Raw genomic sequence first — 55,473 nt, forward strand, 5'->3', positions numbered from 1 at the left:
CTCACAGGTTCCGGCGGCAAACCAGTGACGCACGCGCCGCGTGGCCTTGCGCGTCACATGGTGGTGATCAGCTCGCGCCGCCCTTCATCGCGCCAGCGGCGGGTTCGGATGCAGGTGCCGCCGGTGCTGGCGTGGTCACCGCAGGCGCCGAAGCCGGTGCAGGCTCAGCAGGCGCCTTCACTGCCGGAGCCGCAGGCGTAGCGGCCGGTGCCGGCGTAGCAGCCGGCGCTGAAGCAGGCGCGGCCACCGGCACAGGCGGCGCGGCCGGCGTGGGCACCACGGGCGTCGTCATCTTCATCGGCTCGCCCTGCGGCGTGGGAGCGGGCTCGGGCAGCGGGGCCACGTGTTCCTTCTCCGCCGCCTTGGCGACCTTGTGGTCGCGGCGCGCCGGGTCGATCTTCAGGAAGTGGTCCACCAGGTTGAAATAGCGCTCGTAGAACACGCCTGCGGGAATCGTCTCGCTGGCCACCTTCACCATCGAATCGTCACCCGAGCCAATGGGCAGCGACACCGAGCCCAGAATGCTCAACCCCACGCTGGCCGATGTGCTCGTCTTCTTGAGCGAGTAGCGGTCTTGCACCGCGTTCACATAGGCCGTGCTCGACGTGCCGTCGACATTGGCCTCTGCGCACACCACGTGGAACGAGATCACCACGTGCGAATCGTTGCTCGGCTGGAAATTCTTGCTGCCGTCGATCGTGTCTGGGCGCGGCGAGCTCGACACATACCCCTGGCTCAGCAGCGCCCGGCGCGCCGCCTCGCACGTCGCGTCAGATTTGGCGTGGAACGTGCGCGCATAGGGGCTGGCCGTCGCATCGAACTGCTCCTGCTGATACAGCGGCGTGGGCGCGGAGCTGCACGCAGCCAGGGCGGCAACGGCAACAGCGCACAAAACGGACAACTGACGGAGGCGGTAGGGCATGGCGTTGGTCAAATGGGCTCGGCCGGGTGGTGGGCCCGATGTGTCATCAGGCAGCGGCCCGGATGCCACTGCGGGTGCGGCGCAAGTTTTGTGCGCGGCAGGCGGTGGCGGCGTGGACGGGTGGCCGGGCGACATTATAAGTTTGTCGGGTGACAGGTCGCCGCGTTGATGGCGACGTCTGGCGCATGGAGTCTCTCAGGTACGCCAGAGCAGCGCGACTTCCTCCGACCCGCCTACCACTGCAAGGCCCTTCGGCCCGGCACGTCCTCCTCCAACCGGTTGACATCAATGCAACCTCCCGGCGCGACGGCGATATTCAGCGGTTCAGCGTTGGTTAATGCATTCCGTGGGCGGGGATTGTCGGCGTATATCGAGTTCTTTGTCGCCAAAATAAATGTTTAAGAACCCTACCGTCGAGGGCTTTCCAATCCCAAATCGTGGGTTATGCTGTTCCCCACGAAAATAAAGGCGTTGATAACCAAATCGGATTATAAAAAAGCGCTTAATCCAAAATATGTAGAGGGGCAGTATGGCGACACTCATCCCCAGTCTGAATAGCTGCCTGGGGCGCATGACCTCGGGCGAGAAGCGCTTTGCCCGGCGGCTCGAAGCGGCGCTTGAGGACGATTATCTGTGCTGGTACGACGTGACGGTCGGCATTAAGCGCAGGCGGCCAGATTTCCTGATTCTGAATCCGCACCGGGGTTTGCTGGCGCTGGAAGTCAAGGACTGGAAAATCGGCAGCATTATCCGGCTCGACCCGCAACTGGTGGAGGCCAATTTTGACGGCCGGCTCGTCAAGGATGTGAACCCGCTGCTCAAATCGCGCGAGTTCATGACGGCCACGGTGGATATGCTCAAGCGCGACCCGCTGTTGGTTCATCCGGCCGACAGTAAATATGCCGGCAAGCTGTGCATGCCCTACGGCCACGGGCTGGTGTTGCCCAATATCTCGCGCCAGGAGTTCGAGACCTCCGGCATGCAAGACGTGATGCCCGGTCGCCTCGTCATCTGCAAAGACGAGATGACGGATTCAGCCGACCCTGAAGCATTCCAGCAGCGCTTGTGGGACATGTTCACCCAGCCCTTCCGCTGCTTGCTCCAACTGCCGCAGATCGATCGCATCCGCTGGCACCTCTTCCCCGATGTGCGCATCGTCAGCCGACAAGGCAGCCTGTTCGAGGCCGATGACGAACCGACCACGCAAGACGCCCGCTCTGCCATCCCTGACCTTATCCGCGTGATGGACTTGCAGCAGGAGCAACTCGCCCGAAGCCTGGGCGATGGGCACCGTGTCATCCACGGCGTGGCGGGCTCCGGCAAAACGATGATCCTTGGCTATCGCGCCGAGTACCTTGCGCAAGCATCCGCCAAGCCCGTGCTTGTGCTGTGCTTCAACCGCGCGCTCGCGCAAAAGCTTGCCGGGTGGATGGAACACAAGGGGCTGTCGCAAAAGGTGCACGTGCGCACCTTCCACAGTTGGTGCTCCGACATGGCAACGACCTACCAACTCGACAAGCCGCCTGTCATGCGGCGCGACGAAGACTACGCCGTGCTGGTGCAGAACGTGATCGACGGCGTGAACCGGGGCCAGGTGCCTGCCGGGCAATACAGCGCGCTGCTGCTCGACGAAGGCCACGACTTTGACCCCGCATGGCTGCGACTCGTCGTGCAGATGGTCGACCCGGAGACCAACTCCGTGCTCGTCATGTACGACAGCGCGCAAGACATCTATCAGAAGTCTCGCAAGCTCAAGTTCAGTTTTTCCAGCGTAGGCATTCAGGCGCGGGGGCGCACCACCATCCTCAAGCTCAACTACCGCAACAGCGCTGAAGTGCTGGCCGTGGCGTATGCGTTTGCCAATGACCTGCTGACCGCCGAAGAGGCCGAAGAAGACGGCGCGCCGCTCATCCTCCCGCAAACGGCGGGGCGGCACGGCAAGGCGCCGGTGTTTATTCGTCTGCCCAATTTCAAGGCCGAGTTGGACTACGTGGCAGATCGTCTGCGTGCTGCCAACGAAGCGGGCACGCCTTGGCGCGATATGGCGGTGCTCACGTACCTCAAGGCGCAGCGCATCGACGTGGTCAGCCATCTGCAAGCGGCCAAGATTCCCGTGAGCAACGGTCTGAGCAAGCACGACAAAGACAGCGTGAATGTGCTCACGCTACATGGCAGCAAGGGGCTGGAATTTCCGTTTGTGGCGATCCCCGGTTTGGGGCAGTTGCCGCTTGCGAGCCATGACGCGAATGAGCAGGCGCGCGTGCTGTATGTGGGGATGACGCGGGCGATGAATGAATTGGTGATGACGGCGGATCGGGATTCTGAGTTTGCGGCGAGGGTGGGGGAAGCTTGTGGGAGGTTGGTGGCGTGAAGGACTTTTTTGCGCTCAGTTAGCGATATGGTTCGCAAGCATCGCCATTGGTCGAGTCTTTAATTCTTGGTTTAGGCTTATGGAGCCAAGTGGATTTATATCTGCTGGCCAGAGGGCCACTAGAGGGGGAATGAGCCGGTGATCAGTCAGATTGACATAGCGAGCTTTGGTAGCTTCCAAGGTTTGGAGTGGAAAAAGACCGTTCGGGACAACGGAAAAAACGTCAAGCTCTTCCAGCGTTTGAACATCCTCTATGGACGCAACTACTCTGGAAAGACGACTCTCTCCCGTGTTTTTCGTGCGCTGGAGACGCGCAGGCTCCCCCTGAACTATGTGGGCTCGTCCTTCACCGTAACTGGTGAAAAAGGTGCAGTCACCGATGCCGACCTGCTGACCCATAACTATGACGTGCGGGTCTACAACCGCGATTTCGTGACAGACAACCTGAGCTTCCTAGTCAATCAGGAGGCCGGCGGCGTTATCAAGACCTTCGCCATCGTCGGTGAGCAGAACAAGGAGATTGACGACGCCATCACTGCCATCGAGGCCAAGCTTGGCAGTGTGGAAGGCAAGGCCGGGCTGCGCTTTGATCTGGAGGCCAAGAGGAAAGAGCGCGATCGTACCAAAGCTGCTCACAGCACGGCTTTGAACCGTTTGGAAGACAAACTGCGCTCGCATGCTGCTGAGAAGATCAAGAAGAACCCCCTGTATCTCGCGCCCATCTACACCATCGAACACATCAGACGCGATATTGCTTCCACCAGTAAGCCCGGCTTCATCGCACTGACCACCGAGGAACAAGCAGGCAAACTCAACTTGCTCAAGCAGGAAGCCCTACCTGACATTACGGGCACTCTGGCCATCACCCTCAAACTGGAGTCGCTGAGGGCCACTGCCGAACCTCTTCTCTCCAGGGCGATTACACCTACCAAAGCGATTGAAGAACTACTTAAGGACAGCGCTTTGCAGCTTTGGGTCAAGCAAGGTATGGGGCTCCACCGAGGCAAGCGGGAAACCTGCGCTTTCTGCCGACAGGGTTTGCCGCACGACATTTGGCAGGTGCTGGACGAACATTTCAGCAAAGAGTCTGGCGACCTGGAAACAGCCTTGGATGCTGCTCTCGCGTCAGTCACGGACGAGATCAAGTCCATCGCTGGACTCAATTTCTTCACAGGTGCTCAGTTTTATGCGGATGAGCGTACCGCGTTTGAATCGAGCAGCAAGGCGCTATCTGAAGCACTTGGCGTCTACAAGAAAGACTTGGAAGCCCTGAAGAAATCGATTGAGACTCGAAAGGACAATCTCTTCCAACCCGTGTTTCTGAAGGCGCCTTCGCATGACGCCAAGGAGATCGAGAAGCATGTTCAGGCCATCAACGCGCTGATTGTTACGAGCAACGGCAAGACGAAGACCCTGGAAAATGACAAGACCTCTGCCAGAGATGCACTTCGCCTGGCTGACGTGTTCGCGTTTGCTGATGCGATCACCTATGACACGGAGGTTGCCCGCATAGCCAACCTCAGGATCGACGCCGACACAGCAGGCACGGCCTATACGGACGCAGAAAAAGAGATCCGTGACGCCGAGGCGGAAGTCCAAGCTTTGAGAGCCAAGCAAAAAGATGAGCGCAAGGGGGCCGAGCGAGTCAACTCTTTGCTCAGCAACTTCTTCGGCCATGACGGTATCAAGCTTGAGGCCCGTGACGGCGCAGACAAAGCCACGGTCAAGTTTGAGATCACACGAAACGGCAAGGCTGCGTACAACCTCAGCGAAGGCGAGTGCAGCCTGATTGCCTTCTGCTATTTCATTGCCAAACTAGACGAACCGGAGAGCAAAGGCAAGGAATTGATCATCTATATTGATGATCCAATTTCCAGCTTGGACGGAAACCATATCTTCTTCATGTTTAGCTTGATTGAGAGCTTGATTGCCAAGCCGGTTAAGAATCCAGACGGTTCAAACGCCTATCGCTACAAGCAGCTTTTTATATCTACCCATAATCTTGATTTTCTGAAATATCTCAAGCGCCTATCCATTCCGAAGAAGAAGATCCCCGCTGGTGAAGGAAAGACAAAAAGTGTCGATGACCACGAGCATTTCATGATTGAGAGAAACGGCGCTTCAAGCAACATCCTGCTTATGCCGTCTTATCTAAAAGACTACATAACCGAGTTTCATTATCTATTCCACCAAATCTACAAGTGCAAAGATCAAGCTGCGGCAGCAGATAGTCATGAGCCATTTTTTGGATTTGGCAACAATCTGCGAAAGTTTCTAGAAGCTTTTTTGTTTTTCAAGTACCCTTATCATGATGACAAGAACGATGCCTTTGAGCGGATCAAGAAATTCTTTGGAGAGGAGGAAGATACGGCAGTTGCACTGGTCAACCGCCTTAACAACGAGTTTTCGCACCTAGAAGCTGTCCCAGACAGAGGTTTTAAGCCGGTGGAAATTCCTGAGATCGCCAAGGTTGCTAACTATGTCTTGGACAAGATTTACGATGCAGATAGGGTGCAATATAACGCTCTGTTGAAGAGCATTGGAGAGCCTGAGCGAGTAGGGTAAGAGATCGCTTCCAATGTCCAATTGTCGGACAGAGGCCGCCACATAAATCGATCTATGCCGAGTGACTGTGACGGGTCGTTAGCGGACGCTGCGCGAGAGCACGGCGAGATATCCCGGAACTTGCCCCAGAACCACCCCACCCGCTAAACTCCCCCCGCTGCGCAAACAATCGCAGCCGAGACTGCAATCTCGACCGAAATGACCGGAAGAAACTCAAGTTTCTACCGCTGTCGTCGTTCGCCTATACGGGCGGGCCCGACAGGGAGGGCTTCGGCCCTGCCGTCTTTGTCATTTCGTCGGTATTGCAGACCTTGTCGTGTGCCCGCCCACCCTCCCAGGTGGGTGGCTCCCCACTCAATCAGCAGAGGGCAAGACAATGGACCAACCGACCCAAGCCGTTCCCACCCCAAGCGGGCATCGCCCCGCACTCTCGCCTCCCACCCGCATCGCGCACCACCCTCCCTCCGGAGGCGCCCGATGACCCTCGAAACCAAACGCGAATACCTGCAAGGCGCCCTCGGCGCGCGGGATTACCTGCGTCGCTCGCAAGCGGGCCTGAAGCTGCATCGGCAGTTCCAGCCCAAGACGCTGCGTTGGGAATACCAGCTCCACATCCAGGGCAAGCCCGCCGAATACCAGGCCGGGTTTCTGGATGCGATTGGCGCGTACATGTTGACCACGCTGGAGGGCGTGCTGGTTGACCTGTACCGGTGGGAAGTCCTGCGCGTGCTCGAACGCGCGAATCACCAGAACTAAAAGAACCGCAGTGAACGCCACCCCGAGACGGGCGGGGGAGCGACGGGCCAGATGCGCCCAATCAGAACGTGACGCAGCCGACGCTCAAAGCGTCATGGACGGGGCTCAGAGCCCCATGCACGAGCCTCGAAGGCGCGATCGCCGAGCAAGAAGCCTCAGCCGTCAGGCTCGAACACGCGAGCGCGAGTCTCCAAGGCGCAAGCGCCGAGCAAAAAGCGCGGACGTTGGCACTCAAAGCCCCGACCATCGAGCAAAAAAGTGTCGACCGCCGAGCCCAAAGACTCAATGGCCGAGCAAAACGTGTCGAGCGCCGGGCGCAAAGCCTCAAGCGTCGAGTTCGGATCGCCATGCCACCCGAGCAAAAAGCCCCGAACGTGCGTCTCCGAGGCTGGGAAGCGATGCCCGGAGCCCCGCGCGCCGAGCTCAGAACCTCAACTGCCGGGCTCAGAAGCGCAAACATGGAGCGCAGGGCCCCATGCACGGCACGCACGCAACGGCAGGCGCCGCTATGTCACCGCGCCTTCAACCGCCGCACCGACCGATCCCCCACCCATTGCACGAGGCTCACCAGCCCGATAAGCAGCACGATCACCACCGCCATGACGGTCGTATCGAAGCGCTGGTAACCGTAGCGGATGGCGATGTCGCCCAGGCCGCCGGCACCGACGGCGCCCGCCATGGCCGAGGCCCCGATCAACGAGACGATGGTCAGCGTAAAGCCGCCGATGATGCCGGGCAGCGCCTCGGGCAGCAGCACGTGCCAGACGATGTGGCGGCGGGTGCAGCCCATGGCCTGTGCGGCTTCGACCAGGCCGCGGTCCACCTCGCGCAGGCTGATCTCGGCAATGCGCGCAAAGAACGGCGTGGCGCTGATCGACAGCGGCACCACCGCAGCCCAGACACCAATGGTGGCGCCCACCACGAGCCGCGTGAACGGCAGCAGCGCGACGAGCAGGATGATGAACGGCGTGGCACGGAAGCCGTTGATGACGGCGCCCAGCACCCGATGCACGCGCGGCGATTCCAGCGCGCTGCCCGGTGCCGTCAGCACCAGGATCAAGGCCAGCGGAATGCCGGCCAGCACGGCGATCAGCGCAGACGCCGACACCATCGTCAACGTGTCGAGCAGGCCCAGCCAGATGCGGTCAATCGTGAGCGGCGACATAGCCGAGGCTCCGGGTGTGTTGAGACAGTTGCAACGTGGCGAGCGTGTCGGCCGACAGCGTGCCGCCCGCTGCGGCAATGAGCAGGCGCCCCTGCGTGCGGCCCTGGATGCGGTCCAGATCGGCACGCAGCAGCCGCGTGGGGTGGCGCAGCGCCTGGGCGATCTGCGCGAGTTCGGGCACGGGGGCCGTGCCGGTGTAGCCGAGCTCGATCAACTGTTCGAACGGGGCGCGCGCGGGCGGCACGGGCTGCAGGCGCGCGGCCACGTCTTCGGGCAGGCCGCCGCGCAGGGGTTCGAGCAAGGCGCGCGTGGCGTCGTGTTGCGGATCGCCAAACACGCGCCACACGGGGCCCTGCTCGGCAATGCGGCCCGCTTCGAGCACCAGCACGTTGTCGCAGATGTCGCGGATCACGCCCATCTCGTGCGTGATGAGCACGATGGTCAGGCCCAGGCGGCGGTTGATGTCGCGCAGCAGGGCGAGGATGGCGTCGGTGGTTTCCGGGTCCAGCGCGGAGGTGGCCTCGTCGCACAGCAGAATCTCGGGCCGATGCACGAGCGCGCGGGCAATGCCCACCCGTTGCTTCTGCCCGCCCGACAGGCGCCCGGGGTACACACGCTCCTTGCCCTGGAGCCCCACCAGCGTCAGCAGGGTATCGACGCGCTGGGCGATTTCCGCTGGCGGTACGCCCGCCACCTTCAGCGGCAGCGCGACGTTGTCCCACACGGTTTTGGCGGACAGCAGGTTGAAGTGCTGGAAGATCATGCCGATGCGCCGGCGCAGCCCCACCAGCGCGGCGGTGCCGAGCGTGCCGACGTCCACGCCGTCGACCAGTACCTGGCCGCTCGTGGGTTTCTCCAGCCCGTTGATGGTGCGTAGCAGGCTCGACTTGCCGGCGCCGCTGCGGCCGATGATGCCGAAGATGCCCCCGGCCGGAATGTCGAGGTCGATGCCTTGCAGCGCATGCACGTCGCCTGCCGCTGCGCGGTATGTCTTACCGACGTTGCGAAAGCGGATCGTGCCGGCACCGGGTGCGGCGATGGCCGCGTCGGTGTGCCGCACGTGCGGTGTGTGCTCAGCCGGAGTGTCTGGCCAGGCGTGCGCGGGGTTGGAAGTGAGGGTGGTCATGGCATCACCGTTTTACCCAGGGCAGGGTGAAGAGCTTGTCGTCGTTGGCGTAAGAGGTGCGCACCTGCTGGCGCACCGCAGGCGAGTCCTGATACAGCTTGATGAAGCGGGCAATGCGCGGGTCGTTGGCGTTGTCGTTGCGGGCGACGAAGCGGATGGCGAAGTACTCGTCGTCGATGCCGGAATACAGCAGGCCGGCGCTGGCCACGTCCGCTTTGCCCGCGTTGACGAAGTGCGCCGGATAGCCCTGTGCCAGGTCCACGTCGTCCAGGGCACGCACGAGCTGCGGGCCTTCAATCTCGACAAACTTCAGCTTCTTCGGATTGGCCACCACGTCGTTGAGCGTGCCGCGCGTCGCCACACCGTCGCGCAGCTTGATGAGGCCGGCCTTCTGCAGCAACAGCAGGCCGCGCCCCTGGTTGACGGGGTCGTTGGCCACGGCCACGCGCGCGCCGTCCTTCAGGTCGGACAGGCGCTTGATCTTGCTCGAATACAGGCCGATGTTGCCCAGCACGCCAATGCCGACGCTCTTGAACGCATACCCGCGTTCCTTGATGGCGTTGTCCAGGAAAGCCTGGTGCTGGAAGTAGTTGAGATCGAGGTCGCCCGAGGCGAGCGCGACGTTGGGCGTGGTCCAGTCGGTCAGCTCGACAACCTTGACATCGAGCCCTTGCTTGCGCGCCTCGGTGGCGGCCACTTCAACGGAATCGGCAAGCGCCCCGGGCGTGACACCGATGCGCAGCGGCGCGGCATGCGCGGCCGGCATCAGCACCGGAAGGAGGGCGGCGAACAGGATAGGCAGCAGGCGGGAGAGTTTCATGGTTGGGTTGGGATGGGTCGGAATAATGCGGTCAGAGGTGGCGGAATTCGCCGGCGGCGTGGCGTGTGGGCAGACGGTCGCCCTCGGCAAACAGCTTGTGGCGCAGTGTTCCGTCGCCATACGCGGTCTTGTAGCGGCCACGTTCCTGCAGCTCCGGCACCACGAGGTCGACGAAGTCCTCATAGCTTTCGGGTACGACGGTACGGCTCAGGTTGAAGCCGTCGATGCCTGTTTCGTCGATCCATTCGATGAGGGTGTCTGCCACCTGCCCCGGGTCGCCCACGATGGCGGGGTAGCGTCCGCCGAGTTCAAACAGCTCGAGCAGCTTGCGGCGTGTCCAGCCGTGCTTGGCGGCGGTGGTCGTGGCCGACTCGATGGCGTTGCCGCCGCCGTAGTCGATCGGGTCGTCCAGCCCGTGGCGGGAGAAATCGACACCGGTGCTGGCGGCAAAGTGCGCCAGGCCGGCTTCACGGCTGGCGTAGGCGCGGTAGTCCGCATGCTTGGCGTGGGCCTCGGCCTCGGTGCGGCCGGTCACCACGGCGGCGCCCATGAACACCTTGATGTCGTCGGGGCGGCGGCCTGCCGCCACCAGTTGCTCGCGCAGTGCGGCAACGGTCTGGCGCGCGGCCTCCTTGTTGGGCGGTGAAATGAACACGCACTCGGCATGGCGCGCGGCAAACCGCTGACCGCGGCCCGAGCTGCCGGCCTGGAACAGCACCGGCGTGCGCTGGGGCGAGGGCTCGGCGAGGTGATAGCCGTCCACCTTGTAGTAGCGGCCGTTGTGCTGGACCTTGCGCACCTTGGCCGGGTCGGCAAACAGGCGGGCGGCCTTGTCCCGCCGCACGGCGTCGTCTTCCCAACTGCCTTCCCAGAGCTTGTAGAGCACCTCCAGGTATTCGTCGGCGCGGTCGTAGCGCTCGTCGTGGGCCAACTGTTTGTCGAGCCCCATGGCGCGTGCTGCGCTGTCCAGATAGCCGGTGACGATGTTCCAGCCGATCCGGCCGCGCGTCAGGTGGTCCAGCGTCGAGAAGCGCCGGGCGAGCAGGTAAGGCTGCTCGTACGTCAGGTTGACGGTGACACCAAAGCCCAGATGCTGCGTTGCGGCCGCCATGGCCGACACCAGCAGCAGCGGATCGTTGACCGGCAGCTGGATCGATTCCTGCAGCGTGACATCGACATTGCCGCGATAGACGTCATACACGCCCACGATGTCGGCAATGAATAGCCCGTCGAACAGGCCGCGTTCGAGCGTGCGGGCCTGGTCGGTCCAATATTCCAGCGTGTTGTAGTCGGCCGACCGGTCGCGCGGGTGCGTCCACAGGCCGTGGTTGATGTGCCCGACGCAGTTCATGTTGAACGCGTTGAGCAGGATGTGCTTGCCCGCCATCAGATCGCTCCGTGCCGCGGCGGCAGCGTGTGGTTGAGGTGGAAGTTGCCGACCGCGTGGTATTTCCAGCGCACGGGGTCATGCAGCGTGTGGGTGCGGGCGTTGCGCCAGAAGCGGTCCAGCCCGCGGTTGTCGAGCGTGGCCGACGTGCCGCCCAGCTCGAACAGGCGCGTGCCCGCCAGCAGCGATGCCGTGGTGGTCAGCGCCCGGGCGGCAGCCACCGCAACGGACGCTTCGGCCACCGTGCGCTCGTCGGGCGCTTGCTGTGCGGCATCGGTGATGCGGCCGGCGTGGCGCACCAGGGCCTCGGCTGCGCGCAGGCGCACATGCACTTCGCCAAGGTGGTGCAGCGTCAGCGGATCGTCTGTGGCGCGTTCCACGCGGGCGTCGATCCACGGCCGGGCATGGTCGCGCAGGAATGGCAGCGTCGCGGCAAGCGCGCCGCGCCCGATGCCGAGGTCGATGGCCGCATGCATCAACTGGGCAACCGGCCCGATGGTGGTCGGCCGCTCGAACGAGGCCAGGAACGGGACGACCCAGTCCGCCTCCACCCGCACGTTGTCGAAGCTGACGGAGCCGCTGCCGGTGACGCGCTGGCCGAAGCCGTCCCAGTCGTCGGTCACCGTCACGCCGGCGGCCGTTCGTGGCACGAAGGCGAGCCACGTCACCTCGCGGCCCGCATCTTCGGCCACCACCAGGGTGGGAATCCAGTGCGCATACAGCGCGCCGGTGCAGTAGAACTTCTTGCCGTCGATGCGGAAGCCGTCGCCGTCCTGGGTGAGGCGTGTGCGTCGGCGGAAATCCTTGTGGCCGATCTCGGCCAGCGCATTGCCGAAGCGCTCACCGGCCAGTGCCCGCGCATAGAAGAACGCTTTCTGCGACGCCGTGCCGCCCACGCGCAGCACTTCCAGCGCGTAGAAGTGGTTCTGCGGGATTTGCCCCAGCGAGCCATCTGCCGCCGAGATGATGGCGATCACCTCCGCAAGCGTGGTGTTGGACACGCCGGCACCGCCGTACTCGCGCGGCACGGTGATGCCCCACAGGCCGCTGGCGCTGAACGTTTCCAGCTCGGCCCAGGGCAGGCGGCGCTCGCGCTCGCGCACGGCGGCGTCCTCTGCGAAAACGGCGGCGAGCCTGTGGGCGATCTCGATGGCCTCGGCATCGTCGCGCACGACGTGCGGTGCTTGTTGCGGTGCTGGGGCCGGCGGCACGCGGCCATCCACGGGTGGCGGGGTGAAAAGCAGTGACATGTCAGTTCCAGGAGTGCCGAGCCGGAAAGGCCTGGTTGAGCTGGTAGTTGCCGATCAGATGCAGCTTCCAGCGCACGGGATCGTGCAGCGTGTGGGTGCGGGCGTTGCGCCAGTGGCGGTCCAGGTTGTGCTTGGCGCGGGTGGCTGAGGAGCCTGCGAGTTCGAACAGCTTTTCGCTCGCGTGCAGCGCCGCCTCGGTGGTCAGCACCTTGGCTTCGGCCACGGCAACGGAGGCACGGGCGCTGTCCGCGTCGGTGATTGCATCGGTGGTCGCACCGGTGTTCGACTGTGCGGCGATGGCATCCAGCGTGTGCGCGGCTTCCTGCAGAACGGCGCGCGCTGCCTCGATGTCGATGGCCAGGCGGCCGAAGTCCGCAATGATGTACGGGTCATCGGATGCACGTTCGACCTTGGAGTCCGTCCACGGCCGCGCGTGTTCACGCACGAACGCCAGCGCGTCGTCAAACGCGGCCTGTGCAATGCCAAGGTCGATGGCCGCCTGGATCAGCTGGGAATTCGGGCCATACAGGCTGGGCCGCGCGGCCAGTTGCCAGATGGGCAGCACGTCGTCATCGGACACGGCCACGTTGTTGAAGATGACGGTGCCGCTGGCGGTGGTCCGCTGGCCGAAGGAAGACCAATCGTCCACGACGCTCAGGCCGGCGGCATTGCGCGGCACCCACACCTGGACGGCGCGGCCTTCGTCGTCGAGCGCGCGCGTCGGCACGCGGTGTGCAAACAAGGCCCCGGTCGAGTAGTAGCGCGTGCCGCTGAGCCTCAGACCTTGCGGCGTGCGGCGCAGGCGCGTGGTGCCGTCGAGGATGGTGCGGCTGGCAGCGGAACGCCGCTCGGGGCCGGCATTGCCCAGACGTTGTCCGGCCAGGACTTCGGCGTAGAAGCGGCGCTTCTGATCGTCGGATCCGGCTTCACGCAGCACGCCCAGCAAGCCGAAGTGGTTCTGTGGAATCTGGCCGAGCGACGCATCGGCTTCGCTCAGGATGACGAAGACTTCGGCCAGCGTCGCATACGAAACCTCTGCGCCGCCGTATGCCTTCGGCACCGTGATGCCGCCCAGGCCGCTGGCCGACCAGCGGTCCAGTTCGTCCCAGGGCAGCAGGCGTTCTCGGTCGCGGGCAGACGCGCCTTGGCGGAATTCGCTGGCGAGCGCATGGGCGGCATCGATGGCCTCCGCCGCATCGCGCAGGCGTCGCACCGTGGCCGGGTCGGGCAGTGCCGGCTCGCGCACCGGCACGCCGGTCGGCGGGTGCAGGGCCTGTACGTCAGATAGGTTGGTCATGGTGAGTCAAAGGTAAGCGGGGCATGCGAGGGGCATGCCTCGTGCGACAGAGACGGATCGACCCGCCGGCACGCCGAAATGCCGGCTGCCGTCCGGATGCGTGCAGGTGGAATGGGCCTGCACGCGTTGCCAATGCCGAGCGCTGCTAGGCGGCCTTCAGGGCAACGCGGCGGTGTGCGGCAAAGTGCGATGCGGCACGTTCTGCCGCGAGCTGAATCCGATCTTGCAGTGCGGGGCTGCGCACGGAGTAGCCCTCGAAGTCCGACGTGGCCGCATACACGCCGATGGGCAGCGTGAGCGCCTGCAGGAAACTGAACAGCGGCCGCAGATGGTGTTCGAGCACGAGCGCATGGCGGTCGCTGCCGCCCGTGGCGGCGAGCAGCACGGGCTTGTCGGCAAGCGCTTCCTGGCCGACGAGGTCGAATAGATGCTTGAAATGCCCGGGGTAGGCGCCGCGATAGACCGGCGCCGCCGCAATCAGCAGGTCTGCACTTTCCACGGCGTGCAGTTCGGCTTCAATCTCCGGCGGCAGCTCCGTGCGCCAAAGGGCAGAACCCAGCGGGCGCGCAATCTCGCTCAGGTTGATGATGTGGGTGTTGACGTGAAGCCTTGCCTCGATCTCGTCGATCAGCGCGCGTACCAACGCGAAGGTGCGAGACGGCTGTTGTGTGCTGCCATTGACGGCAACGATCTTCAAAGGGGTGGACACGAGTCGGCTCCAGATATGCCAGGGCAATTTCGCCGTTGTGCAAGGGGGGCCTTGCGCGACGAGCGAAATACGATGATCAGAAGATACCGTGGCGTAGCAGCCGAACGAACGACGCGTTTTTTCTATCCATAGGCAAACGATTTGCATAAGCATCTATGCAATCGTTTAGCCGTGCCCGCTCGCCCCTTGCGCGGAGTTTGGAGCGGAGCACTGAGGCCCGCAACGATGCAGAGGTCACGGATGGTCCAAGGACAACTCAGGTGGGCGAATGCGGGCGCAGCGGCCCTTGCGCGCGACGTGATCCTGCCGGCCGAAGCTCGCCTTCCCAAGGAAGTACGCCCATGTCGAGCGTGTGGTCGCCCTGTGCAGTCTTTGCGTGGAGGCTGTCGCGGATGACTTGCCCGATGGCCAGGCGACACAAGGCTTCAACGCTGCGTGCAGCGGTGGATCGCACATCGGGCGCGCTGGCCAACACCCTGAAGGACCGTCGCCCCTCCCCCACGAAGCTGGTGAATTGCACACAGTTCGGCTGCCCATCGCGGATAAAACCCACCGTGATGGAATACGCCATGCCTTTGATCGCGCCCGGAAGTGTGCAGAGGAAGCTCGTCTTGTCAGACGCATGGGTGATCTTGTTTTCGGGCTGGTCGTGCACGCAACACACTTCTCCAACACACTGGCTTGCATTCATGAATGGCTCCAACCGAGGGTGGGCACGACCGACGCCCGGTAAGGCGTCGACAGTGGCTGTGAATGGCGATCCCGTTGATGGGCGCGGGCGGCTATGAATCCACCCCCAGATGTTCGACGGTGATCACCAGCGTGCGATCTTCCAGGTCTGTCTGGGCATGCGCGCCCAGGCTCGCCCGTAGAAAGCGGTCAAGCATGCATTGCAGTTGAGACAGGTCTTGCCGGTTGGCGTGCGCCAGCTGATCCACGACATCGTGCGTGAATGCAATCGTGAGTGTTCTCACACGCCAGATGCGGCTGCCGAGTTCCGGTACCTGCCAGTTGGCTGCCAGCACGTGCGGGCCGGTGTTCCAGGTCCGCACATCCTGTCCGGTAATTTCATCGAGCACCGGCTTGGTAAACGCGACAAGGTCGAGCATCACGGGTCTCCATGACCGACATCGCGAGTCGCGAGCATCAACGGGCAAGCATCCGTGTGCGGAACTGGCGAGGATGACAGCGTGCAGGGCTTGATCCAGCGGAGGCGGCGCGACCGAGCGCTGGATCACAAGTGCGGGGGAAGCTGCTTTCGTACCAACGGATGCAAGATCGGGTGCGCCGGTGTTGGTGCCCCACTGTACTCCCATCACTGCACGGCGGCGTCACTATCTTCCGAAGCGTCGCAAACGGGGTATTCGGGCGCAGTGGGCGGCGCCAGCCCATGCGCGGGAGACGAAAAAAAACCCCGCGTGGCGGGGTTTCTTTATTGGGCGCGAGAGCGATCAGATCGCCGTAATCTTGGTCGCGACCGGGCCTTTCTGGCCCACGCCCGACACAAAGCTGACCTTCTGGCCTTCTTGCAGCGACTTGAACCCATTGCCCTGAACTTCAGAGAAATGCGCAAACAGATCGTTGCCGCCTGCGTCAGGGGTGATGAAGCCGAAGCCCTTGGAGTCGTTGAACCACTTTACGATGCCGGTTTCCATGTTGGAGTCCTTAAACGTGTTCTGGATGAGCCCATGCTCACCAGGCATGACGATCAAGGAAGGAACAAAGAGAAAAAGGCGTCGCTTGGCGTGACAACCCAAAACATCGGAGTAACTGCTTGAAAAGCCTGCGGCGCAACATGTACCGGGTTCGCAGGGTTCTGTCAACAAAAAAGGCAATCCACGTCGAAATAAAGCACGAATGTGGTGGCGACCGCGCTTGGCTGCCCGCGCCATGTCGCGCATGCATCGCAGCCGTTGCCCGTCGGGAAACGCCCGCACCGGCTGCCGGAGCCGTGGTCGCCGGAAGCTGTTACCATGCTGCACCTTCTGCCCGTTTCTCGAATCGATCGGGCCGGGTGCCGAGCCAGACAAAACGACACAGCGCCGGCCACCCGTCGGGCGTACACCCGAATCGTCCTGGGCCACGCAGCCCACCACCTATCAGACCGGCGGTTTATCCGCTCCGTATCCGGCACGCATGTACTAGGCGCGCCAGCGTACGCAAGTCCGGTCACCTCGCCGCCAATGGCTTGGGCCACGCAGGTATGCATGGCACAACGGCGTTGGCCTTACCCATCGTGGCGTACGTCTGAGCAAGACGTGGTTTGCCCAGTCTTACCACGCCTGCCGTCGGCCTTCGCCCGAAACCAAGCAGTCGATTGAACAAAGTCCAAGTCCCATCTCCCTACACGGTGTCCGTGTACCCGATTGAGCAAGAACCAGGCGTCTGGTTTGCCACCTATCTCATCAGTGAGTACAGCGATGGCGTGGAACGCATCCTCGCCAACGTCTCGATGCGCCACAACGTGCACGGCACGGAAGCACGCGCAAGACAGGCAGCCCGGCGTGCAGGAAGAGCCGCCATCGCACGTCTGACCCCCGGTCACAAGAACTGAACTGAACTACGCAAGCCGCCTCCGGGCGGCTTTTCCGCTTGCCGCAACGGCAGGCGCCCACCCAGAATCAACGAGAGGAAATCACCATGTCTGTGAGCGATGAATGGGAAGAACTGCATCTCACACCCGACGGCTGGAAAGACGGCAGCTACCGGCACGAACCGGGTGATGCCGTCATCGTCGCGCCACCGGCCAATGATGTACTGACGGTGCGCAGGCATGTGGCTGCCGAGTATGGTGGCCCGTCGCGCGTGACAGAAGACCGGACACCGCGTACCGATGACATGAGCCAGATCGAGCAATTGCTGCTGAAGTATGGCGCTCCCGTCTTTGGCGTCTGAGGCTGAAGACGCAACGCACGCATGCCCGCGCGCTACGGCGGGCCCACGTCATTCGAAAGAGGAATCGGCATGACACTCTGCCGCGCTTGCCTGGCCATTGAAATCCATCGACTTGGTGCGTCGGGCCATGCTTTCCTGAGAATCACCGACACACAGCGCATCAAGCCATCCAAGGCCGCGGCCATCACGGTGAGCACGTTCACATGCCGCACGTGCGGCGCAAGCTGGCTGTATCGCGAAGGGAAGAACGTGCCCGACCCAGGATGGTCGCTGGATCAGCAGGGCTGAGCTCGTCACCCCACGCGCCGAGCAAAGAGCGCCATTCACCGAGCAAAAAGGTTCGAGCGCCGAGCTTTGGGGTCCAACCGCCGAGCAAAAAGCCTGGAGCGTGAAGCGCAAAGAGGCAACCGCCGAGTTCTGAGGTCCATTCGCCGAGCAAAAAGCTCGGAACGCCGAGCTCAAAGACCCAACGTCCGAGCAAAAAGCCCCGCGTGTCGAGCCCAGAGACGCGATCGCCGAGCTCAAAGACACAAGCGTCGCGCTTTTAGCCTCGATATATCCGAGCAAAAAGTGCGAGCGGTCGCATTCTGAGCTCGGGGCGCGGGGAAAAAAGCCTGGAGCGCCGACAAAAAAGCTCGGAACGCCGAGAAAAAAGGTCCGACTGCGGAGAAAAAAGCTCGGCGCGCCGAGCTCGGGGACTCAAACGCCGAGCAAAAAGGTCGGGACGTCGCGTTCGGAATGCCAGCGTCGGGCCAAAAAGCCCTTGTCGCCGAGCGTTGTGGCCCATCCACCGTGCAAAGAAGCGGTCGGCGTGCGCCGTGGTGCAGCGCGGGGCCTGTGAAGCTTTCCGTGTTTGGGGCGGGTTGGGATCGCGGTGGCTCGCCAATCAACGGTCCCGATCCCGCACATTGCTGGCCGCCAGCCGCCGCAACTCCGCCCGCGCCGCCTCCAACCGCGCGTGCAGCACGGTGTTCTCAACCAGCAGCGACACCAGCACGAAGCTCGCGCCCATCAGCCCGAACAGGCGGCCGGCATAGAAGCCGAGGTCATACCGCCCGCCGTTGAACACGGCGCTGAGCGCCACGTCGCAGATCCACACGCACAGCACCACCATCAGCCAGATGTCGAGCGTAAGGTGCGGGCGGCTGCGCCAGAGCACGACCAGCGCCACCACGCAGAACCACCACGTGCCGCCGGCCACCATCCACATGATGGGCGTGTAGCGGTTGGCGGCCATGATGGTGGGCAGCAGGGCTTCGCCGGCGGTGGCCAGCGCCACGCAGGCGGCGGAGGCACCCAGCACGGCGGCCACGGTGCCCAGCGCCGCCTGCCGCGTGAGCGTGTGGGCGGGGAAGCGGTCGGGCTCGCGTTCTTCCCGCGCTTTCAGCACGGCATAGGCCATGACGAACAGCGGAAAGCCCGCGTGCCAGAACATGTAGATCCAGGCCGTGCTTTGCGGGCCCGCGCCCAGCAGGCCGCTGCGCGCGAACAACCCCGGGAACGAGAGCAGGTGCCCCACCGCCGTGGCGGCCGTGAACAGGTAGCCGCTGGCGAGCGCCAGCATGGCGCGCGAACGCGTGATGGCGAACTGCCCGAAGAGCAGCGCAGCGGTGATCAGGTCATTGAGGATGAGCGCCGACTCGTAAATCGGCACGAACGACGGAAGTTGCGCCAGTTGCACCTTGGCAAACGGTACGGCGGACACCAGCACCACGAGCGAGAGCAAGGCGACGGCCTGCGCCATCCAGTACGTCCGGCGCCCGGGGGAGAGACTCAGCAGCAGGCCCCGCTGCATGCCCAGCGTTTCCGACATCACGTTGCCCCCTTTCTTCGCTGACGGTGTCACGCGTTCGCTTGTGGTGCGATGGTGTTGCCTGGCTACGCTTGCCGCGGCAGCCGGCCTCTTATAGACGCGTGATAGTCATCGGGCCGCCCGATGTCAACGCGGCGAAGGGGTAGAACTTTTGACGACGGCCAGTCGGGCGAGGTGAGGCGGGGCGCGCGCCGGTGCACCGGCGCCCGATGGGTGTAGGGATTCGATAGACTGGTGCTCACCCCAGCGGCCGCCCGAAGGAGCGCACCCATGGAATCCAACCCCACCCCCATCGTCACCGATGCCGACACCGATGCGCTGGTGCTGCGCGATGATCGCGACGGTGTCGTCACGCTGCGGCTGAACCGGCCGCTGCAGTTCAACGCGTTGTCTGAAGCGATGCTGGATGCGCTGCATCATGCACTGAGCGACATCGCCCGCGATGCCGGCGTGCGCTGCGTGGTGCTCGGCGCCGAGGGCAAGGCCTTCTGCGCCGGACATGACCTGCGCGAGATGCGCGGCACGCCGGAGCTGGCGTATTACCAGGCGCTGTTCGCGCGCTGCAGTGTGGTCATGCAGGCCATTCAGGCGCTGCCGGTGCCCGTCATCGCGCGGGTGCATGGGGTGGCAACGGCGGCGGGCTGCCAGCTGGTTGGCAGTTGCGACCTGGCCATCGCTTCGGACGCGGCGCGGTTTGCGGTGTCGGGCATCAATGTCGGGCTGTTCTGCTCGACGCCCGCGGTGGCGCTGTCGCGCAATGTGAGTTGCAAGCGCGCGTTCGACATGCTGGTGACGGGGCGCTTTATCGATGCGGCCACGGCCGCCGACTGGGGCCTCGTCAACGAGGCCGTGCCCAGTGCCGAGCTGGACGACGCGGTGGCCCGCAAGGTGGCGGAGATCGTCTCCAAGAGCCCCACCGCCATCCGCTACGGCAAGGCGATGTTCTACCGCCAGCGGCAGATGCCGCTGAGTGAGGCCTACGCCTACGCGGGCGATGTGATGGCCCGCAACATGATGGAAGAAGACGCCGGCGAAGGCATCGACGCCTTCCTGCAGAAGCGCCCCGCCCGCTGGCGCTCCTAAGGGCAGGCGGCTATTGCGGCTTGCGCGCCGCGAGCTGTTTCTGGATCGCGGCTTCCGTTTCGGCATAGCGCCCTTCGCCGAAGTGCTGGTAGACGATGCGGCCATCGGCATCGATCAGATACAGCGCCGGCCAGAACTGGTTGTGGAACGCAGACCATGTGGCGTAGCTGTTGTCCTGCGCCACCGGGTAGCGCACGTCCAGGCGCTTGAGCGCGGCCTGCACGTTGGGCGTTGATTTCTCGAACGCGTATTCGGGCGTGTGCACGCCCACCACGACCAGTCCCTGATCCTTGTACTTGTCGTACCACTGCTTCACGTGGGGCAGTGTGTTGAGGCAGTTGATGCAGGAGTACGTCCAGAAATCCACCAGCACGACCTTGCCGCGCAGGTCTTTCATGGCCAGCGGCGGCGAGTTCAACCACTGGTTGATGCCCGTGAACTCTGGCGCGGCCGCACCGGTGGCGGCGGTCTGGCTGAAGGCGGGCGCGCCAGTCCCGACAAAGTAGACGGCGCCGATGGCGAGGGCCGCAAGGGCGGCGCGGAGGAGCGTGCGCATGATGTGGAATCCGTAAAAGGTTGACGGTGTTCGACTGCCATGCCCGCCTGGCCATGCCCGGCGGGCGCAGTGCATCAGACCAGGTTCAGCTCGACGTGGATGTTGCCGCGCGTGGCCTTGGAGTACGGGCAGAGCTGGTGCGCGGCTTCCATCACGGCTTGCGCCACGTCGCGGTCCAGGCCGGGCAGGCTTACGTTCAGTCGGGCCTGCAGGAAGAACGCGTCGCCGGTGGTGCCCAGGTCGACTTCGGTGTCGAGCGACACGTCTGCCGGCAGCTTGATCTTCATCTGGCTGGCCGCACGGCCCATCGCGCCGATGAAGCAGGCGGACCAGCCTGCGGCAAACAGTTGCTCGGGGTTGGTGCCGTGGCCACTGCTGCCCGGAGGCGAGAGCTTCAGGTTCAGGCGATCGTCGTCGCTGTGGGCCTGGCCATCGCGGCCGCCGGTAACGTTGACCTTGGCGGTGTACAGCACGTTGTCGATGCGGGTCATGGTGATGCTCCTTTTTTGGATCCGTGGAAAGGGGTTGGGGTTCGCGTCCCGGTGGTTTTGCCGCCTGCTTGGGTTGGCTGCTTGCCGGGGCCACGAGACGTATTAAAGAAGGCCGACGTATCGCGGAAGTAGCGTGGAAGCGCCTTTCTGTCTGGGCGTGTATCTGTATCGTGGCTGGATACAAACGCGTACAAAAAGGCCGGGCGCTTGGCAGGTGCCCTTCACGACGATGCGCCCGGCGCCGGATTGGCGATTGACTGGGAGGTGCCCTGCGCAGCCGGCGCGGGTGCGGACCGGTTCACACCCAGCCCGTTGACCAGCACCTGCTCCAACTGCGTTGTGCCGCCGGAAGACAGGCGCGCCAGCAGGCCGGTATCGGCGCCGAGCCCGATGAGGGCTACGCCGCCCAGCACGCTCGCGCCCATGACGCGGCGCACCCATTCACCAATGCCCATGGAGCGCTTCATGGCCGAGAGCACGCGGCCGCCCAGGCCAAGCGCTGCTGCCAGCGACGTGGCCGCGCCTGCCGCATAGGCCGCCAGCGCCAGCGCGCTCGACACGCTGGCACCCTTGAGCGCCACGCCCGTCAGCACCAGGCCCAGGATCGGGCCCGCACACGGCGCCCACAGCATCCCCGTGGCCACGCCCAGCAGCAGCGAACCCGCCACAGAAGGTTCTGCCGACGTATCCCCTTCAGAGCCTCGCCCGGCCAGCCGGTTGCCGAGTGCGACTGCGGGCCGCGCCATCAGGTCGGCCAGCTTGGGCCACAGCAGTGACAGCCCGAATACCGCCAGCAGCGCGAGCGCCGCAAACCGGCCCACTTCATTGGCGCGCACTGCCCACGCGCCACCGGCTGAGAGCAGTGTCGCAAAGCCGGCAAAGGTGAGCGCCATGCCCGCGAGCATCGGCAGCTTGCCGCGCAGGAACGGTTGCCCTGTGCGGCTCAGCACAAATGGCAAAACGGGCAGGATGCACGGGCTCAGGATGGTCAGCGCGCCGCCCAGGTAGGCGAGTATCAGCAGGCTCATGATCGACATTCCTCAACGAGGGATTGGGATGGCGTCAATCAAACGCGGCGTGCGTAGCGGCCATGTATCGGCGTGGGGGCGATTTTGTATCGCACTGTACAAACGCGCCCGCCGGATGCATTGCGATACAACATGGGCTCGCACCGTCACTCGGGCAGGCGCAAAATGGCGCCTACTTTCCATCGTACCGAGGTCACCCAATGGACGCCCACGTCGACCACATCCTGATCGTCGATGATGACCGCGAGATCCGCGAACTAGTTTCGACCTATCTCACCAAGAATGGCCTGCGTGTGACGGCCTCGCCCGATGGGCGGCACATGCGGGCGTTCCTGGAGGCCAACACCGTCGACCTGATCGTGCTCGACCTGATGCTGCCCGGCGACGACGGCCTGGTGCTGTGCCGCGAACTGCGCGCAGGCAAGCACAAGGCCACGCCCGTGCTGATGCTCACCGCACGCGACGACGAGACCGACCGCATCATCGGCCTGGAAATGGGCGCCGACGATTACCTGGCCAAGCCGTTTGCCGCGCGCGAGCTGCTTGCCCGCATCAAGGCTGTGCTGCGCCGCACGCGCATGTTGCCGCCCAATCTGCAGATCTCCGAAGCGGGGCAGATGCTGGCCTTTGGCGACTGGCAGCTCGACACCACCGCGCGGCACCTCGTCGATGCGGAGGGGACTATCGTTGCCCTGAGCGGTGCGGAATACCGCCTGCTGCGCGTGTTTGTGGACCACCCGATGCGCGTGTTCAACCGGGATCAACTGCTCAACCTCACGCAGGGCCGCGAGGCGGAGATGTTCGAGCGATCCGTCGACCTGCTGGTCAGCCGCCTGCGCCAACGGTTGAATGACGATGCACGCGATCCGGCCTACATCAAGACAGTGCGCAGCGAAGGGTATGTCTTTGCCAAGCCGGTGGAGATCAAGGAGGCGCGCCAATGAGCACGCCAACGAGCACGCCCATGAGCCTGCGTGCCTGGGCGTGGCCGCGCACGCTGGGCTCGCGCTTGTTCGTGATCCTGCTGGCGGGGCTGGTGGTGGCGTATGCGCTGTCGTTTGCCGTGCTGTTTTCCGAGCGCTACATGAGCGCGCGCGAGGTCATGCTCGGCACGCTGGAGACCGATGTTTCCACGGCCATTGCCATCCTCGACCGCCTGCCCGCAGAAGAACGCCCGCAGTGGCTGCCGCGCCTGAACCGTGGCAACTATCAGTACATCCTGGGGCCCGGTTCACCCGGCGTGCCGGAGATGACGCAGCGTGGCAAGGACATCGCCGCGCGCATCAGCGAGGCCAGCGGCGGGCGCTTTCCCGTGACGGTGGAGTCGATTCCCGGTGACGGCAAGCAACTGCAGGCGCATCTGACACTGAGCGACGGCAGCACGCTCACCATCGACGTGCATCCGCGCATGACGCCCATCGCGCAGTGGTTGCCGTATGTGCTGGTGGTGCAGTTGCTGCTGCTGATCGTGTGCTGCTGGTTTGCGGTGCGGCTGTCGATCCGCCCGCTGGTGGCACTGGCCGATGCCGCCGACGCGCTCAACCCCAACGCACAGACCCCGCCGCTGGACGAGACCGGCCCCACCGAACTGGCACGCGCCGCACACGCATTCAACGCCATGCGCCAGCGCATTGCCCGCTTTGTCGAAGAGCGTGTCCAGATCCTGGCGGCCATCTCGCATGATCTGCAGACGCCCATTACGCGCATGAAGCTGCGCGCCGAGATGGCCGAAGACTCCGAAGAGAAGCGCAAGCTGGTGAGCGACCTGGCGGAGATCGAAACGCTTGTGAAGGAAGGACTGGCGTATGCGCGTACCGCTCACCACAGCGAGGGTGAGAAGCCTTCGCGCATCGACGTCGGGTCGTTTGTCGAGAGCCTGGCATATGACTACCAGGACACCGGCAAGCCCGTCACGCTGGAGCTGAACGCCACGGGTGCCATCGTCACGCGCCCGCATGCGCTGCGCCGTGTGCTGAGCAACCTGACCGACAACGCCATCAAGTTTGGCGGTGCGGCCGAGTTGTGTGTGCGCCGAGATGGCGACGCTGTGGTAATCGAGGTGCGCGATCGGGGGCCCGGCATTCCGGAAGACAAGCTTGATGCAGTGCTGCAGCCGTTCGTGCGGCTGGAAAATTCACGCAGCCGAGAGACGGGCGGCACCGGGCTAGGGCTGGCGATTGCGCAGCAACTGGCCGCTGCCGCGGGCGGTGTGCTCACACTGCGCAACCGCGAGGGCGGCGGGCTGGTGGCGGAGGTCAGGCTGGGTTAAACGGGCGGGTGATGGGTGCCTCAGCGCACTGCTTTGGCAGCCTCCCAGAGGTCGCCGGCGCCCAGCGCCGCGTGCCAGGTGTCGAAGCGGGTTCGCCACTGTTGGAAGGGTTCGCTCAGGCGCCTCGGGTCATCGCTCAGCGCATAGGCCATCCCTTCAATCAGCCACCTGGGTTTGGTGGCGACGGCAAGGTTGCCAAGCTCCTCTGCCTGCCGGTGGTGGATCAACTCGTGTGCCACGTAGAACGGCGTCCACCCGCGAGGCGCGACGACCGTGCCGAAATTGCCCACAGCCTCCGCCGCGCGCCCCCCGATGCCGAAGCTGTCTGCGCAGCGTGCCGTTGTGCAGAAGACCATGCGCGGCGCCTGCCGGAACGGGCCGACGGCGCTCTCGGCCTTGGCGTAACCCGTTTGATAGAGCTGCTCGGCTGTACCCAAGGCGGACGCGTCGTCGATGCAGATGTTTGGCTGCGCGCAGACAATGCCCGGCATGAGCGAGGGCGCTACCACCCGCAGCGGTTTCACGAACGCCAGCGCGGCGGCGGGCAGCCCAATCAGGACGATGGCGCTGATGGCAAGCAGGGTGCGGGTGCGTTTCATGGTGTGACTCAATGGCTGGGCGGCAGCAAGCACGGATTGTAGGTGTGCGTCGATCGATTCACCACATGCAGTGCGTTGTGCATTGTGTGATCGCCGTCGCGGAAGAGAAGTCCCCCACCCGCTCATTGTGGCGCGCTCAGCCGTGCGAGCAACCGCCGCGCATCGGAAGGCGCTTCGACCTTCTTGTCGTTATCGAAATAGCAGTAAACGTCCCGACCGCTGCGCCGGCGCGCGGCGGCTGGGCCAACGCGTTGTGCATCGGCCGGTTCGCCGCCGCTGGCCCATTGGCGGATGCGGTTGGCCCAGCGGTCCAGCGCGGCATCGGAGTACGCGCCGCTGTAGAGCGCATCGGCGCCGTGCAGGCGCAGATAGACGAAGTCGCTCGTCACGTCTTCAAAGTAAGGCCAGTCGGCCACCGCGTGCGAGACGACGAGCGCGGCGCGGTGCCGGCGCAGCAGTGCGGTGAACTCCGGTGTGAGAAAGCTCTCGTGCCGGACTTCCACGGCATGGCGCAGCGTCCGTTGCTCGCGCGTGGCAAACCACGGCGCCTTGACGCGCGCATCGTGCTGGCCGGCCAATGCGCGCGCGGCGGCGGTATCGCGCGGCAGCAGCGACAGGAAACGGTCAAACCGCTGCGCATCGAACCGGTAGTTGGGTGGAAACTGCCACAGGAAGGGCCCGAGCTTGCGCCGCAACGCGAGCACCCCGGAAGCGAAGAAGTTGGCCAGCGCGGGCACCGCAGTCTCATCACGAAAGCGCAGCATGTGCGTGAGATAGCGCGGCCCCTTGACGGCGAAGACGAAGTCGTCCGGCACGGTGTCATACCAGCTTCGCCAGCTCGTGATGGATTGCAGCGCGTAGTGAGAGCCGTTGATTTCGATCGTGCTGAACTGATGCGATGCGTATTCCAGCTCGCGGCGCTGCGCGAGATCCTCGGGATAGAACACGCCGCGCCAGCCTGCATAGCGCCAGCCAGAGATGCCGATGCGTACCGTCATGGCACCGCACTGTGGACCGGTGCGCCATGCGTGCTACTCATGCGGTACGTTGACCTGCGCATGCACCTGCACCGTGCCCGTTTGCGGCGCCCTCAGGCCCATCGGTTCGTCGGTCAGGTCGCGGGCGAGCGAATAGGCGGTGATGACCGCCAGTGTGACGCCCACAATGGCGAGCATTTCCCGAATGTTCATGCGTCCTCCTGTTGTTCCCCGTTTTGGTGGTGCCCGGTCAGGGCCAATGCGCGGACGCAAACTTCGGGCCTGAGGAAGACAAATGGCGGAATGACGCGGGGGTGAAAATGGCGCTACCGGGCGCGCAAGGTGGAGGGCGGCACACCCAGCAGACGCTGAAAGCTGCGCCGCATGCGTTCGGTGTCGCCAAAGCCGCACTCGGTGGCCACGCGCTGCATGGACGTGGCGCCACTCTCCAGCGCGGCACGGGCGGCTTCCACACGCAGTTTTTCCACCGCCTTGGCGGGGGTGAGGCCCGTTTCCGCCTGGAAGGCGCGCGCGAAGTGGCGCGGGCTCATGCAGGCGTGCTCGGCCAGGTCGTCCACACGGTGGGGTGCGCTGAGGTTGCGGCGCACATGGTCGAGCAGCGGCTTGAAGCGGCCGCGTGCCGAGTCCATCTCATTCAGCGCTGAAAACTGCGATTGCCCGCCAGGCCGCCGGTAGTACACGACGAGCTGCCGTGCCACCGCGCGTGCCACGCGTTCGCCCAGGTCGTCGGCAATCAAGGCCAGTGCGAGGTCGATGCCGGCGCTGATGCCGGCGCTGGTCCAGATACCGCCATCGTTGACGTAGATGTGGTCGGGTTCGAGCTGCACCTGCGGAAACACGCGCGCGAACTGGTCGCTGCGGCTCCAGTGCGTGGTGGCACGGCGGCCGTCCAGCAAACCGGTGGCGGCCAGCAGCAGGCTGCCCGAGCACACGCTGGCCACGCGCGCGCCGCGGGCCGCGCAGCGCTGCACGAAGCGGCGCGTGCGTGCGTCGGCCATGGCGGCGTCCACGCCGTCGCCGCCGGCAATGAGCAACGTGTCGATCCGGCTTGCCGGGGGCAGGGCTTCGGCGTCCCAGCGCGCGCCCGACGAACTGCGCACGAGGCCGGGCTGCGCGGCCACGGTGTGCAACGTGTAGTGGTCGTCGCGGTACCGGCTGGCGACTTCAAACGCTGCTGCAGGCCCGGCAGCGTCGAGCACCTGGAAGTCCGAAAAGATCAGTACGGCGATGCGATGGGCCATGGCAGAAAAGGTGGGTGACACGACATTGCTGCCAACACCATAGAGCGCGATGCTGTGAAGCGTCAACCCATCACCCATGACTTTCAGGAGACCCGCACCATGACGACTTCCCCCTTCATCGTTGTCTTTGCGCTGTACAACCGCGTCACCCAACTGGATTTCACCGGGCCGCACGAGGTGTTCTGGCGGCTGCCCGGTGCGCAATGTGTGGTTGCCTCGGTGGGCGGCGGTGAGATCCACGCCGATGGCGGCCTCACCATTTCGAACGTGCAGCGGCTGGCGGACATTGCGCATGCCGATCTCATCTGCGTGCCCGGCGGCTTTGGCGTGATCGAAGCCATGGAGGATGCGGAGTTCGTGCGCGAAGTCCGGCGCCTGGCGGATGGCGCGCGCTATGTCACCTCGGTGTGCAGCGGCTCGCTGGTGCTCGGCGCGGCGGGGTTGCTGCGCGGCAAGCGCGCCGCGTGCCACTGGGCCTGGCGCAATCTGCTGCCGGCATTCGGCGCCACCGTGGACGAAACCCGCGTGGTGCGCGACGGCAACCTCATCACCGGCGGTGGCGTGACGGCCGGCATCGACATGGCGCTCACCGTCATGGCGGACATTGCTGGCACGGAGCATGCGCAGGCAGTACAGCTCGGCATCGAATACGCCCCCGCGCCGCCGTTCGATTGCGGCCGGCCCGAGCGCGCCGCACCGCAGATCCTGGAGGCAGTGACATCGCGTCTGGACCGTCTGCGCGCCGATCGCCACGACGCGGTGCAGCGGGCCGCGCAGCGGCTGTAAGCCCAGGCCGCACCCGATTGCGGCGACAATGGCGCCTTTCGACATCGTTGCCGCATCCCGCATGACCGCATCGTCTTCCGTACCCAATACCCGTGGCCCGATCGGCATCGTTGCCGCCCTGCATCAAGAGATCAACGAGCTGCTGACGCTGCTGTCCGATGCAAAGTGCGTGCACGTCGGCAGCCGGGATTTCTGGACCGGCCACCTGGATGGCCGCGCCGTGGTGGTGGTGCTGTCGCGCGTCGGCAAAGTGGCGGCGGCGTCCACCACGGCGGTGCTGATCACGCAGTTCAACGTGCGCGCGGTGGTGTTTGCCGGCGTGGCCGGTGCGCTGGCGCCCGGCGTGGCGGTGGGCGATGTGGTGGTGTCGACCGACCTGCTGCAGCACGACGTTGACGCCTCGCCGCTGTTCCCGCGCTGGGAAATTCCGCTGACCGGCATGGCGCGCTTTCCCGCCGATGCCGCATTGGCCGACGGGCTGCAGGAAAGCGCCAGTACGGTGCTTGCAGACCCGCAGGCGCTGCTCGGGCCGGACGTCATGCAGGCGTTCGGGATCACCGCGCCGCAGGTGCATCGCGGGTTGATCGTCAGTGGCGACCGCTTTGTCTGCACGTCGGCCGAAAGCGCGGTGCTGCGCACGGCGTTGCCCGATGCGCTGGCGGTGGAGATGGAAGGCGCTGCCGTGGCGCAGGTGTGCCACGAGTGGGGCGTTCCGTTTGCGGCCATCCGCACAATTTCCGACCGGGCCGATGACGCGGCCAGCGTGGATTTCGCCCAGTTCATCGCGCAGGTGGATTCACGCTACAGCGTGGCCATCCTGCGCACCTGGCTGTCGATAGCCAACGGCATTTGAACCGCTACTGACCCCGCTCGGCCAGGTATTTGTCGAGCGCGTTGGCGCGTTCGCTCAGGCGGAAGATCTCGTTTTCCAGGCGCTGCAGATCGTCCCGTTTGCTTTTGCCGTAGATGCTCGCTTCAAGCGCGGCCGTCTTGGTGTGGAAGTCCTGCCACGCCTGCTCCGAACTCACCAGTGCATCTTTCGCTTGGCCGATGAGTTTGCCGAGCAGCGTCTTGTACGTCGTGTTCAGGCGCTCATCCTGCGCGGTCTTTTCTGCGGAGAGACATGTACCGATGGCGTCGGGGTTGTCTCCCGCTTTATCGACGCAGGCATAGAGGCGCGTCGTGATGCCCTGCGGCGCGCGGCGCTTGACGCCGTTGGCCAGGCTTTCGGCCGAAAACGCGTTGCTGCCGTGGGCTGCCAGCGCGAGCGCAATGGGGAGGGCGAGCGTCTTCAATGTCGTCAGCGTGTTCAAGATGTGACTCCTGATCGCGGGTCTGCGATGTTTGAAGGGCCATCCAGTCTATCGGCTCGCCCATGCCACTGCGATCAGCCAGGCAGGTGAGGCCGCAGGTTGCGCAGGGCGTTTTCCACATACGCGTCTTTTTCGCCGACGGGCGCGACGTAGTGCAGTGCCTCGGCGGCGGCTTCCATGCCCTCCGTGCGCGCAATCACCCATGCCGCCAGGTACGGCGATGCAAAGCACCCGCCCGCCGTCGCCACATTGCCGCTGGCGTAGAACGGCTGGTTGAGCACCTCCACGCCGGCTTCCTGCACCCAGGGCTTGGTGGTCAGGTCGGTGCAGGCCGGCACGCTGCCGAGCAATCCGAGCTTGGCCAGCACCAACGTGCCCGAGCACTGCGCTCCGATCAACTGGCGTGACGGGTCGAGCGCGAGCCGCGCCATCAGTGCAGGATCGGCCACCACCTCGCGCGTGCGCACGCCGCTGCCGACGAGCACGGCATCGGCCGTACGCGCCTCTTCCAGCATCGATTGCGCATGCACGGTCACGCCGTTCATCGAGGTGACTTCCGGCTGCGGGCAGCACAGGCTCACGCGCCAGCCGGGCTTCTTGATGCGGTTGAGCACGCCCAGGGCGATGAGCGAATCCAGCTCGTTGAACCCTTCAAAGGTGAGGATGGCGATGTGCATGGCATGGGCGGGCAGCGTTGAGGGTGATGGCATGCTAGGGTGCATGGGCAATACAATCAAAAAATTGTCCTTAGTACATCGAGACATGACCCAAGCCCGCTACCAGCCGCTTGTTGATGAACTGGCGGCGCAGATCCGCACCGGCCGCCTGCCGCCCGGCACACGCCTGCCCACGCACCGGCAGCTCGCGCAGCGCCACGGCGTGGCTCTGGTGACGGCCACGCGCGTGTACGCCGAACTCGAAGCGATGGGCCTGGTGAGCGGCGAAGTCGGGCGCGGCACCTTCGTGCGCGAGAACACGCTGCCGCGCGGTCTCGGTATCGACCAGCTGGCCGTGGCCGCCGGTGTGGTGGATCTGAACTTCAACTATCCGTCGCTGCCCGGACAGGCCCGGCTGTTGAGCCGCGCGCTGCGCAAGCTCGCGGGGGGCGGCGATCTGGACGCGCTGCTGCGCTATGCACCGCACGGTGGCCGCGCGCATGAACGCGCTTGCGTGGCACGGCATCTTGCGCGGCGCGGTCTGACGGTCGCTCCAGACAACGTGCTCGTGGTGGATGGCGCGCAGCACGGGCTGGCCGTGGCGGCCATGGCGCTGCTCCAGCCCGGCGACGTGGTGGCCGTCGATGCGTTGACGTATCCCGGCTTCAAGGTGGTGGCCGAGATGCTGCATCTGCAACTGGCACCGTTGCCCGCCGCAGGGCAGGGTCTGGATCTCGATGCGCTGGAGCGGCTCTGCGCGCGCCGCCGCGTGCGCGCCATCTACGTCATGCCCACGCTGCACAACCCGCTCGGCTGGGTGAGCGGCATCGGCTGGCGGCGCAGGCTGGCGGCCATCTTGCGCCGGCAGGGCCTGATCGCCATCGAGGATGCGGCCTACGCCTTTCTCGAAGATCGCCCACCGGCGCCGCTCGCTGCGCTGGTGCCGGAAGCTACCGTCTATGTGTCCGGTCTTTCGAAGAGCGTCGCCACCGGCTTGCGCTTTGGCTTCGTGGCCGCGCCCGCAGCGTGGGTGCCGCAACTGGAACGCGCCATCCGCGCCACAACGTGGAACACGCCGGCCATCGTCACCAGCCTGGCGTGCACATGGCTGGACGACGGCACGGTCGACCGCTTGGAAGCCGAGAAGCGCCGCGATGCTGCCGCGCGCCAGGCCATCGCGCGCAAGGCACTGGCGGGGCTGACGCTGGCCGCGCATCCGGCGTCGTACTTCGTCTGGCTGGCGCTGCCGCCGGAGGTGCGTGCCGACCGTGTGGCCGCCGCGCTGCAGGAGGACGGCATCTCCGTCTCCACCGCCGAGCCGTTCGCGACGTCGAAGCAGGTGCCGCATGCGCTGCGGCTGGCCCTCGGTTCCGTCGCGCCCGATCGGCTCGATGCCGCCTTGCAGGTCGTGCGGCAGCGCATCGAGGCGGAGGTGGATCGATGACGAAAACCCATGCCAAACGGCGTGCGCTTGCCTACACTCTCGTCGCAACGGAATGACCGGAATTGCCTACACAGGAGACCCCATGAAGAACTGGCTCGCGACGATGGCAGGGTGGATGCTCTGCGCATGCGCAACGTTGGGCGCCGCCCATGCTGCCGATGCCCCCGCCCCATCCAATGCCGCCGAGGGCACCACGCTGACCGTCAACATCGGCACACAGCACCGCACCTTGTCGCGCGATGCGCTGCTGCATGATCCGCACCTGACCAACGTCACCGTGGAGGACCAGAACCTGAAGCGCCGCCTGACTTTCAAGGCGATCCCCGTGACGGAGCTGTTCCGTGGGCAGACCGTCAGCCCAGATGCCAGCGCCACCACCGCAGCCAGCGACGGCTACGTGTCGCACCTGCCGATGCGCCTGCTGCTGGGCGACCGCGCCGATGGCCCCCGCGCGTGGCTGGCCGTGGAAGACCCCGCCGCACCTTGGCCGACACTGAAGGGCCAGGATATCGGCCCGTTCCGGCTGATCTGGACGGCACCGCCGGCCAAGGCGGCTATCGTGAACGAGAGCCTGTGGACCTACAGCATCGTGCGCATCGATATTGCCGCGCTGCCCGGCGAGCGCTTCACATCCATCCGGCCCGCTGCCGGCCTTCCCAAGGACGGCCCTGTCATGCGCGGCTTCGCCACGTTCCAGCGCGTCTGCTTTTCGTGCCACACGCTCAACCGTGAGGGCGACGCCAACCTGGGCCCCGATCTGAACGTGCCCTACAGCCCGGTGGAATACCTGGGCGACGACAAGCTGCGCCGCCTGATCCGCAATCCGCAGTCGCTGCGCTGGTGGCCCAACGCGCGCATGTCGGCCATTGACGAGAAGACCTTGTCCGACGCGCAGCTCAACGACCTGCTGGCGTACTTCCACCACATGGCGCAGCGCAAGTCGGCGCATTGATGGCGGCAGGATGCCTGCCTGCGCGGGCTGCGCTGACGCCCTCGCGCTATTCCATCGCCCACGCGACCAGCGTGGCGATGGTGTTCATGTTCCGCGCCGTCCCCGTCTTGGCGGCGGGGATCTTCAGCTTGGAATCGGCCATCCCGTCGCCGTAGTGCACGTAGATCTCGCGGGTGCCGAGGGCCATCTCTTCGACCTTGCGGCCCGTGGCGGCGTCCAGCGCATCGGCGGGCGGCGGCGCATCGAGAAAGATGGCGACGGTCCGGTTGGGTGCCGCCGTCTTGAACGGGTTGGCCTCCAGCACCGCCGCCAGCTCCGCGCCCGTGCGTACCGCCACGCCCACGGGCTTGCCGGCGTAATCCTCCAGGCAGCGTTCCAGCTTCGCCTTGACCGACGCTTCCGACAGCCGGCTCTGAAACACCACGTTGCCACTCGCAATGTACGTGCGCACGTGGGTGAGGCCGATCGACTCGCACATCGCGCGCAACTCGGCCATGGGCAGCTTGCCGGTACCGCCGACGTTCACGGCGCGCAGGAAGGCGATGTAGCTGGGCATGGGTTCTCCTGTTCTGGATCTGTCTGATCAACGGCTTACGCGCACCAAGCGACGTGTCCGCAATGTGTGGTTTGGCAACATTCTGTTACGAGATTGACGAGTGTGTTTAACCCGACCCGGGGTTCGGCTTGTATTCTGCGCCGCGAACTCATTCATTCAGGATGCGGCTGACTCGTTTCAAGTGCTGCATCCCGCATTTGCGCAATAAGGAGAACACCATGCTGAAAAAGATTGCACCCGCTCTGATTGTGGCGACACTCGCTGGCCTGACCGCCCTCCCGGCGGCTGCGGATGACCTGTCCAACGCCCTTGGCGGCGCGCTGGGTGGTGCCGGCGGTGCAGCAGTGGGTGGCGCGCTTGGCGGGCAGACCGGTTCGGTCATCGGCGGGGCGATTGGCGGCGGTGCCGGCGGCGCCTTGACGGCCAACGGCCGCGAGCGCAAGGGCGCCATCGTTGGCGGTGCGCTGGGTGGCGGCGTGGGCGCTGCGGCGGGCAACGCCATGGGCGGCCGCACGGGCGGCATCGTGGGCGCGGGCCTGGGCGGCGGCGCTGGCGCGGCGCTGGGGGGCAACGTGCAACGCAATTCGTACTCCGACCGCGACGACCATGGCCGTGGCCGCGGCCATCGCAAGCATCACCACCACCACTGATGTGACACGCCGGGGCGCTTGCCTTTGAGTGCTCCGGCCGTTTTCTTGCTTTCCTTCGGGCGATAGCGACGCGCTGCCAAAATGGGGCGCCGTTGCCGCACGGGCCGCCTACCATATCAGGACGGTCGCGATCGACACGCAGACGAAGGAGAGCGCCATGACGCAACGCTTCGACGCCATCATCATCGGCACCGGGCAGGCCGGCCCGCCGCTGGCCGCGCGGTTGTCCGGCGCGGGCATGAAGGTCGCCGTCATCGAGCGCGGCCGCTTTGGCGGCACGTGCGTCAACACCGGCTGTATTCCCACGAAGGCCATGGTGGCCAGCGCCTATGCGGCGCGCATGGCGCAGCGCGCAGCCGAGTACGGCGTGGTCATCAACGGCGGTGTCACGGTCGACATGCGCCGCGTGAAGGCCCGCAAGGACGAGATTTCCGGCCGCTCCAACCACAATGTGGAGCAATGGGTGCGCGGCCTAGAGCACGGCACCATCTTCCAGGGCCATGCCCGTTTCGAAAGCCCGCGCACCGTGCGCGTCGGCAATGATCTGCTCGAAGCCGAGCGCATCTTCATCAACGTCGGCGGCCGTGCGTTGGTGCCACCGATGCCGGGGCTCGATCAGGTGCCCTATCTCACCAACTCGACCATGATGGATGTGGACTTCCTGCCCGAGCACCTCGTCGTGATCGGGGGGAGCTACGTCGGGCTCGAGTTCGGCCAGATGTTCCGCCGCTTCGGCTCGCGCGTGACCATCGTCGAGAAAGGCCCGCGGCTGATTGCGCGCGAAGACGAAGACGTCTCGCAGGCCGTGCGCGACATCCTGGAGGCCGAGGGTATCGACGTGCAGGCCGATGCCAACTGCCTGAGCGTGCGCCGCGATGGCGGCAACGTCGTCGTCGGGCTGGACTGCGGCAGCGGCGCGCGTGAAGTGTCGGGCTCGCATCTGTTGATGGCGGTCGGGCGTGTGCCCAATACCGATGATCTGGGCCTCGACAAGGCCGGCGTTGAGCTAGATGCGCGCGGCAACATCCGCGTGGATGACCAACTGCGCACGAACGTGCCCGGCATCTGGGCCATGGGCGACTGCAATGGTCGCGGCGCGTTCACGCACACCTCCTACAACGACTACGAGATCGTGGCGGCCAATCTGCTGGACGATGATCCGCGCAAGGTGTCGGACCGCATCCAGGCGTACGCCATGTACATCGACCCGCCGCTCGCGCGCGTCGGCATGTCGCTGACGGAAGCCAAGCAATCGGGGCGCAAGCTGCTGGTTGGCAACCGCCCGATGACGCGCGTGGGCCGCGCGGTGGAAAAGGGTGAGAGCCAGGGCTTCATGCGCGTGGTGGTCGATGCGCAAACACACGAGATTCTGGGTGCGTCGATCCTGGGCGTGGGCGGCGACGAGGCGGTGCATTCGATCCTGGACGTCATGGCTGCGAAGGCGCCGTACACCACGATCAGCCGCGCCATGCACATCCACCCGACGGTGTCGGAGCTGATCCCCACGCTGCTGCAGAGCATGGAGCCGGTGTAGGCGCGCGCGCTACATCGACCCCGCCGCCAGCCGCCGCATGGCCTGCGGCGACTGCCCATACGCCCGCAGGAACGAGCGCCGCATGCGCTCGCGGTCGCCAAAGCCGGTTTCCCGCACGATGACTTCAATCGGATGCCGCCCGCTTTCCATCATCAGGCGCGCGGCTTCCAGTCGCAGGTGTTCGATGGCGCGCGCCGGCGACTGCCCGGTTTCTTCGCGGAACACGCGGCTGAACTGGCGGGGGCTCAGATGCGCGACTTCCGCAAGGTCTTCCACCGACAGCCGCGCCGTCAGGTTCGATTTGGCGTACGACAGCGCCGTCTGCACACGATCGGATTTCGGATCGAGTTCCAGCAGCGCCGAGAACTGCGATTGCCCGCCGGCGCGGCGGTGATACACCACCAGCTTCTTGGCGACCAGCCGCGCGGTTTCGGCGCCCAGGTCGTGCTCCACGAGTGCCAGCGCGAGGTCAATGCCGGCCGTGGCGCCGGCGGATGTCCAGATCGGGCCATCGACGATGAAGATGCGGTCTTCCTCTACCTTCACGTTCGGATAGTCGCGCTGCAGCGTGCACGCAAAGTGCCAGTGCGTGGTTGCGCGGCGGCCGTCCAGCAACCCGGCCTCGGCCAGCACGAACGCGCCGGTGCACGTTGCAGCCACGCGCTCAGCCGATCGCAGCGCGTGGCGAACGTACTGCGTTACGCCCCCCGCCTGCGGCGTGCCGTCGCTGTCGCCGCTGACGATCAGCGTGTGGAATTTGCGGCCCTTGAGTGGCGCCGTATCGATACCGAAGCCCATCGACGAGGGGACACTGCCGCCATGCTCGGACACCAGTGTCACCGCATATTCGTCGCGCCCGATGGTTGCATTGGCAAATTCGAACACGGTAGACACCGCCAGCCCCAGCACCTGGAAGCCCGGATACAGCACGATCCCGATCGTCTTTTTCATCACACACCGCCCGTGACCTAAAAGGTTGCATCTATGTCATTGAGGACATGATCGCACATTTCTAAGATGGCGTTCATGTACCGGCGCCCGCCGGGCCATCACTGACTGGAGAACCGACATGAACACCATCGCAACCCGGGGCACCGCCCTGATCACCGGCGCGTCATCGGGGATTGGCGCCGTCTATGCGCAGCGGCTGGCAGCGCGCGGATACGACCTCATTCTCGTGGCACGCAACCGCGAGCGGCTGGCCACGCTGGCCGCGCGACTGACGCTGGAAACCGGGCGGCATGTGCGAACGGTGGTGGCCGATCTCGGCAACCCGGAAGACGTGCGTACCGTGGAAGACGTGCTGCGCAGCGACGCCCGCATCACGTTGCTCGTCAACAATGCCGGCGTGGGTGCAACATCGGCGTTTGTCGATTCGGACATGGCCAAGATGGACGCGATGATCACGCTGAATGTGACCGCGCTTACGCACCTGGCACACGCGGTGGTGCCCGGCATGCTGGCGCGCGGCGGCGGGACCATCGTGAACATTTCGTCGATCGTCGCCGTGTCGCCGGAAACCCTCAACGGCGTGTATGGCGGGACGAAGGCCTACGTGCTGGCGCTCACGCAGTCGCTGCACCACGAGCTGGCCGGCCGTGGCGTGCGTGTGCAGGCAGTGTTGCCGGGCGCGACCAGCACCGAGTTCTGGGACGTGGCGGGCACGCCCGTGAGCCATCTGCCGCAGAACATCGTCATGACGTCTGAAGACATGGTCGACGCCGCATTGGCGGGGCTGGATCAGGGAGAACTGGTCACGATCCCGTCGCTGCCGGAGCTGGCGGACTGGAACGCGTTCGAAGGCGCGCGGCAGGCGCTGAGGCCGAACCTCTCGCGCCAGACGCCGGCGCAGCGCTACGGCGTCGGGCGGGAGGTTGCAGTGTGAGGCGGTGGAGGCCGCTCAGGGCACGATCGAGAGAAACAGGTACGACGCGAAGATCGCCACGTGCACCACGCCCTGCAGGATTGTCGTGCGGCCCTTGCCGAGCGTGAGTGCCGACACGATGAGCGTGAGCGCCAGCAGGACCATTTCCTTCGGCCCGAGCCCCAGTTCCAGCGGGCGGCCGATCCAGATGAAGACGGCGGCCACCGTGGGGATGGTCAACCCGATGCTGGCCAGCGCCGAGCCCAGCGCCAGGTTCAGGCTGGTCTGGATGCGATCGGCATTGGCGGCGCGCATGGCGGCCAGCCCTTCGGGCAGCAGCACCAGCGCGGCGATCACGATACCGACGGCTGCCGCCGGCGCTCCAGCGCTCAATAGCGCGGCTTCCACCGACGGCGACAGGATCTTGGCCAACCCGACCACGGCTACCAGCGACACCATCAGCAGCACTGCGCTGAAGGCTGCGATGCGCCCCGGCGGCGGCGGCGCATGCACGTCTTCATTCGGGCCTTCGGCGAGGAAGTAGTCTCGGTGGCGGATGGTCTGCACGATCACGAAGCACCCGTACAGCACCAGCGAGGTGATCCCGGCAAACGCAAGCTGCGACGATGTCAGCACCGGGCCCGGCGTGGAACTCGTGTAGTTGGGCAGCACCATCGTCAGCGTGACGAGTGCCGCCAGCACGGCCAGCGCGGCGTTGGCGCCCGGCGCCTGGAAGGCCTGCTCACGATGGCGCAGGCCGCCGACGAACAGGCACAGGCCCACGATGCCGTTGCAGATAATCATGACGGCGGCAAAAACGGTGTCGCGCGCCAGCCCCGCCTTCTCGGGCCCGGAAGACAGCATGACCGAGACGATCAGCGCAACCTCGATCACTGTCACGGCAATGGCCAGGACCAGCGTGCCGAAGGGTTCGCCCACCTTGTGCGCCACCACCTCGGCGTGGTGCACGGCGGCGAAGACGGCGCCGGCCAGTGCAAGCGCCATCAGCGCGATCAGCCAGCCGGGCGGGGTCATGAGCGAGCCGGCCACCAGAACCACCCACGCGAGCAGCGGGGCGGCGACCGTCCAGGCGGGCAGCTTGTTGGAAGACGGGGCCACGGAATTCTCCTTGTTGTTGCCTCAACGCCGACGGGGGCAGCGAAGGGGTGGATACGATGTGACCCGAATATAAAGCATGTGCGGAGCATTGGCCTGCACATGCACAACGCGTCATACCGTCAAAGTCGCCGGGAACCGCGTGCATCTTGGTGCTTTCTACGCATATCAGGCAGCCTGCGCGGCGTGCGGGCCCTCGCTGAGCCCCTGGGGTGCAAGGGGCAGCCGTGCTCTGAAGTGACATGTTTGGGACGAAAATTTGCATCGGCTGCGTGGAAGCTGCCGAGGCTAGAATTTTCCGCAACGCGGCGCTGAGGCTGTGGCCGGTCAAGCCAACCTGATCGCCCTGATCAGTCGCGCAACGCGCCATCGATTTTCAAAACGGAGGAGGGCATCGTGGCAGAGCAAGACAAGCAAGCAGGACGCGCACGCCGTGCGCAGGTGATGGGCGATGCGTTTGTCGAACGCGCAATGAGCGGGCTGGATGCCTTCTCGGCGCCGCTGCAGGACTGGCTCAACGAGCACGCCTGGGGCAGCACGTGGCAGCGCGAGGGCATCGATCTCAAGACGCGCAGCCTGTGCACGTGCGCGATGCTCGCCGCGCTGGGCCGCAGCACCGAGCTCAAGGGCCACGTGCGGGGCGCCATCAACAACGGCGCGACAGCGGTGGAGATCCGCGAAGTGCTGCTGCACAGCGCCATCTATGCTGGTGCGCCGGCCGCCATCGAGGCATTTCGCTCTGCACGCGAAGTGCTCAACGAACTCGGTGTGACGATCGAAGCGGAACGCTGACACGGAGCCACGTATGCCCGCCTTCATCCAGCCCGAACACGCGGTATCTGGCGCGGACGATTCCCGGCGTGCAGCTTGTGACGTTGCCTGTGGTGAGCCAGTTCGCGCCGTTGCAGCGGCCGGCGCTATTCAATGGCGCCGTGCTGGCATTCTTGCGTGGACCGGCTTAGCGGGGCGTTTGCGCAAGCGCCTCGCGTTATCCACAGAAACAGTGGGTAAGCCTGTGGATAACGATGCCTGATCGCGATACCACGCGGTTCGCCGTCCACTGCTGCCTGCGTAGGCAAAAACTGGCGAGGTGCCAAGACGTGGCGCCGATGCCGGATTCAATCCTCGCTTGAATTGGCCCCTCTTGATCGGCCCCGATTGGCTGCTTAATTGGGCGTGCCCGGCGTGGTGTACGTCGCCTTGATCGCCTTGTGGCGGGCTTCCATTTCCTGGCGCAGGGCGCGGCGCTGCTGGGCAGCTTCGAAGCGCTCCTTCTCTTCAGCGTTGGCGGGCGCCAGTGGTGGCACGTCGGCGGGTTTGCCGTCGTCGTCCACGGCCACCATGGTGAAGTAGCAGCTGTTGGTGTGGCGCACGACCTGGTTGCGGATGTTCTCCGTGACCACCTTGATGCCGATTTCCATCGACGTGCGGCCGGTGTAGTTGACCGACGCGAGGAACGTCACCAGTTCGCCCACGTGGATCGGCTGGCGGAACACCACCTGGTCCACCGACAGCGTGACGACGTAGCGGCCTGCATAGCGGCTCGCGCATGCATAGGCAACCTGGTCGAGCAGCTTGAGGATGTGGCCGCCGTGCACGTTGCCGGAAAAGTTGGCCATGTCGGGCGTCATCAGCACGGTCATGCTGAGCTGGTGGGATTGCGTATTCATGGGGGCGTTGAAACCGAAAGATGGGGGAAAGCGGGACGCAGAAATGGGTACGGAGCAGGGTGCCATTGTGCCGTGGCCGACTCACCTTGTGCTGCATTGCGCGAAATTTGGTGGCATCGCGCTACACTATCGGTTTCTGCCGCAAACGATTTTCGGCCCCGCCTGCCTTTCGATGCACCGCTTGCTGACGCGCCTCCTGCTCTGGCTGGTTGTCCTGGCACTCCCCCTGCAAGGGTTTGCCGCGACGGCCATGATGGCGCACGCCGGTGCGACGGATGACGCCGCGGTTGCCATGACCATGCCGGCGGATAACAGCGCCGTCATGTCCGACGCCTGCCACGAGCACGAAGAGGCCATGGCCGGCATGATGGCCGATGGCGACACCAAGGCCCCAACACAGTCGCACTGCAAGACCTGCCCGATCTGCGCGGCCTGTTCGCTTGGTTCGGTTGTTCCGCTGGCCGCCAGCCTTGGCGTGCCGCTGATCACGCTGCCTGCCGCCGCGCCGCGTGCAGGCTCTGTTTCCTTCCGCAGCTTCATCCCCGAAGCGCTGCAACGTCCACCCTCGATTCGCGTCTGACGCCACCAGTCCGTCCATAGAAGGTCTGGCTTCCGGTTTCACGGCCTTGGCTTTCGCCATACGTGCCGTGCGTCATCACGCTTGATCGAGGTTTCTCATGCTTTCCACACGATGGTTCGTGGCCCTGGCGCTGCTTGCGCTGGCGTCGCCATGGGCATTGGCGCAAGGTGTGTCGGCGCCTGCTGCTGCACCTGACCCCTTGAACGCGGATGCGGTAGTGCCTGCGGCCGCCGCACCGCGCACATTCGACAGCTATCACGCGTATCGCGATACGGGCCCCGCCTCCTGGCACGAGACCAACGCGGCTGTCACGCCCAAGTCGGGCGCCTCCGCGCACGATGGTCATGCGGGGCACGCGATGCCCGCGAGCGCGCCGGTCGCCTCTCCAGCCAAGCCTGCCGGCGATGCCATGCCCGGCATGCATCACCACTGAGGAGGCGCCATGTTGAACACTTCTACACGCCGCCTCGCCTTGTCCGCGCTGGCCGCGACGCTGCTGTTGGGCGGCTGCGCCACCATCACGCAAGACAGCGGCTTCAAGACCGTCGCCGATGTGGCACGCGACCGGCTCGGCAAGGACGCCACCTGGCAGCGCTCGCCCGAGGCACGCGACAGCGCCGCCCAGCGCACGCAGGAGCTGCTCGCCCAGCCGCTGACGATGGACAGTGCGGTGCAGATCGCGCTGCTGAATAACCGCGGGCTGCAGGCTTCGTACGCGGAACTCGGCCTGTCCGAAGCCGCGCTCGTGCAGGCCAGCCGCTTGCCCAATCCCGGCTTCAGCTTCAAGCGCACGCGCAGCGGCGATGATTTGTCGATCGAGCGCACGTTCTCGCTGTCGTTCCTGAGCCTGCTCACGCTACCGATGGCCGCGCGCATCGAGGGGCGCTACTTCGAGCAGACCAAGTTGCTGACCGCCAATCAGATGTTGCAGGTGGCGGCCGACACGCGCCGTGCGTACGTCAACGCTGTGGCCGCCGAGCAGTCTGCACGCTATGCCGAGCAGGTTCAGCAGGCCGCCGAGGCGGGCGCTGAATTTGCCAAACGGCTGGCCGCAGCAGGCAACTTCAGCAAGCTCAACCGCGCACGCGAGCAAGCCTTCTATGCGGAAGCGACGGCCACGCTCGCACGCACACGCCAGCAAGCACAGGCCGAGCGCGAGGCGTTGATTCGCCAGCTTGGTTTGTGGGGCGCGGACACCGGCTTCAAGCTGCCGGAGCGCCTGCCAGACCTGCCGAAGGACCGCCCGGAATTGCAGCAGATCGAGGCCTACGCGCTGCGAAACCGGCTCGATATCCAGGCCGGCAAGTTGCAGGTGGAAGGGCTCGCATCGTCGCTGGGCCTCACGCAGGCCACGCGCTTCATCAACGTGCTGGACCTCGGCTACGTGCGCAACAGCAAATCGAACGAGCCGCGCGAAACCGGCTACGAGATCGGCCTCGAGATTCCGCTATTCGACTGGGGTGGTGCCCGTGTGGCGCGCGCGCAGGCGATCTACATGCAGGCCGCCGATCAGCTTGCGGACACGGCCGTGCGCGCGCGCTCCGAAGTGCGCGAATCGTACGTGCGCTACCAGACCGCGTACGACCTCACGCGCCACTACCGCGACGAGGTCGTGCCGCTGCGCAAGACGATCTCCGACGAGATGCTGCTGCGCTACAACGGCATGCTCGTGAGCGTGTTCGAGCTGTTGGCCGATGCACGCGAGCAGGTGAATGCGGTGAACGGCTACATCGACGCGCTGCGCGGCTACTGGATCGCGCAGACCGATCTGCAGATGGCGCTGGGCGGAAAGCTGCCGCCGGCCGAAGCCCCCGCACCCACGCATCCTCAAGGACACTGAACATGGTTTCCCGACGTCAATTTCTCGGTGGCACGGGCGCGGCCATGCTGGGCGCGGCGATGGTCTCGCGCGCTGGCGCCGCCTCGTTGCCCGAAGCGCCGCTGCAATCGAAACCCGCCACGCAGCCGCCGCTCGCGCCGCCCAATGGCCGGCCCTACAACCCCGTCGTCACGCTCAATGGCTGGACGCTGCCCTGGCGTATGCGCGGCGGTTGGAAGGAGTTCCACCTCGTGGCCGAACCGGTCGAGCGCGAATTCGCGCCCGGCATGACGGGCCACCTGTGGGGCTACAACGGCCAGAGCCCAGGCCCCACGATCGAATGCGTGGAAGGCGACCGCGTGCGCATCTTCGTCACCAACAAGCTGCCCGAGCACACCACGGTGCACTGGCACGGCATGATCCTGCCCGCCGGCATGGACGGCGTGGGCGGCCTCTCGCAGCCGCACATTCCGCCCGGCAAGACCTTCGTCTACGAGTTCGAGATGAAGAAGTCCGGCACCTTCATGTACCACCCGCATTCCGACGAGATGGTGCAGATGGCGATGGGCATGATGGGCTTTATCGTCGTGCACCCCAAAGACCCCGCGCAGCATCGCGTGGACCGCGACTTCGTCTTCCTGCTCGCTGCCTACGACATCGACCCCGGCTCGTATACGCCGCGCGTGGCGGAGATGACCGACTTCAACATGTGGACGTGGAACAGCCGCGTCTTCCCCGGCATTGATCCGCTGCCCGTGCGCCTGGGCGACCGCGTGCGCATCCGCATGGGCAACCTCACGATGACGAATCACCCGATGCACGTGCACGGCCATACGTTCGAGGTGGCCGGCACGGATGGCGGCTGGGTCCAGCCCAGTGCACGCTGGCCCGAGGTGACGGTGGACATTGGCGTGGGCCAGATGCGTGCCATCGAGTTCGTTGCCGACAACCCCGGCGACTGGGCCTTCCACTGCCACAAGTCGCACCACACGATGAACGCCATGGGGCACAACGTGCCGACCATGATCGGCGTGCAGCAGAAAGACCTCGCCAAGAAGATGAATGCGCTGGTGCCCGACTACATGGGCATGGGCCAGGCCGGCATGGCCGACATGGGCGAGATGGAAATGCCGCTGCCCGACAACACCCTGCCGATGATGACAGGGCAGGGCCCCTTCGGCGCCATCGAAATGGGCGGCATGTTCACCGTGATGAAGGTGCGGCGCGATCTGCCGCGCAACAGCTACGCCGACCCCGGTTGGTACAAGCACCCCAAGGGCACCGTCGCCTACGAATACACCGGCAACGATGCCGACAACTGAACCTCTTCTGTTCTGAATACGAGATGCGAGACACGCTATGCAACGCAACCTGATCCGCTGCGCCGTTCTGGCCACGCTGATGTCGATGGCCGCCATCGCCCACGCAGCAGGCAATCACGCCGGTGGGCATGACCATGGAGATGCTGCCATCGGCGAACCTGGTGATGCCGCACACATCACGCGCACCGTGCGCGTCGACATGGCCGACACCATGCGCTTCAACCCCGCGCAGATTACCGTGCAGCGTGGTGAGACGATTCGCTTTGAAGTCATCAACAGCGGCCGCGTGCGGCACGAGATGACGCTCGGCACGCCGGCCGAGCTGCTCGCCCACGCCGAGCAGATGCGCAAACACCCGGAGATGGAACACGCCGACGGCAATGCCATCACCGTCGACCCTGGTCAGCGCGGCGAGATCATCTGGCGTTTCACCCAGGCCGGCACGGTGGACTTCGCCTGTCTGCAGCCGGGCCACTTCGAGGCCGGCATGCGTGGCGCCGTGCAGGTGCGCGCAAACCAGTCCTGAGCTTTTCTTTTTCCACTTTTGTTTCAACGAGGAGCCCAACATGTCCATTCGCCATGCCCTGATGCTGGCCGCGCTGCTAGGCGTCGCACCCCTTGTCCACGCGGCGGAAGATGCTGCTTCTGCACCGGCAGCCACAACCGCCGCACCCATGTCCGAAGGCGAGATCAAGAAGATCGACACCGTCGCCGGCAAGCTCACCATCAAGCACGGCCCGCTCGACAACCTCGGCATGGAACCGATGACGATGGTCTTCCGCGTGCAGGATCCGGCGATGCTCACGCAGGTGCACGTTGGCAGCAAGGTGCACTTTGTCGCCGAGAAGGTGAACGGCGCGCTGACCGTGACGGTGTTGGAGGCCAACTAGGCTGCTGCGTTGGTACAAGGGAAGCGGGCCGGCGCTGCCGGCGGCGGCGCGTTACACTCTTCCTCTTTGGCCGTCTTTGCACGTTTTTTCCGTCATGACCGCGTCTGTTTCTTCCACCGCCACCCACGCCCATCCGCTTTCCGATGAGCAACAAGCCTTTTTCAACGAGCACGGCTATATCGTGCTGCGCGGCTTTGCCAGTCAGCAGACGAGTGCCGCGCTGCTTGCGGCCGCACAGGACGGTCTGGCCCGAGCGGCAGCGCCGGTGGAACTGGAAACCGACGTCGGCTATGCAGGTGCACCCGCCTCGCGCGAAGCCGAAGGTGGCCAGACCGTGCGCCGCCTGCTCGATGCCGATTCGCGCGGCACGCCTTACACCGAATGGGCGCGTGACCCACACGTGGCCGGTGCGATTGCGCAGTTGATCGGCGGCCCGGTGCACCTTTCGCTTGCGCACCACAATTGCGTGATGACGAAGCACCCGGCGTTCGGCACCGCCACGCATTGGCACCGCGACAGCCGCTACTGGTCGTTCGCGCGTAACGAACTGGTGTCGTCATGGCTGGCGCTGGTGGAAGAGACGGTCGACAACGGCTGCCTGTGGGTCATTCCCGGCAGCCACAAGCTGGAGCTGCCCGCAGACCGTTTTGACGCCAAGCTGTTCCTGCGGCAGGAACTGCCCGAGAACCGCGCCCTGATCGACACGGCCCGCCCCGTGCCGCTGTTGCCCGGCGACGTGCTGCTTTTCCACTGCAACACGTTCCATGCGGCGCGCGCCAACCAGACGGGTGCGGTCAAATTTTCGGCGGTGTTTACCTATTACGGCCCAGGGAATTACCCGATGCCCGGCACGCGATCGTCCGCACGGCCTGATCCGCTGGTCGGTTGACGTTGGCCCTCCCCCATTTGTAGGTGGGCGGCGGACAGATTTGTGTCACGCGCCTTTGCTAAGGTGGACTTTCAATAATGACGAGACGGGGAAACCACCATGCCAATTCAGGAAGTGACACACGGAGCGCATGTCATCTTCATCGATCCGTTGCAACGCGATGATCGTCGTTGGACGGCTCGTTTCCAGGTCTGCCGCGCTGGCCATATCGTGTGCGATTGGGAAGACGTGGAGATGCCGGAAGGGTTTATCTCGGCCCAGCTTGCCTTAAGCGCCAGTGTGCTGTTGGCGGAACACCGATTGTCCAGCTTGCCGCACTAGCCTCGGTCAAACAAAAACGCCCGCCTTCCCCAGCGGGCGTTTCTGTTTCTACATGCGTGTTTGTTGCGCTTGCCGCGGCCGTGGTGGCCGGTTCGATGCCCCTAGTCGCGGCGTTTGCGCCCCGTCTAGCGCACTTGGCGGCCGAGGCTCGGCTCAAGTGCGGCTCAGGGGCGACCTCGCCGTCAAAGCGGATGCGTGAGCAGGCTATAGACGGTGCGCACGCCGCTCACGTAGTTGCCCATGCGCAGGTTCTCGTTGGCGGCATGCTGGTTGTTGTCGGCATTGACCAGCGGAATGATCGCGAAGGGCACCTGCAGCACGCCCACGATCTCGGCGGTAGGCACGGTCCCGCCCATCATGCGGATGCGGACCGGTGCAGGCGCAGTGCCAAACGTGTCCGTCAGCGACTGATAGGCCCATTTACCAACGGCTGAATCGATCGGTGAGCCGGCGGCGTCGGCGCCTTCGCTCTGGTACGAGAAGCTGGCGAGCTTGTCGTAGCGGCTGCGTTCTTCGTCCGTCGGCGTGGTCTTCACGAGGTGGTAGCCCTGGCGCACGATGTGCTGTTCGATCAGCTTGCCGAGGTAGGCTGCGCTGGAGTCTGGCGTGGTGCGCAGGTCCAGCTCGGCGACGGCCTTGTCAGGCACGATGTTCGCCACCTTGTCGCCCACCGCGGCGGCGGCCATGCCGCGTACGTTCAATGACGGGTACTGCATCGCCTCCTGGTAATTGGCGCCAACCTTGTCCGCATGCGCAATGCCCAGGCGCTTGGTCAGCGCGGCCTCGTCGTCGGGCACGGCGGCCATGACCTTGCGGTCGGCCTCGCTGATCTTGACGTGGTCGTAGTAGCCCGGGATGGTCACGCGGCCATCGTCGTTCTTCATCGTTGCCAGCAGGCTCGCCAGCCGCTGCGCCGGGTTGGGCGCGTAGTTGCCGTAGTGCCCGCTGTGCAACGGCACCTTGCCCCCGTAGACGGTGAGTTTGGCATCGGCCGCGCCGCGGTTGCCGAAAATCAGCGTCGGCAGGTTGGTCGCGTGCATGGGGCCGTCGTGGATGACGATGGCATCGCAGCGCAGCAGGTCACGGTTTGTCTGCATGATCTTGCTGATCGACGGCGAACCTTTCTCTTCCTCGCTGTCGAGGATCACCTTGACGTTGACTGCGGGCTGGCCGCCTGTGGCCTTCAGCGCGTCGATGGCGGCCAGCATCATCATGATCGGGCCCTTGTCGTCGGCCGAAGCGCGGCCGAACACACGCCACTCGGGGTCCAGCGGCCCCTTGAAGAGTTGCGCCGAATCGATCTCCTCCCAGTTGCCCTGCGCCGTCTTGTGCTTGAGCACGGGCGTCCACGGGCTCTTCTGCGCCCACTGCGTGGGGATCACCGGCTGGCCGTCCATGTGCATGTAGAACAGCACGGTCTTGCGCGCGGCATCGGGGTTGGGCAGCTCGGCAAAGAGCATTGGTTTGCCGTTGTTCGCCAACTGCTTTGTCGTGAAGCCGCGTTTGCGGAACGCCTGTTCGAGCCAGTCGGCGTTCTTCCGGATGTCTTCCGGCGCGATGGCGTCGTTGGGCAGCGACAGCACCTCGAAGTATTCGCGGTACGTGCCTTGTGCGTAGCGCTCGGCATCCGCCGCCGAGAGATCAGCGGCGTTGGCCAGGCCGGCGGCACCGAGCATCAACGCGGGAAGCAACGCCAGCCGGCGCGGAGTTTGAAGCGAGAGGGTGTTGCGTGCTGTGCAGTGGCGGGGCATGAAGAGGCTCGGCGGGTCGACGTTCGGTAGCAGTGTGGGGAGATGACACCTTTTTGACAATTGAAATTTTCTTGGGATACCTTTGCGATTTATGCAATGCTCTGGCGTCTGCCCACTTCGTCCATGTTGTCCCATCGTCTGCAGGAAACGTCCCTGCGCTATTTCCTCGAGGTCGTGCGCAGTGGCTCATTGACGGAGGCGGCGGCGCGTCTGCATGTCAGTGCATCGGCCATCAGCCGGCAAGTGGCAATCCTGGAAGAACAGTTGGGTGTGCCGCTGTTCGAGCGGCAGCCGCGCGGCATGACGCCCAGCGCGGCGGGTGAGCTGCTGGCCGCGCACGCATTGCGCGAAGCGCTGGAGGCCGAGCGCGTGGTCGCGGAGATTCAGGGCTTGCAGGGGCTGCAACGTGGGCGGGTGCGCATTGCCTGCTCCGACGGCTTTGCGATTGAGTTCGTGCCGCGCGTCATCGCGGCGTTTCGCGAGCGGCATCCGGGCATCCAGTTCGATCTCCGGGCCGAAGAACCCTTGCGCGTGACGGAGGCGGTATTGCGCGGCGACGTCGATATCGGCCTCACCTACAGCCGTGCCGCGGTGCAGGGCATTCGGGTGGAGTATCAGCAGCGTGCTTCGGTGTTCGCGATCATGCGGCCCGACCACGCGTTGGCGAAGCTCCAGAGTGTGACGCTCGCGCAGATGCACCCGTTTCCGATCGCGCTGTCAGGGCCGGACAACACGGTGCGCCAGTTGTTCGACATGGGAAGCAGCCATCGCGGGCTCGTGTTCGAGCCAGTGCTCGTCAGCAACCGCTTCGACGGTCTCCTGAGCTTTGTGCTGTACGGCGGCGGGCTGGCCATTGCGGGGGAGATTACCGTGCGCGATCGCGTGCAGCGTGGCGAATTGCATGCCGCAGAGATTCGCGAACGCGGCATGCGCGGGCGGGCGGTCGAGCTTCAGACGCTGGCGGGCCGCACGTTGCCCGAGGTGGTGCGCGTCTTTCTGGAGTTCCTGCGCCAGGCGCTGCCGGCGCAGGACTAACGCCAGGGCCTAGCGGAACGCCGGCTCGTCAAAGCTGCGCAGCTTGCGCGAATGCAGCGCCTCCACGCCGCTCTCGCGCAGCAGGCGCACGGCCTCCATGCCGATGTCCAAGTGCTGGCTCACGCGCTGGCGATAGAACAGGTTGGCCATGCCGCGCAGCTTCAACTCGCCGTGCAGCGGCTTGTCCGACACGCACAGCAGGGTGCCGTACGGCACGCGCAGGCGGAAGCCGTTGGCGGCAATCGTGGCACTTTCCATGTCGATGGCAATCGCGCGCGACTGGTTGAAGCGGCTGTACAGCGCTTGGTACTTCAGCTCCCAGTTGCGGTCGTCGGTGGAGACCACGGTGCCGGTGCGCATGCGCGATTTCATGTCGGCTCCCGAGAGGCCGGTGATGCGCGCCACGGCTTCCTGCAGCGCCACCTGGATCTCGGCGATGGGCGGTACGGGCACCCACGGCGGCAGGTCCTGGTCGAGCACGTGGTCGTCGCGCACATAGGCGTGGGCGAGCACGTAGTCGCCGAGTTGCTGCGAACGGCGTAGGCCGCCGCAGTGACCGATCATCATCCAGCAGTGCGGGCGCAGCACGGCCAGGTGGTCGGTGATGGTCTTGGCGTTGGACGGGCCCACGCCAATGTTCACCAGCGTCACGCCCAGGCGGTCTTCGCGCACCAGGTGGTACGCGGGCATCTGCGGCAGGCCTTTGATGCGGTGGGAGTCGTCCGGGGCGGGCGTGCCGAGTTCGTGCTCGGTGTCTCCGGGTTCGACAAAGCGGATGTAGCCCTCGTCGTTGCCGTCTTCCATGAGCTTGCGGCCGAGCGCGGCAAACTCATCCACATAGCGCTGGTAGTTGGTGAACAGCACGAAGCGCTGGAAGTGCTTCGGGTGCGTGGCGGTGTAGTGGTACAGCCGCTGCAGGGCCAGGTCGACACGCTCTGCGCTGAACATCGATAGCGGCTGCGGTTCATCGCCGATCGGGCGATAGGTGCCGTTGGCGATGGAGTCGTCGATCATCGACAGATCGGGCAGCGTGAACGCGCCGCCGAGCGCGCGCGCCTGTTCGGGCGTGATGTCTACCGTCGATGCTTCTACGACGAACGGCAGCGGGATCGGCCGGTTGCTCACGCCCACCACCACGGGGCTGTTGTGATAGTGCAGCAGCCGCTCGATCTGCACACGGTAGTAATCGCGGAAGAGGTCTGGCCGCGTGAGCGTGGTGCCGTACACGCCCGGATACGCCACCGTGCCCCACGCCGGCCGCGCGTCGCTCACCAGCGTTTTCGGGTCGACGGTGATGCCGAGGTAGGGGTAGCAGGCGGCGATGTCTTCGCTGCAGTCTTCACCGCGCGCGAACGCATGGAAGCGGTCGCGGACCATCTGCGCGGAGCGCTCGTAGATGGCGGTGATGCGCTCGACGGCGGTGCTGGCATCGGTGCAGATGGCCAGGTCGTGCGCGGGATAGAGATGGGCGGTGGCGCGGGTATCGGTCATGCTCTGATGATACCGACGTTTTATGAACGCAAGATAGCGGTGTGGCTAGGTCACGGCATCCGCCACGGGGCGCAGGCGCCAGCGCAGGAAGCGCTCCCAGGTCGACATTTCGCCGTGCGCCCGCGTGGGCTTGCGCAGCCAGTGGGGCAGGGCCTCAATGCCGCTGCACAGCAGGAAATACAGCACCGCCACCGCGCCGAACACTTCAGCCGGATACGCCACCGTGCGGTTGTTGACCTGGCTGGCGGCGGTGGACAGCTCCACGACGCCCACGATGTAGGCCAGCGACGTGTCCTTGACGGTCGATACCCACTGGTTGGCCAGCGACGGCAGCATGATGCGCCACGCCTGCGGCAGCACGATGGTCAGCAACGCCTGCGTGGGCGACATGCCTAGCGCCAGCGCCGCGCTGCGCTGGCCGACGCCGACGGCGCGCAGGCCAGCTTCCATGCTTTGCGCGATGTAGGCCGCGCCCACGGCCGCCAATGCCGCGACCACGGTGGCGGTTTCGGGCACCGCCACGCCGAGCGCCATCGGGATCAGGAAATAGGCCCAGAACATCAGCATCAGTACGGGGATGGCGCGCAGCATGGCCAGCAGCCCGCGCAGCAGACGCGCCAGCCAGCGCAGGGTGGGCGTGGCGCCCAGCCTGTCCAGCAGCAGCGCAGCGCCAACGCCGAATGCCGTGGCTGCCACGCAGCCCCATAGCGCCATCCACAGCGTGAGTGCCGCCCCCGCCAGCGGTCCATTCGGATACGGGCCGACCAGCAGGTAGCGCAGGTGCAGCAGCATGGCTTCCATCGTCATGCCGCGGCTCCACCAGCCAGCGGCGCCGATGCAGATGCCCACCCGAGCCGTCGTAGCACCAGCGGGGCACCCCATTGCAGCAGCAGGATCACCCCGGCATACAGCACAGTTGCCACGGCAAACGCCTGGAAGGCGAGCAGCGTGTCGGTTTCCACCTGCCGCGCGCTGTACGAAAGCTCCGCCAGCCCGATGCCCATGGCCAGCGAGGTGTTCTTGATGGTGTTGGCGCATTGCCCCAGCAGCGGCAGCGCCGACACACGCAACGCCTGCGGCAGCACCACGCGCAGGAAGGCCGCGCGCGGCGTGAAACCGAGCGACAACGCCGCCTCGCGCTGCCCGCGCGGCACGGCGCGAATGCCGGCGCGCAGCTCTTCCGAGAAGAACGCGCCCGCATACAGGGCAACGCCAAAGGCGGCCGAGAGGAATTCAAACGAAGGCGCGGGCACCCGCCAGCTGCCGAACGTGATGCCGCTCCACCCTGTGATGGCGCCGACCACGTTTTCGCCCAGCAACTGCGCCGCGCCGAAATACCAGAAGAACAGCTGCACCAGCAGCGGTGTCTTGCGCAGGAAGGCCACCAGCCCGCGCGCGGGCAGATGCAGCCACGACAGGGCGCTGGCGCGCAGCGCCGTCAGCAGCAGGCCGATGGCCAACCCGCCCGCGATGGCGGCAGCGGACACCAGCAGCGTCATCCCGAAACCCTCCAGCATCCAGCCGAGATAACGCGGCGGCAGGGGCTGGAGGAGGGCCGGCAGGCTCAAGCTCACTTGGTGCTGCCGATGATGAAGTCGCGCGGCAGCGGGGCGGCGCTCTTCGGGCCGAACCAGCGGTCGTAGATGCGGCCGGCGGTGCCGTCCTTCTCCAGGCCCTGCAGAATCTGGTCGATGGTGGCGGTCAGTTGCGTCTCGCCCTTGGGCACGCCGATGCCCATGGTTTCACGCGTGAGCACGAACGGCGAGATCTCCAGTTCATTGCGGTTGGGCAGCGTGGCCAGCAGCGCGCCGAGCTTGGCGCCGTCCTGCGCAAACGCCTGGATGGCGCCGGTGCGCAGGGCGGTGAGCGCCAGCGGCGAATCGTCATAGGCAATCACGCGGGCGTTGGCGTAGCCCGCGCGCAGGGTGGTTTCCTGCGTGGTGCCCTTGTCGACGCCCAGGCGGATGCCATCCTTCTTCAGATCGTCCGGCTGCTTGAGGAAGCCCTTCTTGGCGATGAACTGCAGGCCGCTCGCGAAGTACGGCGTGCTGAAGTCGATCTGCTTCTTGCGCTCGTCGGTGATGGTGAAGTTGGCGGCCACAATGTCGACCTTGCCCGAGGTGAGCAGCGGCACGCGGTTGGCCGGGTTGGTGGCGCGCAGCTCGAGCTTCACGCCCAGCTTTTTGGCGATTTCCTGCGCGTAGTCCACATCCAGGCCGACCGGCTGGCCAGTCTTGGCGTCGGCATAGCCGAAGGGCGGATTGGCGTCGAACACGCCCACGCGCAGCACGCCCGCCTTTTTGATGTCGTCCAGCCTGTCGGCCCGGGCCGCAGGCACGTGCAGCACAGCGACTGCCAGCGCCGCCCCGATGACCACCCCTGCCGCTTGCCGCGACGATTTTGCCAACCCCTGCGCGAGAACCCGCAACGAGAAACGCTCCGAAAAACCTGCTCGCATGACAACTCCCCTGAAGATTTTTGAGGCCCCAGCGTAGGGTGGATGCTGCATCGCGCAAACGAATTCGTTGGCAGATCGATATGCGCCCACATGAACGCAATGCCGTGAAGAACCGCACTGGCCTTCAGTTTTTACATTTCCGGCCGTTTACGACTTGACAGGTGATCCGGCACGCACCGTGGAGTCACCCGTCCGACACCCGTGCCCGATACACTGCAGGCACAACGAACCAACGGGGAGCGACCGTGAATCAACCGGCTGGCGACAGCCCCTGCCGGCATCGCCATGCGCGCGGGGAGTGCCGATCATGCTGATCGCCGCACTGGCCTGCGCTGCACTCGTTTCGATCGCGCTGATCGGTCTGTCATGGTCGCGCCGCGACGACACCGAAGTCTCCGCCTTCATGCTGCTGGCGCTCGGCACCGCACTTTGGAGCGGTGCGCGCCTCATGGAGGTCGTCACGTTCGACATGCCCGTGCGCGTGGGCTGGGCCAAGGTGGCGTACATCGGGATCATGATGGTGCCGGCCGCGTGGCTGCGCATGGTGATCGGCCTGACGCGACCGGAGTTCAACGCCTTGCCGATCGTGCGTGCCGGCTGGGTGCTGGCGTTGCTGGTTGCCGCCGGGTTCATCGGGCTGGTTGCTACCAATGAGCTGCACCACCTGGTGTGGCTTGACGCGCGTTTCGTGGTCATCGACGGCGTCAAGCGCGCGGTGTTCGACCACGGGCCGGTCTTTTGGGTCGGTACCGCCTACAACTACGTGCTGCTGGCGATTAGCCTGCTGCTGCTGACGCTGCCCGCCACCGACGCCGTGAGCCCGCTGTACGCCGCGTCACGCACGCGCGTGCGGCTCGCGCTTGTGGTCGGGCAAATGCTGCCGCTGGTGGCGCATCTTGCGTACTTGCAGCGCTGGACCACCGCGCTGGGCGGTGACCTCACGCCCGCCACGTTTGCCGTCGGCACCACCTTGCTCGGCTGGATCGTGCTGCGGCCGCGCCTGCACGACACCGCCGCCTATGCGCGCGGCAAGATCATCGAAGCCATGCGCGACGGCTGCATCGTGCTGGCGCGCGACGGCACCATCGCCAGCATCAACGCCGCCGCACGCTATCTGCTGCCGACCGCGACGATGCATGTGCAGCCGCCGGCCGTGCTGGATGTGCCGACGATCCTGCGCGAGTTCGAGCGCACGCGCCTGCCCAACCGGCATCAGGTCTGGCTGCCCGACACCGGGCGCACGCTGGAGGTGACGCTGGAGGGCCTGACCGACGCACGCGGGCGCCATGCAGGCGTCTTCCTGCTGCTGCGCGATGTGACGGTCGAACAATTGCAGCGCGCCGGCATGGCCAGTGCCCAGGATGCACTGCGTGGCGAGCTGCAGCGCACGCGGGCCTTGCTGAGCCTGCTCGAGAACGACGTCAACCGCGACGCGCTCACGCACCTGTTCAACCGCCGCTTTTTCGAGACGCAGGCGCCCCGCCTGCTCGACCACGCGCGCCGCGAAGACCGCCCAGTCACACTGGCGCTGTTCGACATCGATTGCTTCAAGCAATACAACGACACCTACGGCCACCTGCAAGGCGACGACTGCCTGCGCCTGGTGGCAGATACGCTCGGCATGGCTTGCCGCCACCCCGACGATTTCATCGCCCGCGTAGGCGGCGAGGAATTCGTCGCCATGCTGTTCGACCTGAGCCGCGACGAAGGGCGCCAGATCGTGGCGCGTGCAGTGGCCGCGCTGGCAGAACGGATGCTGCCGCATGCCGCATCCGTCGTGGCACCGTATGTGACGCTCTCTGCTGGCGCCGTCACGCTCACGCCGAGCGACGAACGCATGGACGTGCTGTTCGAGCGCGCCGATGCCGCGCTCTACGAGGCCAAGCGCAATGGGCGCAATACGTTCCGCTTTTACCAGCCCGCGCCGGGGCTGCGGAGCATTTCCGCTGCGGAGTGACGCGGCTCCCGCGCCGCGCGTCGACGGAGTTCAGGTTTCGGACAGTCGCGGGAAATAAAGCGAGAAGCAGCTGCCTTCGCCTTCCACCGATTGGCACTCGATGCGGCCGCCAAAGGAGTGCATGACGCGCCGGCAGAACGTCAGGCCCATACCGTGTCCGCTGTCGTCGTGCCGGGTCGAATAGAACGCATCGAAGACACGGCCCTGGTGTTCGGCGGCGATGCCGCAGCCCGTGTCGCGCACGTCGATCACGAAATGCTCGGCGCTCCAGGTGGCCGAAATCTCGATCATGCCCCGGCTGGCAGCCTGGATGGCCTGAAGCGCGTTCTTGATGAGGTTGAAGACCACGTAGACAAGCAGTGTTTCGGAGCCGACAAAGCGCCACGCGGGGTCGAACGCCGACAGCGTCAGGCGCGCACGCTCGCCGGCCTGGAACGGATAGCGCTCGACGGCCTCGGCCACGCATTCGTACAGACTGTGCGCAGCGAACTGCCGCGTATCGAGCCGGTCGAGCGTGATGGAGGCCAGCTCCATGTCGATCATCGTGTGGGCGGTATTGACCTCGTGGTCGATCGCGCTGGGCAGCCGGGCGATGCGCTTGGCCGTGGCAGGTGACAACGCCTCGCGGACGAGGCCGTTGCTCACCGCCGCTTGATAACCCTTGAAGACCGCCGGCCACGCATGCGCGATTTCGCCGGCCTGCATGCGGATGGTGGTCAGGGGTGTGCGCAGCTCGTGTGCAATGCCGGCAGCCACCGCATACGGGCGCATGAAGTCCAGCTTCACCAGCGCCCAGGCGAGCAGTGGCGGGCAGCAGGCAATGAACAGTACCCCTGGCGGATACGGGGCCAGGCCGTAGTTCACTGCGTAGTCGATGGCGGCCAGCGAGTACACCGCCACGCCGACGATGCACAGTTGCAGGCGCTTGCGCTTTTCTGCCGTGGCGTGCCGCTGTTCGACATACAGCAGCCAGAGGCTGCGCAGGATCAGCAGCACGGTCTGCGTGATGTGCACCGCTTCCAGCGGACCGGCCTTGGGGTAGAAACCGAAATCGAACAGGCGCACGCCGGCAATGACC

The 55,473-nt window shown here is 65.3% G+C and carries 57 protein-coding genes and 1 pseudogene (1 of these 58 only partly in view); 27 read left to right on the forward strand and 31 right to left on the reverse strand.

What is annotated here, in order from left to right; genetic code table 11:
- Positions 1-67 precede the first annotated feature (67 nt).
- Positions 68-922, reverse strand: a complete 855-nt coding sequence (locus NG900_RS13450) for a DUF2242 domain-containing protein (protein WP_252681071.1) — start codon at positions 920-922, stop codon at positions 68-70.
- Between the two features lie 529 nt (positions 923-1,451).
- On the opposite strand from NG900_RS13450, the gene NG900_RS13455 reads away from it, so the two are divergent.
- The 3 genes from NG900_RS13455 (at position 1,452) to NG900_RS13465 (ending at position 6,614) form a co-directional block, all read left to right on the forward strand.
- Entirely contained in the window at positions 1,452-3,293 is a 1,842-nt protein-coding gene (locus NG900_RS13455; protein ID WP_252681073.1) for a DEAD/DEAH box helicase, read from the forward strand.
- Between the two features lie 138 nt (positions 3,294-3,431).
- Positions 3,432-5,858 (forward strand): AAA family ATPase, encoded by a 2,427-nt coding sequence (locus NG900_RS13460; RefSeq protein ID WP_252681075.1) that lies wholly within the window; start codon positions 3,432-3,434, stop codon positions 5,856-5,858.
- A gap of 477 nt (positions 5,859-6,335) precedes the next feature.
- Entirely contained in the window at positions 6,336-6,614 is a 279-nt protein-coding gene (locus tag NG900_RS13465; RefSeq protein WP_252681077.1) for a hypothetical protein, read from the forward strand.
- Positions 6,615-7,125: 511 nt separating this feature from the next.
- Here the strand turns inward: NG900_RS13465 and NG900_RS13470 are convergent.
- The 10 genes from NG900_RS13470 to NG900_RS13515 form a co-directional block, all read right to left on the reverse strand.
- Positions 7,126-7,779: a methionine ABC transporter permease gene (locus NG900_RS13470; RefSeq protein WP_252681079.1), complete on the reverse strand. Its 654-nt coding sequence runs from the start codon at positions 7,777-7,779 to the stop codon at positions 7,126-7,128.
- Entirely contained in the window at positions 7,760-8,905 is a 1,146-nt protein-coding gene (locus NG900_RS13475) for a methionine ABC transporter ATP-binding protein (RefSeq protein ID WP_252681081.1), read from the reverse strand. The genes NG900_RS13470 and NG900_RS13475 overlap by 20 nt, the downstream gene beginning before the upstream one ends.
- Positions 8,906-8,909: 4 nt before the next feature.
- Positions 8,910-9,725: a MetQ/NlpA family ABC transporter substrate-binding protein gene (locus NG900_RS13480; protein ID WP_252681084.1), complete on the reverse strand. Its 816-nt coding sequence runs from the start codon at positions 9,723-9,725 to the stop codon at positions 8,910-8,912.
- 31 nt (positions 9,726-9,756) lie between these two features.
- Complete coding sequence (locus NG900_RS13485; protein ID WP_252681087.1) at positions 9,757-11,112, reverse strand: LLM class flavin-dependent oxidoreductase; 1,356 nt, start codon at positions 11,110-11,112, stop codon at positions 9,757-9,759.
- On the reverse strand, positions 11,112-12,362 hold the full coding sequence (locus NG900_RS13490; protein WP_252681089.1) for an SfnB family sulfur acquisition oxidoreductase: 1,251 nt from the start codon (positions 12,360-12,362) through the stop codon (positions 11,112-11,114). Before NG900_RS13490 ends, NG900_RS13485 begins: the two co-directional genes overlap by 1 nt.
- 1 nt (position 12,363) lies before the next feature.
- Complete coding sequence (locus NG900_RS13495; protein WP_252681091.1) at positions 12,364-13,659, reverse strand: SfnB family sulfur acquisition oxidoreductase; 1,296 nt, start codon at positions 13,657-13,659, stop codon at positions 12,364-12,366.
- Between the two features lie 145 nt (positions 13,660-13,804).
- On the reverse strand, positions 13,805-14,368 hold the full coding sequence (gene msuE, locus NG900_RS13500) for an FMN reductase (RefSeq protein WP_252681092.1): 564 nt from the start codon (positions 14,366-14,368) through the stop codon (positions 13,805-13,807).
- A 256-nt stretch (positions 14,369-14,624) separates the two neighbouring features.
- Positions 14,625-14,999 (reverse strand): hypothetical protein, encoded by a 375-nt coding sequence (locus tag NG900_RS13505; protein WP_252682126.1) that lies wholly within the window; start codon positions 14,997-14,999, stop codon positions 14,625-14,627.
- Positions 15,000-15,150: 151 nt separating this feature from the next.
- Positions 15,151-15,477 (reverse strand): hypothetical protein, encoded by a 327-nt coding sequence (locus NG900_RS13510; RefSeq protein ID WP_252681094.1) that lies wholly within the window; start codon positions 15,475-15,477, stop codon positions 15,151-15,153.
- Positions 15,478-15,819: 342 nt separating this feature from the next.
- Entirely contained in the window at positions 15,820-16,023 is a 204-nt protein-coding gene (locus NG900_RS13515; protein ID WP_252682127.1) for a cold-shock protein, read from the reverse strand.
- A gap of 662 nt (positions 16,024-16,685) precedes the next feature.
- Here NG900_RS13515 and NG900_RS13520 point away from each other — a divergent pair.
- The 3 genes from NG900_RS13520 to NG900_RS13530 all read left to right on the forward strand — a co-directional run bounded on the left by NG900_RS13520 (position 16,686) and on the right by NG900_RS13530 (position 17,551).
- Positions 16,686-16,922 carry an isochorismatase gene (locus NG900_RS13520; protein ID WP_252681096.1) on the forward strand — a complete coding sequence of 79 codons (237 nt, stop codon included), beginning with the start codon at positions 16,686-16,688 and terminating at the stop codon, positions 16,920-16,922.
- An 86-nt stretch (positions 16,923-17,008) separates the two neighbouring features.
- On the forward strand, positions 17,009-17,263 hold the full coding sequence (locus NG900_RS13525) for a translation initiation factor 1 (protein WP_252681098.1): 255 nt from the start codon (positions 17,009-17,011) through the stop codon (positions 17,261-17,263).
- A gap of 69 nt (positions 17,264-17,332) precedes the next feature.
- Positions 17,333-17,551: a hypothetical protein gene (locus tag NG900_RS13530; protein WP_252681099.1), complete on the forward strand. Its 219-nt coding sequence runs from the start codon at positions 17,333-17,335 to the stop codon at positions 17,549-17,551.
- Positions 17,552-18,149: 598 nt separating this feature from the next.
- Here NG900_RS13530 and NG900_RS13535 read toward each other — a convergent pair.
- Positions 18,150-19,109, reverse strand: a complete 960-nt coding sequence (locus tag NG900_RS13535) for an MASE4 domain-containing protein (RefSeq protein WP_252681101.1) — start codon at positions 19,107-19,109, stop codon at positions 18,150-18,152.
- A gap of 237 nt (positions 19,110-19,346) precedes the next feature.
- Between NG900_RS13535 and NG900_RS13540 the strand changes: the two genes are divergently transcribed.
- The gene (locus tag NG900_RS13540; protein WP_252681103.1) at positions 19,347-20,159 is read left to right on the forward strand and encodes an enoyl-CoA hydratase; all 813 of its coding nucleotides are present in this window, start codon (positions 19,347-19,349) and stop codon (positions 20,157-20,159) included.
- Between the two features lie 10 nt (positions 20,160-20,169).
- Here the strand turns inward: NG900_RS13540 and NG900_RS13545 are convergent, their stop codons facing one another.
- The 3 genes and pseudogenes from NG900_RS13545 to NG900_RS13555 form a co-directional block, all read right to left on the reverse strand.
- Complete coding sequence (locus NG900_RS13545) at positions 20,170-20,715, reverse strand: thioredoxin family protein (protein ID WP_252681107.1); 546 nt, start codon at positions 20,713-20,715, stop codon at positions 20,170-20,172.
- A 74-nt stretch (positions 20,716-20,789) separates the two neighbouring features.
- Positions 20,790-21,206, reverse strand: coding sequence for an organic hydroperoxide resistance protein (locus tag NG900_RS13550; RefSeq protein WP_252681110.1), 417 nt, complete (start codon positions 21,204-21,206; stop codon positions 20,790-20,792).
- A 230-nt stretch (positions 21,207-21,436) separates the two neighbouring features.
- Positions 21,437-22,234, reverse strand: a pseudogene (locus NG900_RS13555) (cytochrome c biogenesis CcdA family protein); the annotation flags it as partial.
- Positions 22,235-22,434: 200 nt separating this feature from the next.
- Here NG900_RS13555 and NG900_RS13560 point away from each other — a divergent pair.
- Positions 22,435-23,178: a response regulator gene (locus NG900_RS13560; RefSeq protein WP_252681112.1), complete on the forward strand. Its 744-nt coding sequence runs from the start codon at positions 22,435-22,437 to the stop codon at positions 23,176-23,178.
- A 20-nt stretch (positions 23,179-23,198) separates the two neighbouring features.
- The gene (locus NG900_RS13565; RefSeq protein WP_252682129.1) at positions 23,199-24,503 is read left to right on the forward strand and encodes an ATP-binding protein; all 1,305 of its coding nucleotides are present in this window, start codon (positions 23,199-23,201) and stop codon (positions 24,501-24,503) included.
- A gap of 20 nt (positions 24,504-24,523) precedes the next feature.
- On the opposite strand, the gene NG900_RS13570 is transcribed toward NG900_RS13565, so the two are convergent.
- From NG900_RS13570 to NG900_RS13585, 4 genes are all read right to left on the reverse strand, one after another.
- Positions 24,524-25,102, reverse strand: a complete 579-nt coding sequence (locus NG900_RS13570) for a hypothetical protein (RefSeq protein ID WP_252681115.1) — start codon at positions 25,100-25,102, stop codon at positions 24,524-24,526.
- Between the two features lie 122 nt (positions 25,103-25,224).
- Positions 25,225-26,100: a DUF72 domain-containing protein gene (locus NG900_RS13575; RefSeq protein WP_252681117.1), complete on the reverse strand. Its 876-nt coding sequence runs from the start codon at positions 26,098-26,100 to the stop codon at positions 25,225-25,227.
- A gap of 33 nt (positions 26,101-26,133) precedes the next feature.
- On the reverse strand, positions 26,134-26,292 hold the full coding sequence (locus NG900_RS13580; RefSeq protein WP_252681120.1) for a hypothetical protein: 159 nt from the start codon (positions 26,290-26,292) through the stop codon (positions 26,134-26,136).
- 113 nt (positions 26,293-26,405) lie between these two features.
- Positions 26,406-27,341, reverse strand: a complete 936-nt coding sequence (locus NG900_RS13585; RefSeq protein WP_252681123.1) for a GlxA family transcriptional regulator — start codon at positions 27,339-27,341, stop codon at positions 26,406-26,408.
- A 99-nt stretch (positions 27,342-27,440) separates the two neighbouring features.
- Between NG900_RS13585 and NG900_RS13590 the strand changes: the two genes are divergently transcribed.
- Positions 27,441-28,127 carry a DJ-1/PfpI family protein gene (locus tag NG900_RS13590; RefSeq protein ID WP_252681126.1) on the forward strand — a complete coding sequence of 229 codons (687 nt, stop codon included), beginning with the start codon at positions 27,441-27,443 and terminating at the stop codon, positions 28,125-28,127.
- Between the two features lie 61 nt (positions 28,128-28,188).
- Positions 28,189-28,980 (forward strand): 5'-methylthioadenosine/adenosylhomocysteine nucleosidase, encoded by a 792-nt coding sequence (locus NG900_RS13595; protein WP_252681130.1) that lies wholly within the window; start codon positions 28,189-28,191, stop codon positions 28,978-28,980.
- 4 nt (positions 28,981-28,984) lie between these two features.
- Here NG900_RS13595 and NG900_RS13600 read toward each other — a convergent pair whose 3' ends face one another.
- Both NG900_RS13600 and NG900_RS13605 read right to left on the reverse strand, forming a co-directional pair.
- On the reverse strand, positions 28,985-29,440 hold the full coding sequence (locus tag NG900_RS13600; protein ID WP_252681133.1) for a lysozyme inhibitor LprI family protein: 456 nt from the start codon (positions 29,438-29,440) through the stop codon (positions 28,985-28,987).
- Between the two features lie 74 nt (positions 29,441-29,514).
- On the reverse strand, positions 29,515-30,117 hold the full coding sequence (locus NG900_RS13605) for a DJ-1/PfpI family protein (RefSeq protein ID WP_252682131.1): 603 nt from the start codon (positions 30,115-30,117) through the stop codon (positions 29,515-29,517).
- Positions 30,118-30,202: 85 nt separating this feature from the next.
- On the opposite strand from NG900_RS13605, the gene NG900_RS13610 reads away from it, so the two are divergent.
- Together NG900_RS13610 and NG900_RS13615 are read left to right on the forward strand one after the other, a co-directional pair.
- Entirely contained in the window at positions 30,203-31,540 is a 1,338-nt protein-coding gene (locus NG900_RS13610) for an aminotransferase-like domain-containing protein (protein WP_252681136.1), read from the forward strand.
- Positions 31,541-31,622: 82 nt separating this feature from the next.
- A complete protein-coding gene (locus NG900_RS13615) occupies positions 31,623-32,492 on the forward strand; it encodes a c-type cytochrome (protein ID WP_252681138.1) in 870 nt (289 codons plus the stop codon).
- Positions 32,493-32,538: 46 nt separating this feature from the next.
- Here the strand turns inward: NG900_RS13615 and NG900_RS13620 are convergent, their stop codons facing one another.
- Positions 32,539-33,048, reverse strand: a complete 510-nt coding sequence (locus NG900_RS13620) for a DUF1697 domain-containing protein (protein ID WP_252681140.1) — start codon at positions 33,046-33,048, stop codon at positions 32,539-32,541.
- 218 nt (positions 33,049-33,266) lie between these two features.
- Here NG900_RS13620 and NG900_RS13625 point away from each other — a divergent pair, with 218 nt between their 5' ends.
- Both NG900_RS13625 and NG900_RS13630 read left to right on the forward strand, forming a co-directional pair.
- On the forward strand, positions 33,267-33,698 hold the full coding sequence (locus NG900_RS13625; protein WP_252681142.1) for a hypothetical protein: 432 nt from the start codon (positions 33,267-33,269) through the stop codon (positions 33,696-33,698).
- A 157-nt stretch (positions 33,699-33,855) separates the two neighbouring features.
- Positions 33,856-35,232, forward strand: a complete 1,377-nt coding sequence (locus NG900_RS13630; protein WP_252681144.1) for an FAD-containing oxidoreductase — start codon at positions 33,856-33,858, stop codon at positions 35,230-35,232.
- A 9-nt stretch (positions 35,233-35,241) separates the two neighbouring features.
- Here the strand turns inward: NG900_RS13630 and NG900_RS13635 are convergent, their stop codons facing one another.
- On the reverse strand, positions 35,242-36,183 hold the full coding sequence (locus NG900_RS13635) for a GlxA family transcriptional regulator (RefSeq protein WP_252681147.1): 942 nt from the start codon (positions 36,181-36,183) through the stop codon (positions 35,242-35,244).
- Between the two features lie 118 nt (positions 36,184-36,301).
- On the opposite strand from NG900_RS13635, the gene NG900_RS13640 reads away from it, so the two are divergent.
- Complete coding sequence (locus tag NG900_RS13640) at positions 36,302-37,117, forward strand: SDR family NAD(P)-dependent oxidoreductase (protein WP_252681150.1); 816 nt, start codon at positions 36,302-36,304, stop codon at positions 37,115-37,117.
- 15 nt (positions 37,118-37,132) lie between these two features.
- On the opposite strand, the gene NG900_RS13645 is transcribed toward NG900_RS13640, so the two are convergent.
- A complete protein-coding gene (locus NG900_RS13645; protein ID WP_252681153.1) occupies positions 37,133-38,215 on the reverse strand; it encodes a calcium:cation antiporter in 1,083 nt (360 codons plus the stop codon).
- A 393-nt stretch (positions 38,216-38,608) separates the two neighbouring features.
- Between NG900_RS13645 and NG900_RS13650 the strand changes: the two genes are divergently transcribed.
- The gene (locus tag NG900_RS13650; RefSeq protein ID WP_252681155.1) at positions 38,609-39,004 is read left to right on the forward strand and encodes a carboxymuconolactone decarboxylase family protein; all 396 of its coding nucleotides are present in this window, start codon (positions 38,609-38,611) and stop codon (positions 39,002-39,004) included.
- Positions 39,005-39,378: 374 nt separating this feature from the next.
- Here the strand turns inward: NG900_RS13650 and NG900_RS13660 are convergent, their stop codons facing one another.
- Complete coding sequence (locus NG900_RS13660) at positions 39,379-39,882, reverse strand: acyl-CoA thioesterase (protein WP_252681158.1); 504 nt, start codon at positions 39,880-39,882, stop codon at positions 39,379-39,381.
- Between NG900_RS13660 and NG900_RS13665 the strand changes: the two genes are divergently transcribed.
- The 8 genes from NG900_RS13665 (at position 39,830) to NG900_RS13700 (ending at position 45,703) form a co-directional block, all read left to right on the forward strand.
- Positions 39,830-40,462 (forward strand): DUF2946 family protein, encoded by a 633-nt coding sequence (locus NG900_RS13665; protein WP_252681160.1) that lies wholly within the window; start codon positions 39,830-39,832, stop codon positions 40,460-40,462. The genes NG900_RS13660 and NG900_RS13665 overlap by 53 nt on opposite strands.
- Before the next feature lie 97 nt (positions 40,463-40,559).
- A complete protein-coding gene (locus tag NG900_RS13670; RefSeq protein WP_252681163.1) occupies positions 40,560-40,895 on the forward strand; it encodes a hypothetical protein in 336 nt (111 codons plus the stop codon).
- 9 nt (positions 40,896-40,904) lie between these two features.
- Positions 40,905-42,302 carry a TolC family protein gene (locus NG900_RS13675; RefSeq protein ID WP_252681166.1) on the forward strand — a complete coding sequence of 466 codons (1,398 nt, stop codon included), beginning with the start codon at positions 40,905-40,907 and terminating at the stop codon, positions 42,300-42,302.
- A 2-nt stretch (positions 42,303-42,304) separates the two neighbouring features.
- Positions 42,305-43,603 carry a copper oxidase gene (locus tag NG900_RS13680; protein ID WP_252681169.1) on the forward strand — a complete coding sequence of 433 codons (1,299 nt, stop codon included), beginning with the start codon at positions 42,305-42,307 and terminating at the stop codon, positions 43,601-43,603.
- Between the two features lie 37 nt (positions 43,604-43,640).
- Positions 43,641-44,129, forward strand: a complete 489-nt coding sequence (locus tag NG900_RS13685) for a cupredoxin domain-containing protein (protein WP_252681171.1) — start codon at positions 43,641-43,643, stop codon at positions 44,127-44,129.
- A gap of 40 nt (positions 44,130-44,169) precedes the next feature.
- On the forward strand, positions 44,170-44,493 hold the full coding sequence (locus tag NG900_RS13690; protein ID WP_252681174.1) for a copper-binding protein: 324 nt from the start codon (positions 44,170-44,172) through the stop codon (positions 44,491-44,493).
- Between the two features lie 94 nt (positions 44,494-44,587).
- Positions 44,588-45,382, forward strand: coding sequence for a phytanoyl-CoA dioxygenase family protein (locus tag NG900_RS13695; protein ID WP_252681176.1), 795 nt, complete (start codon positions 44,588-44,590; stop codon positions 45,380-45,382).
- Positions 45,383-45,481: 99 nt separating this feature from the next.
- The gene (locus NG900_RS13700; RefSeq protein ID WP_252681179.1) at positions 45,482-45,703 is read left to right on the forward strand and encodes a hypothetical protein; all 222 of its coding nucleotides are present in this window, start codon (positions 45,482-45,484) and stop codon (positions 45,701-45,703) included.
- A gap of 182 nt (positions 45,704-45,885) precedes the next feature.
- Here the strand turns inward: NG900_RS13700 and NG900_RS13705 are convergent, their stop codons facing one another.
- Positions 45,886-47,379, reverse strand: a complete 1,494-nt coding sequence (locus tag NG900_RS13705) for a M20/M25/M40 family metallo-hydrolase (RefSeq protein ID WP_420804158.1) — start codon at positions 47,377-47,379, stop codon at positions 45,886-45,888.
- 198 nt (positions 47,380-47,577) lie between these two features.
- Here NG900_RS13705 and NG900_RS13710 point away from each other — a divergent pair, with 198 nt between their 5' ends.
- On the forward strand, positions 47,578-48,489 hold the full coding sequence (locus tag NG900_RS13710; protein WP_252681184.1) for a LysR family transcriptional regulator: 912 nt from the start codon (positions 47,578-47,580) through the stop codon (positions 48,487-48,489).
- Positions 48,490-48,498: 9 nt separating this feature from the next.
- Here NG900_RS13710 and NG900_RS13715 read toward each other — a convergent pair whose 3' ends face one another.
- Genes NG900_RS13715 through NG900_RS13730 form a run of 4 tightly spaced genes read right to left on the reverse strand, consistent with a single transcriptional unit; the run spans position 48,499 to position 52,438 of the window.
- Positions 48,499-49,980 (reverse strand): AMP nucleosidase, encoded by a 1,482-nt coding sequence (locus NG900_RS13715; protein WP_252681187.1) that lies wholly within the window; start codon positions 49,978-49,980, stop codon positions 48,499-48,501.
- A 45-nt stretch (positions 49,981-50,025) separates the two neighbouring features.
- Entirely contained in the window at positions 50,026-50,787 is a 762-nt protein-coding gene (locus NG900_RS13720) for an amino acid ABC transporter permease (RefSeq protein ID WP_252681190.1), read from the reverse strand.
- Positions 50,784-51,497, reverse strand: coding sequence for an amino acid ABC transporter permease (locus NG900_RS13725; RefSeq protein WP_252682133.1), 714 nt, complete (start codon positions 51,495-51,497; stop codon positions 50,784-50,786). Before NG900_RS13725 ends, NG900_RS13720 begins: the two co-directional genes overlap by 4 nt.
- Before the next feature lie 53 nt (positions 51,498-51,550).
- A complete protein-coding gene (locus NG900_RS13730) occupies positions 51,551-52,438 on the reverse strand; it encodes an ABC transporter substrate-binding protein (RefSeq protein ID WP_252681192.1) in 888 nt (295 codons plus the stop codon).
- 307 nt (positions 52,439-52,745) lie between these two features.
- Here NG900_RS13730 and NG900_RS13735 point away from each other — a divergent pair, with 307 nt between their 5' ends.
- On the forward strand, positions 52,746-54,395 hold the full coding sequence (locus tag NG900_RS13735) for a GGDEF domain-containing protein (protein ID WP_252681195.1): 1,650 nt from the start codon (positions 52,746-52,748) through the stop codon (positions 54,393-54,395).
- Between the two features lie 30 nt (positions 54,396-54,425).
- Here NG900_RS13735 and NG900_RS13740 read toward each other — a convergent pair whose 3' ends face one another.
- Positions 54,426-55,473 carry the 3' portion of a sensor histidine kinase gene (locus NG900_RS13740; RefSeq protein ID WP_252681198.1) on the reverse strand. It continues 338 nt past the right edge of the window, so the window shows 1,048 of its 1,386 coding nt (coding positions 339-1,386); the start codon falls outside the window, past its right edge; its stop codon occupies positions 54,426-54,428.

Source organism: Ralstonia soli (assembly GCF_023955655.1).
Lineage (GTDB): Bacteria > Pseudomonadota > Gammaproteobacteria > Burkholderiales > Burkholderiaceae > Ralstonia > Ralstonia soli.

Excerpts from the sequence above, each read along its gene's own strand:
- NG900_RS13450 (WP_252681071.1), bottom strand. The coding sequence starts at position 922 with ATGCCCTACCGCCTCCGTCAGTTGTCCGTTTTGTGCGCTGTTGCCGTT.
- NG900_RS13455 (WP_252681073.1), top strand. The coding sequence starts at position 1,452 with ATGGCGACACTCATCCCCAGTCTGAATAGCTGCCTGGGGCGCATGACC.
- NG900_RS13465 (WP_252681077.1), top strand. The coding sequence starts at position 6,336 with ATGACCCTCGAAACCAAACGCGAATACCTGCAAGGCGCCCTCGGCGCG.
- NG900_RS13470 (WP_252681079.1), bottom strand. The coding sequence starts at position 7,779 with ATGTCGCCGCTCACGATTGACCGCATCTGGCTGGGCCTGCTCGACACG.
- NG900_RS13475 (WP_252681081.1), bottom strand. The coding sequence starts at position 8,905 with ATGACCACCCTCACTTCCAACCCCGCGCACGCCTGGCCAGACACTCCG.
- NG900_RS13480 (WP_252681084.1), bottom strand. The coding sequence starts at position 9,725 with ATGAAACTCTCCCGCCTGCTGCCTATCCTGTTCGCCGCCCTCCTTCCG.
- NG900_RS13485 (WP_252681087.1), bottom strand. The coding sequence starts at position 11,112 with ATGGCGGGCAAGCACATCCTGCTCAACGCGTTCAACATGAACTGCGTC.
- NG900_RS13490 (WP_252681089.1), bottom strand. The coding sequence starts at position 12,362 with ATGTCACTGCTTTTCACCCCGCCACCCGTGGATGGCCGCGTGCCGCCG.
- NG900_RS13495 (WP_252681091.1), bottom strand. The coding sequence starts at position 13,659 with ATGACCAACCTATCTGACGTACAGGCCCTGCACCCGCCGACCGGCGTG.
- NG900_RS13510 (WP_252681094.1), bottom strand. The coding sequence starts at position 15,477 with ATGCTCGACCTTGTCGCGTTTACCAAGCCGGTGCTCGATGAAATTACC.
- NG900_RS13515 (WP_252682127.1), bottom strand. The coding sequence starts at position 16,023 with ATGGAAACCGGCATCGTAAAGTGGTTCAACGACTCCAAGGGCTTCGGC.
- NG900_RS13525 (WP_252681098.1), top strand. The coding sequence starts at position 17,009 with ATGTCTGTGAGCGATGAATGGGAAGAACTGCATCTCACACCCGACGGC.
- NG900_RS13530 (WP_252681099.1), top strand. The coding sequence starts at position 17,333 with ATGACACTCTGCCGCGCTTGCCTGGCCATTGAAATCCATCGACTTGGT.
- NG900_RS13540 (WP_252681103.1), top strand. The coding sequence starts at position 19,347 with ATGGAATCCAACCCCACCCCCATCGTCACCGATGCCGACACCGATGCG.
- NG900_RS13545 (WP_252681107.1), bottom strand. The coding sequence starts at position 20,715 with ATGCGCACGCTCCTCCGCGCCGCCCTTGCGGCCCTCGCCATCGGCGCC.
- NG900_RS13550 (WP_252681110.1), bottom strand. The coding sequence starts at position 21,206 with ATGACCCGCATCGACAACGTGCTGTACACCGCCAAGGTCAACGTTACC.
- NG900_RS13560 (WP_252681112.1), top strand. The coding sequence starts at position 22,435 with ATGGACGCCCACGTCGACCACATCCTGATCGTCGATGATGACCGCGAG.
- NG900_RS13565 (WP_252682129.1), top strand. The coding sequence starts at position 23,199 with ATGAGCCTGCGTGCCTGGGCGTGGCCGCGCACGCTGGGCTCGCGCTTG.
- NG900_RS13570 (WP_252681115.1), bottom strand. The coding sequence starts at position 25,102 with ATGAAACGCACCCGCACCCTGCTTGCCATCAGCGCCATCGTCCTGATT.
- NG900_RS13575 (WP_252681117.1), bottom strand. The coding sequence starts at position 26,100 with ATGACGGTACGCATCGGCATCTCTGGCTGGCGCTATGCAGGCTGGCGC.
- NG900_RS13580 (WP_252681120.1), bottom strand. The coding sequence starts at position 26,292 with ATGAACATTCGGGAAATGCTCGCCATTGTGGGCGTCACACTGGCGGTC.
- NG900_RS13585 (WP_252681123.1), bottom strand. The coding sequence starts at position 27,341 with ATGGCCCATCGCATCGCCGTACTGATCTTTTCGGACTTCCAGGTGCTC.
- NG900_RS13590 (WP_252681126.1), top strand. The coding sequence starts at position 27,441 with ATGACGACTTCCCCCTTCATCGTTGTCTTTGCGCTGTACAACCGCGTC.
- NG900_RS13595 (WP_252681130.1), top strand. The coding sequence starts at position 28,189 with ATGACCGCATCGTCTTCCGTACCCAATACCCGTGGCCCGATCGGCATC.
- NG900_RS13605 (WP_252682131.1), bottom strand. The coding sequence starts at position 30,117 with ATGCACATCGCCATCCTCACCTTTGAAGGGTTCAACGAGCTGGATTCG.
- NG900_RS13610 (WP_252681136.1), top strand. The coding sequence starts at position 30,203 with ATGACCCAAGCCCGCTACCAGCCGCTTGTTGATGAACTGGCGGCGCAG.
- NG900_RS13615 (WP_252681138.1), top strand. The coding sequence starts at position 31,623 with ATGAAGAACTGGCTCGCGACGATGGCAGGGTGGATGCTCTGCGCATGC.
- NG900_RS13620 (WP_252681140.1), bottom strand. The coding sequence starts at position 33,048 with ATGCCCAGCTACATCGCCTTCCTGCGCGCCGTGAACGTCGGCGGTACC.
- NG900_RS13625 (WP_252681142.1), top strand. The coding sequence starts at position 33,267 with ATGCTGAAAAAGATTGCACCCGCTCTGATTGTGGCGACACTCGCTGGC.
- NG900_RS13630 (WP_252681144.1), top strand. The coding sequence starts at position 33,856 with ATGACGCAACGCTTCGACGCCATCATCATCGGCACCGGGCAGGCCGGC.
- NG900_RS13635 (WP_252681147.1), bottom strand. The coding sequence starts at position 36,183 with ATGAAAAAGACGATCGGGATCGTGCTGTATCCGGGCTTCCAGGTGCTG.
- NG900_RS13640 (WP_252681150.1), top strand. The coding sequence starts at position 36,302 with ATGAACACCATCGCAACCCGGGGCACCGCCCTGATCACCGGCGCGTCA.
- NG900_RS13665 (WP_252681160.1), top strand. The coding sequence starts at position 39,830 with ATGTCGGGCGTCATCAGCACGGTCATGCTGAGCTGGTGGGATTGCGTA.
- NG900_RS13660 (WP_252681158.1), bottom strand. The coding sequence starts at position 39,882 with ATGAATACGCAATCCCACCAGCTCAGCATGACCGTGCTGATGACGCCC.
- NG900_RS13670 (WP_252681163.1), top strand. The coding sequence starts at position 40,560 with ATGCTTTCCACACGATGGTTCGTGGCCCTGGCGCTGCTTGCGCTGGCG.
- NG900_RS13675 (WP_252681166.1), top strand. The coding sequence starts at position 40,905 with ATGTTGAACACTTCTACACGCCGCCTCGCCTTGTCCGCGCTGGCCGCG.
- NG900_RS13680 (WP_252681169.1), top strand. The coding sequence starts at position 42,305 with ATGGTTTCCCGACGTCAATTTCTCGGTGGCACGGGCGCGGCCATGCTG.
- NG900_RS13685 (WP_252681171.1), top strand. The coding sequence starts at position 43,641 with ATGCAACGCAACCTGATCCGCTGCGCCGTTCTGGCCACGCTGATGTCG.
- NG900_RS13690 (WP_252681174.1), top strand. The coding sequence starts at position 44,170 with ATGTCCATTCGCCATGCCCTGATGCTGGCCGCGCTGCTAGGCGTCGCA.
- NG900_RS13695 (WP_252681176.1), top strand. The coding sequence starts at position 44,588 with ATGACCGCGTCTGTTTCTTCCACCGCCACCCACGCCCATCCGCTTTCC.
- NG900_RS13700 (WP_252681179.1), top strand. The coding sequence starts at position 45,482 with ATGCCAATTCAGGAAGTGACACACGGAGCGCATGTCATCTTCATCGAT.
- NG900_RS13705 (WP_420804158.1), bottom strand. The coding sequence starts at position 47,379 with ATGCTCGGTGCCGCCGGCCTGGCCAACGCCGCTGATCTCTCGGCGGCG.
- NG900_RS13710 (WP_252681184.1), top strand. The coding sequence starts at position 47,578 with ATGTTGTCCCATCGTCTGCAGGAAACGTCCCTGCGCTATTTCCTCGAG.
- NG900_RS13715 (WP_252681187.1), bottom strand. The coding sequence starts at position 49,980 with ATGACCGATACCCGCGCCACCGCCCATCTCTATCCCGCGCACGACCTG.
- NG900_RS13720 (WP_252681190.1), bottom strand. The coding sequence starts at position 50,787 with ATGACGATGGAAGCCATGCTGCTGCACCTGCGCTACCTGCTGGTCGGC.
- NG900_RS13725 (WP_252682133.1), bottom strand. The coding sequence starts at position 51,497 with ATGCTGGAGGGTTTCGGGATGACGCTGCTGGTGTCCGCTGCCGCCATC.
- NG900_RS13730 (WP_252681192.1), bottom strand. The coding sequence starts at position 52,438 with ATGCGAGCAGGTTTTTCGGAGCGTTTCTCGTTGCGGGTTCTCGCGCAG.
- NG900_RS13735 (WP_252681195.1), top strand. The coding sequence starts at position 52,746 with ATGCTGATCGCCGCACTGGCCTGCGCTGCACTCGTTTCGATCGCGCTG.